58 protein-coding genes, 1 tRNA gene and 1 riboswitch (1 of these 60 only partly in view) are annotated in these 55,404 nt (G+C 68.9%); of the genes, 45 read left to right on the forward strand and 14 right to left on the reverse strand.

Annotation, left to right across the window (positions count from 1 at the left end; all coding sequences use genetic code 11):
* Window positions 1–306: the beginning of a non-homologous end-joining DNA ligase gene (gene ligD / locus ACIQTT_RS16325; RefSeq protein WP_402792423.1), read on the reverse strand. 1,659 nt of this gene lie to the left of the window's left edge; 306 of the gene's 1,965 nt are visible here — the first part of the coding sequence; the start codon lies at window positions 304–306; its stop codon lies off the left edge, out of view.
* 57 nt (window positions 307–363) lie between these two features.
* Here ligD and ACIQTT_RS16330 point away from each other — a divergent pair, with 57 nt between their 5' ends.
* Entirely contained in the window at window positions 364–1,287 is a 924-nt protein-coding gene (locus ACIQTT_RS16330) for a Ku protein (protein WP_402792426.1), read from the forward strand.
* Window positions 1,288–1,315: 28 nt separating this feature from the next.
* Here ACIQTT_RS16330 and ACIQTT_RS16335 read toward each other — a convergent pair whose 3' ends face one another.
* From ACIQTT_RS16335 to ACIQTT_RS16345, 3 genes are all read right to left on the reverse strand, one after another.
* Complete coding sequence (locus tag ACIQTT_RS16335) at window positions 1,316–2,089, reverse strand: DedA family protein (RefSeq protein ID WP_402792428.1); 774 nt, start codon at window positions 2,087–2,089, stop codon at window positions 1,316–1,318.
* A gap of 66 nt (window positions 2,090–2,155) precedes the next feature.
* Window positions 2,156–2,237: transfer RNA gene (locus ACIQTT_RS16340), tRNA-Leu, on the reverse strand.
* Window positions 2,238–2,251: 14 nt separating this feature from the next.
* A complete protein-coding gene (locus ACIQTT_RS16345; protein WP_402792432.1) occupies window positions 2,252–2,725 on the reverse strand; it encodes a DUF6389 family protein in 474 nt (157 codons plus the stop codon).
* A gap of 87 nt (window positions 2,726–2,812) precedes the next feature.
* On the opposite strand from ACIQTT_RS16345, the gene ACIQTT_RS16350 reads away from it, so the two are divergent.
* The 8 genes from ACIQTT_RS16350 (at window position 2,813) to ACIQTT_RS16385 (ending at window position 8,409) form a co-directional block, all read left to right on the forward strand.
* Window positions 2,813–3,994: a CpaF family protein gene (locus ACIQTT_RS16350; RefSeq protein WP_402792435.1), complete on the forward strand. Its 1,182-nt coding sequence runs from the start codon at window positions 2,813–2,815 to the stop codon at window positions 3,992–3,994.
* Window positions 3,991–4,848 (forward strand): type II secretion system F family protein, encoded by an 858-nt coding sequence (locus tag ACIQTT_RS16355; RefSeq protein ID WP_402792438.1) that lies wholly within the window; start codon window positions 3,991–3,993, stop codon window positions 4,846–4,848. The genes ACIQTT_RS16350 and ACIQTT_RS16355 overlap by 4 nt, the downstream gene beginning before the upstream one ends.
* The gene (locus ACIQTT_RS16360; RefSeq protein WP_402792441.1) at window positions 4,845–5,783 is read left to right on the forward strand and encodes a type II secretion system F family protein; all 939 of its coding nucleotides are present in this window, start codon (window positions 4,845–4,847) and stop codon (window positions 5,781–5,783) included. The genes ACIQTT_RS16355 and ACIQTT_RS16360 overlap by 4 nt, the downstream gene beginning before the upstream one ends.
* Window positions 5,784–5,803: 20 nt before the next feature.
* Entirely contained in the window at window positions 5,804–6,004 is a 201-nt protein-coding gene (locus tag ACIQTT_RS16365; protein WP_402792444.1) for a hypothetical protein, read from the forward strand.
* On the forward strand, window positions 6,001–6,402 hold the full coding sequence (locus ACIQTT_RS16370; RefSeq protein WP_402792446.1) for a TadE/TadG family type IV pilus assembly protein: 402 nt from the start codon (window positions 6,001–6,003) through the stop codon (window positions 6,400–6,402). Before ACIQTT_RS16365 ends, ACIQTT_RS16370 begins: the two co-directional genes overlap by 4 nt.
* On the forward strand, window positions 6,392–6,826 hold the full coding sequence (locus ACIQTT_RS16375) for a TadE family protein (RefSeq protein WP_402792449.1): 435 nt from the start codon (window positions 6,392–6,394) through the stop codon (window positions 6,824–6,826). The genes ACIQTT_RS16370 and ACIQTT_RS16375 overlap by 11 nt, the downstream gene beginning before the upstream one ends.
* Window positions 6,826–7,245, forward strand: a complete 420-nt coding sequence (locus ACIQTT_RS16380; protein WP_402792452.1) for a pilus assembly protein TadG-related protein — start codon at window positions 6,826–6,828, stop codon at window positions 7,243–7,245. Before ACIQTT_RS16375 ends, ACIQTT_RS16380 begins: the two co-directional genes overlap by 1 nt.
* 330 nt (window positions 7,246–7,575) lie before the next feature.
* A complete protein-coding gene (locus ACIQTT_RS16385; RefSeq protein WP_402792455.1) occupies window positions 7,576–8,409 on the forward strand; it encodes a hypothetical protein in 834 nt (277 codons plus the stop codon).
* 67 nt (window positions 8,410–8,476) lie between these two features.
* On the opposite strand, the gene ACIQTT_RS16390 is transcribed toward ACIQTT_RS16385, so the two are convergent.
* Window positions 8,477–9,721: an MFS transporter gene (locus ACIQTT_RS16390; protein ID WP_402792582.1), complete on the reverse strand. Its 1,245-nt coding sequence runs from the start codon at window positions 9,719–9,721 to the stop codon at window positions 8,477–8,479.
* A gap of 85 nt (window positions 9,722–9,806) precedes the next feature.
* On the opposite strand from ACIQTT_RS16390, the gene prfB reads away from it, so the two are divergent.
* On the forward strand, window positions 9,807–10,916 hold the full coding sequence (prfB, locus tag ACIQTT_RS16395; RefSeq protein ID WP_402792458.1) for a peptide chain release factor 2: 1,110 nt from the start codon (window positions 9,807–9,809) through the stop codon (window positions 10,914–10,916).
* Window positions 10,917–10,937: 21 nt separating this feature from the next.
* On the opposite strand, the gene ACIQTT_RS16400 is transcribed toward prfB, so the two are convergent.
* Complete coding sequence (locus ACIQTT_RS16400; RefSeq protein WP_402792461.1) at window positions 10,938–11,954, reverse strand: septum formation family protein; 1,017 nt, start codon at window positions 11,952–11,954, stop codon at window positions 10,938–10,940.
* 34 nt (window positions 11,955–11,988) lie between these two features.
* Window positions 11,989–13,290: a DUF2510 domain-containing protein gene (locus tag ACIQTT_RS16405; protein WP_402792464.1), complete on the reverse strand. Its 1,302-nt coding sequence runs from the start codon at window positions 13,288–13,290 to the stop codon at window positions 11,989–11,991.
* Window positions 13,291–13,464: 174 nt separating this feature from the next.
* Here ACIQTT_RS16405 and ftsE point away from each other — a divergent pair, with 174 nt between their 5' ends.
* The 3 genes from ftsE (at window position 13,465) to smpB (ending at window position 16,045) form a co-directional block, all read left to right on the forward strand.
* Complete coding sequence (ftsE, locus tag ACIQTT_RS16410) at window positions 13,465–14,562, forward strand: cell division ATP-binding protein FtsE (RefSeq protein ID WP_402792467.1); 1,098 nt, start codon at window positions 13,465–13,467, stop codon at window positions 14,560–14,562.
* The gene (gene ftsX, locus ACIQTT_RS16415) at window positions 14,559–15,473 is read left to right on the forward strand and encodes a permease-like cell division protein FtsX (protein WP_402792470.1); all 915 of its coding nucleotides are present in this window, start codon (window positions 14,559–14,561) and stop codon (window positions 15,471–15,473) included. The genes ftsE and ftsX overlap by 4 nt, the downstream gene beginning before the upstream one ends.
* A 95-nt stretch (window positions 15,474–15,568) precedes the next feature.
* Entirely contained in the window at window positions 15,569–16,045 is a 477-nt protein-coding gene (smpB, locus tag ACIQTT_RS16420) for an SsrA-binding protein SmpB (RefSeq protein WP_247956542.1), read from the forward strand.
* Window positions 16,046–16,052: 7 nt separating this feature from the next.
* Here the strand turns inward: smpB and ACIQTT_RS16425 are convergent, their stop codons facing one another.
* Both ACIQTT_RS16425 and lexA read right to left on the reverse strand, forming a co-directional pair.
* Complete coding sequence (locus ACIQTT_RS16425) at window positions 16,053–17,918, reverse strand: S9 family peptidase (RefSeq protein ID WP_402792473.1); 1,866 nt, start codon at window positions 17,916–17,918, stop codon at window positions 16,053–16,055.
* Between the two features lie 47 nt (window positions 17,919–17,965).
* Complete coding sequence (gene lexA, locus ACIQTT_RS16430; protein WP_247625332.1) at window positions 17,966–18,652, reverse strand: transcriptional repressor LexA; 687 nt, start codon at window positions 18,650–18,652, stop codon at window positions 17,966–17,968.
* 309 nt (window positions 18,653–18,961) lie between these two features.
* On the opposite strand from lexA, the gene ACIQTT_RS16435 reads away from it, so the two are divergent.
* From ACIQTT_RS16435 to ACIQTT_RS16460, 6 genes are all read left to right on the forward strand, one after another.
* Entirely contained in the window at window positions 18,962–19,324 is a 363-nt protein-coding gene (locus ACIQTT_RS16435; RefSeq protein WP_247956540.1) for a LysM peptidoglycan-binding domain-containing protein, read from the forward strand.
* 77 nt (window positions 19,325–19,401) lie between these two features.
* Complete coding sequence (locus tag ACIQTT_RS16440) at window positions 19,402–20,487, forward strand: histidinol-phosphate transaminase (RefSeq protein WP_402792478.1); 1,086 nt, start codon at window positions 19,402–19,404, stop codon at window positions 20,485–20,487.
* A complete protein-coding gene (gene hisB / locus ACIQTT_RS16445) occupies window positions 20,484–21,101 on the forward strand; it encodes an imidazoleglycerol-phosphate dehydratase HisB (RefSeq protein WP_402792481.1) in 618 nt (205 codons plus the stop codon). The genes ACIQTT_RS16440 and hisB overlap by 4 nt, the downstream gene beginning before the upstream one ends.
* A complete protein-coding gene (hisH, locus tag ACIQTT_RS16450) occupies window positions 21,098–21,733 on the forward strand; it encodes an imidazole glycerol phosphate synthase subunit HisH (RefSeq protein WP_402792484.1) in 636 nt (211 codons plus the stop codon). Before hisB ends, hisH begins: the two co-directional genes overlap by 4 nt.
* Before the next feature lie 102 nt (window positions 21,734–21,835).
* Window positions 21,836–22,582, forward strand: coding sequence for a bifunctional 1-(5-phosphoribosyl)-5-((5-phosphoribosylamino)methylideneamino)imidazole-4-carboxamide isomerase/phosphoribosylanthranilate isomerase PriA (gene priA / locus ACIQTT_RS16455; RefSeq protein WP_402792487.1), 747 nt, complete (start codon window positions 21,836–21,838; stop codon window positions 22,580–22,582).
* Complete coding sequence (locus tag ACIQTT_RS16460) at window positions 22,566–23,393, forward strand: SseB family protein (RefSeq protein ID WP_402792489.1); 828 nt, start codon at window positions 22,566–22,568, stop codon at window positions 23,391–23,393. Before priA ends, ACIQTT_RS16460 begins: the two co-directional genes overlap by 17 nt.
* 183 nt (window positions 23,394–23,576) lie before the next feature.
* On the opposite strand, the gene ACIQTT_RS16465 is transcribed toward ACIQTT_RS16460, so the two are convergent.
* A complete protein-coding gene (locus ACIQTT_RS16465) occupies window positions 23,577–23,975 on the reverse strand; it encodes a DUF1844 domain-containing protein (protein WP_402792492.1) in 399 nt (132 codons plus the stop codon).
* A 231-nt stretch (window positions 23,976–24,206) separates the two neighbouring features.
* On the opposite strand from ACIQTT_RS16465, the gene infC reads away from it, so the two are divergent.
* The 3 genes from infC to rplT all read left to right on the forward strand — a co-directional run bounded on the left by infC (window position 24,207) and on the right by rplT (window position 25,537).
* Window positions 24,207–24,851: a translation initiation factor IF-3 gene (gene infC / locus ACIQTT_RS16470; RefSeq protein ID WP_402792585.1), complete on the forward strand. Its 645-nt coding sequence runs from the start codon at window positions 24,207–24,209 to the stop codon at window positions 24,849–24,851.
* Window positions 24,852–24,924: 73 nt separating this feature from the next.
* Window positions 24,925–25,119 carry a 50S ribosomal protein L35 gene (rpmI, locus tag ACIQTT_RS16475; protein ID WP_116243323.1) on the forward strand — a complete coding sequence of 65 codons (195 nt, stop codon included), beginning with the start codon at window positions 24,925–24,927 and terminating at the stop codon, window positions 25,117–25,119.
* A gap of 31 nt (window positions 25,120–25,150) precedes the next feature.
* The gene (gene rplT, locus ACIQTT_RS16480; protein ID WP_045252681.1) at window positions 25,151–25,537 is read left to right on the forward strand and encodes a 50S ribosomal protein L20; all 387 of its coding nucleotides are present in this window, start codon (window positions 25,151–25,153) and stop codon (window positions 25,535–25,537) included.
* A 12-nt stretch (window positions 25,538–25,549) separates the two neighbouring features.
* Here the strand turns inward: rplT and ACIQTT_RS16485 are convergent, their stop codons facing one another.
* Window positions 25,550–26,002 carry a DUF2809 domain-containing protein gene (locus ACIQTT_RS16485; RefSeq protein ID WP_402792499.1) on the reverse strand — a complete coding sequence of 151 codons (453 nt, stop codon included), beginning with the start codon at window positions 26,000–26,002 and terminating at the stop codon, window positions 25,550–25,552.
* Between the two features lie 81 nt (window positions 26,003–26,083).
* Between ACIQTT_RS16485 and ACIQTT_RS16490 the strand changes: the two genes are divergently transcribed.
* From ACIQTT_RS16490 to pheT, 10 genes are all read left to right on the forward strand, one after another.
* A complete protein-coding gene (locus tag ACIQTT_RS16490) occupies window positions 26,084–26,896 on the forward strand; it encodes a TrmH family RNA methyltransferase (protein ID WP_402792502.1) in 813 nt (270 codons plus the stop codon).
* Between the two features lie 52 nt (window positions 26,897–26,948).
* Window positions 26,949–27,620 (forward strand): response regulator transcription factor, encoded by a 672-nt coding sequence (locus ACIQTT_RS16495; protein WP_402792505.1) that lies wholly within the window; start codon window positions 26,949–26,951, stop codon window positions 27,618–27,620.
* Between the two features lie 3 nt (window positions 27,621–27,623).
* Window positions 27,624–29,000, forward strand: a complete 1,377-nt coding sequence (locus tag ACIQTT_RS16500; protein WP_402792508.1) for a sensor histidine kinase — start codon at window positions 27,624–27,626, stop codon at window positions 28,998–29,000.
* Window positions 28,997–29,974, forward strand: coding sequence for a TAXI family TRAP transporter solute-binding subunit (locus ACIQTT_RS16505; RefSeq protein WP_402792511.1), 978 nt, complete (start codon window positions 28,997–28,999; stop codon window positions 29,972–29,974). Before ACIQTT_RS16500 ends, ACIQTT_RS16505 begins: the two co-directional genes overlap by 4 nt.
* Before the next feature lie 225 nt (window positions 29,975–30,199).
* Entirely contained in the window at window positions 30,200–30,946 is a 747-nt protein-coding gene (locus ACIQTT_RS16510; protein ID WP_402792514.1) for an amino acid ABC transporter ATP-binding protein, read from the forward strand.
* Between the two features lie 42 nt (window positions 30,947–30,988).
* Window positions 30,989–31,906: a glutamate ABC transporter substrate-binding protein gene (locus ACIQTT_RS16515; RefSeq protein ID WP_402792517.1), complete on the forward strand. Its 918-nt coding sequence runs from the start codon at window positions 30,989–30,991 to the stop codon at window positions 31,904–31,906.
* 78 nt (window positions 31,907–31,984) lie between these two features.
* Entirely contained in the window at window positions 31,985–32,632 is a 648-nt protein-coding gene (locus ACIQTT_RS16520) for an amino acid ABC transporter permease (RefSeq protein ID WP_247625348.1), read from the forward strand.
* Window positions 32,629–33,546: an amino acid ABC transporter permease gene (locus ACIQTT_RS16525; protein ID WP_402792520.1), complete on the forward strand. Its 918-nt coding sequence runs from the start codon at window positions 32,629–32,631 to the stop codon at window positions 33,544–33,546. Before ACIQTT_RS16520 ends, ACIQTT_RS16525 begins: the two co-directional genes overlap by 4 nt.
* 52 nt (window positions 33,547–33,598) lie before the next feature.
* On the forward strand, window positions 33,599–34,639 hold the full coding sequence (pheS, locus tag ACIQTT_RS16530) for a phenylalanine--tRNA ligase subunit alpha (RefSeq protein WP_247625350.1): 1,041 nt from the start codon (window positions 33,599–33,601) through the stop codon (window positions 34,637–34,639).
* Window positions 34,639–37,143: a phenylalanine--tRNA ligase subunit beta gene (pheT, locus tag ACIQTT_RS16535; protein ID WP_402792525.1), complete on the forward strand. Its 2,505-nt coding sequence runs from the start codon at window positions 34,639–34,641 to the stop codon at window positions 37,141–37,143. The genes pheS and pheT overlap by 1 nt, the downstream gene beginning before the upstream one ends.
* Before the next feature lie 48 nt (window positions 37,144–37,191).
* Here pheT and ACIQTT_RS16540 read toward each other — a convergent pair whose 3' ends face one another.
* Window positions 37,192–38,334: an AAA family ATPase gene (locus tag ACIQTT_RS16540; protein ID WP_402792528.1), complete on the reverse strand. Its 1,143-nt coding sequence runs from the start codon at window positions 38,332–38,334 to the stop codon at window positions 37,192–37,194.
* An 84-nt stretch (window positions 38,335–38,418) separates the two neighbouring features.
* Between ACIQTT_RS16540 and ACIQTT_RS16545 the strand changes: the two genes are divergently transcribed.
* The 9 genes from ACIQTT_RS16545 (at window position 38,419) to argH (ending at window position 49,409) form a co-directional block, all read left to right on the forward strand.
* A complete protein-coding gene (locus ACIQTT_RS16545; protein ID WP_402792531.1) occupies window positions 38,419–39,399 on the forward strand; it encodes an NAD-dependent epimerase/dehydratase family protein in 981 nt (326 codons plus the stop codon).
* A gap of 8 nt (window positions 39,400–39,407) precedes the next feature.
* A riboswitch (TPP riboswitch) is annotated at window positions 39,408–39,501 on the forward strand.
* Entirely contained in the window at window positions 39,492–40,340 is an 849-nt protein-coding gene (gene thiM / locus ACIQTT_RS16550) for a hydroxyethylthiazole kinase (RefSeq protein WP_402792533.1), read from the forward strand. Its footprint overlaps the riboswitch before it by 10 nt.
* Window positions 40,337–42,487, forward strand: coding sequence for a bifunctional hydroxymethylpyrimidine kinase/phosphomethylpyrimidine kinase (locus ACIQTT_RS16555; protein WP_402792536.1), 2,151 nt, complete (start codon window positions 40,337–40,339; stop codon window positions 42,485–42,487). The genes thiM and ACIQTT_RS16555 overlap by 4 nt, the downstream gene beginning before the upstream one ends.
* Before the next feature lie 225 nt (window positions 42,488–42,712).
* The gene (gene argC / locus ACIQTT_RS16560) at window positions 42,713–43,777 is read left to right on the forward strand and encodes an N-acetyl-gamma-glutamyl-phosphate reductase (RefSeq protein ID WP_402792539.1); all 1,065 of its coding nucleotides are present in this window, start codon (window positions 42,713–42,715) and stop codon (window positions 43,775–43,777) included.
* Window positions 43,774–44,931, forward strand: coding sequence for a bifunctional glutamate N-acetyltransferase/amino-acid acetyltransferase ArgJ (gene argJ, locus ACIQTT_RS16565; RefSeq protein ID WP_402792542.1), 1,158 nt, complete (start codon window positions 43,774–43,776; stop codon window positions 44,929–44,931). The genes argC and argJ overlap by 4 nt, the downstream gene beginning before the upstream one ends.
* The gene (gene argB, locus ACIQTT_RS16570; RefSeq protein ID WP_402792544.1) at window positions 44,928–45,827 is read left to right on the forward strand and encodes an acetylglutamate kinase; all 900 of its coding nucleotides are present in this window, start codon (window positions 44,928–44,930) and stop codon (window positions 45,825–45,827) included. The genes argJ and argB overlap by 4 nt, the downstream gene beginning before the upstream one ends.
* Window positions 45,824–47,029, forward strand: coding sequence for an acetylornithine transaminase (locus tag ACIQTT_RS16575; RefSeq protein WP_402792546.1), 1,206 nt, complete (start codon window positions 45,824–45,826; stop codon window positions 47,027–47,029). The genes argB and ACIQTT_RS16575 overlap by 4 nt, the downstream gene beginning before the upstream one ends.
* On the forward strand, window positions 47,026–47,982 hold the full coding sequence (argF, locus tag ACIQTT_RS16580; RefSeq protein ID WP_402792549.1) for an ornithine carbamoyltransferase: 957 nt from the start codon (window positions 47,026–47,028) through the stop codon (window positions 47,980–47,982). The genes ACIQTT_RS16575 and argF overlap by 4 nt, the downstream gene beginning before the upstream one ends.
* Window positions 47,979–49,409: an argininosuccinate lyase gene (gene argH / locus ACIQTT_RS16585; RefSeq protein WP_402792551.1), complete on the forward strand. Its 1,431-nt coding sequence runs from the start codon at window positions 47,979–47,981 to the stop codon at window positions 49,407–49,409. Before argF ends, argH begins: the two co-directional genes overlap by 4 nt.
* A gap of 35 nt (window positions 49,410–49,444) precedes the next feature.
* Here argH and ACIQTT_RS16590 read toward each other — a convergent pair whose 3' ends face one another.
* Window positions 49,445–50,029 carry a DUF1349 domain-containing protein gene (locus tag ACIQTT_RS16590; protein WP_402792554.1) on the reverse strand — a complete coding sequence of 195 codons (585 nt, stop codon included), beginning with the start codon at window positions 50,027–50,029 and terminating at the stop codon, window positions 49,445–49,447.
* Window positions 50,030–50,089: 60 nt separating this feature from the next.
* Between ACIQTT_RS16590 and ACIQTT_RS16595 the strand changes: the two genes are divergently transcribed.
* Genes ACIQTT_RS16595 through ACIQTT_RS16610 form a run of 4 tightly spaced genes read left to right on the forward strand, consistent with a single transcriptional unit; the run spans window position 50,090 to window position 53,680 of the window.
* The gene (locus tag ACIQTT_RS16595) at window positions 50,090–50,734 is read left to right on the forward strand and encodes a SatD family protein (protein WP_402792556.1); all 645 of its coding nucleotides are present in this window, start codon (window positions 50,090–50,092) and stop codon (window positions 50,732–50,734) included.
* Entirely contained in the window at window positions 50,731–51,510 is a 780-nt protein-coding gene (locus tag ACIQTT_RS16600) for a hypothetical protein (protein ID WP_402792559.1), read from the forward strand. The genes ACIQTT_RS16595 and ACIQTT_RS16600 overlap by 4 nt, the downstream gene beginning before the upstream one ends.
* Window positions 51,511–51,538: 28 nt before the next feature.
* Window positions 51,539–52,840, forward strand: a complete 1,302-nt coding sequence (tyrS, locus tag ACIQTT_RS16605; RefSeq protein WP_402792562.1) for a tyrosine--tRNA ligase — start codon at window positions 51,539–51,541, stop codon at window positions 52,838–52,840.
* 45 nt (window positions 52,841–52,885) lie between these two features.
* On the forward strand, window positions 52,886–53,680 hold the full coding sequence (locus ACIQTT_RS16610) for a DUF4184 family protein (RefSeq protein WP_402792565.1): 795 nt from the start codon (window positions 52,886–52,888) through the stop codon (window positions 53,678–53,680).
* Here ACIQTT_RS16610 and ACIQTT_RS16615 read toward each other — a convergent pair.
* Window positions 53,665–54,969 carry a CoA transferase gene (locus ACIQTT_RS16615; protein WP_402792568.1) on the reverse strand — a complete coding sequence of 435 codons (1,305 nt, stop codon included), beginning with the start codon at window positions 54,967–54,969 and terminating at the stop codon, window positions 53,665–53,667. The genes ACIQTT_RS16610 and ACIQTT_RS16615 overlap by 16 nt on opposite strands.
* Window positions 54,970–55,404 lie beyond the last annotated feature (435 nt).

Below are 55,404 nucleotides of genomic sequence, written 5' to 3' on the forward strand. Positions count from 1 at the left end.
CGGATACTCCTTCGGGCCGTCGGAGTGCACGATCGCCCGGCGGGGAATCCACTCCGGCGCCCCGCGTTCGAGCTGCTTCGTGAAGAAGGCATCGGCGGGGGCATCCGTCGTCCCGACGCCCTCGACCCAGCGCTTGCGGGTCACGGGGCGGCCGGCGAGCAGGGGGAGCAACTGCGGGGCGATGGCCGTGTAGTAGGCGAAGACCTCGCCCTTCGTCGTGCCGGTCTCGGGGTAGACGACCTTGTCGAGGTTGGTCACGCGCAGGCGTCGTCCCTCGACCTGCACGATCCGACCGTCGACGACCATGGAGCCAGCGTAGTCAAGGGCTGGTCTCGGCCGGTGCCGCTGGTGTTCACTGGGGTCATGAGAACGATCTGGAAGGGCGCGGTCACGTTCGGGCTCGTCAACGTGCCGGTGAAGGTCTACTCCGCCACCGAGGACCACGACGTCCCTCTGCACCAGGTGCACGATGCGGACGGCGGACGCATCCGCTACCAGCGCACGTGCGAGGTCTGCGGCGAGACCGTGGCCTACTCGGACATCGATCGCGCGTACGTCGACGAGGGGCACACCGTCGTGCTCACCAAGGACGATCTCGCCGCCCTCCCGTCCGAGAAGAGCCGTGAGATCGATGTCGTGGAGTTCGTGCCCAGCGACCAGGTCGATCTGCTCACGCTCGACAAGCCGTACTACCTCGAGCCGGATTCCAAGTCGCCCAAGGCGTACGTGCTGCTGCGCAAGACGCTCGAGCAGAGCGACCGCACCGCGATCGTGCGGTTCACCCTCCGACAGAAGACCCGTCTCGCCGCGCTGCGGGTGCGCGGGGACGTGCTCGTGCTGCAGACGCTGCTCTGGGCCGACGAGGTCCGCGAGGTCGACTTCCCTTCGCTGCACGAAGACGTCTCGATCTCGAAGAAGGAGCTCGAACTGTCGGCATCCCTGGTCGAGAGCTACTCGAGCGACTTCGACCCCGAGGAGTTCGTCGACGAGTACCAGAAGGAGCTGCGCACGCTCATCGACGCCAAGATCGATGCCGGCGAGGGTTTCGACGTCGCCGACACGTTCGGCGAGTCCGAGGGGGCCGAAAAGGGCGGCGAGGTCATCGACCTCATGGAGGCCCTGCGCGCCAGCGTCGCGAAGTCGAAGGAGCAGCGCGCGAAGGGATCCGCGGCCAAATCCGGGGATGCCGACGAGAAGGATGCCGACGAGAAGGATGCCGGCGCCAAGAAGTCCGCTGCGAAGAAGCCGGCCGCGAAGAGGGCACCGGCGAAGAAGAAGGCGAGCTGACGGAGGTGCCCCTGTTCAGCTCGCGCCGTCAGTGCTTGCCGTCGCCGTCCAGGTCGGGTGCGCGGTCGAAGACCTCGGGGTCGAGCGTGAGGGCCTGCGCCTCGGCCGCGTCGGTGACGACGTCGTGGCCGGCTTCGGCGTCCTTCTTCGCCTTGTAGCGCTCGCGGAGGTAGTGCCACAGCGTCACCAGAGCCGTGCCGCCGACGGCGGCGAGCAGGATCAGGTCGATGTAGCTCTCGACGAAGTGGGCGACGGGCGGGATGAACCCGATCGCGTACCCGAACATCGTGAGACCGAAGCCCCAGAGGATGGCGCCGATCAGGTTGTAGAGCGTGTACTTGCGCCACGGCATGTGTCCGACGCCCGCGGCGACCGGGGCGAAGGTGCGCACGATCGGAACGAACCGGGCGAGGATCACGGTGATGCCGCCGAAACGCTCGAAGAAAGCGTTCGTGCGCTCGACGTTCTTCTTGCTGAAGAGACCCGATTCCTTGCGCTCGAAAACCGCCGGACCGCCCTTGTGGCCGATCACGTAGCCGACCTCGCCACCGATGAACGCCGAGAGCCCGATCAGGAGCGCCACCAACCACACGTTGATGCCGAAGACACCGTGCTCGGAGCCTGCGAGCGGGTGCGACAGCAGACCGGCGATCACGAGCAGCGTGTCACCCGGGAGCAGGAAGCCGACCAGGAGTCCGGTCTCGGCGAAGACGATGAAGCACACCACGAGAAGAGCCCACGGGCCCGCCGTGCCGATGATCGTGGCCGGGTCGAGCCAGGGGATGAGCGCGGCGTGATGCATGAGTGTCCCGTCGTGGTGCGATGGTTCGGCGGTAAAGCAGTCGAACGCGCGAATGCGCCCGTCTTGTGCGGAAGGTGGGACTTGAACCCACACGCCCTGGGGCACAGGAACCTAAATCCTGCGTGTCTGCCAATTCCACCACTCCCGCGCGGTGCTCACAGTCTACCGAGCGGAGGCTCCCGCTTTCCCGGGGGAATCCGGCACGGGGAGAGGGCGGGGATCGCTCGACCCGTCGGGTGACTCGACCGTCCAGTCGAGTGCGCGCCCGTCGGCCGGCAGAAGTGCGGAGAGCCACGTCGACACGGCGTCGATCACCGCTTCCTGCAGCTGGTCGCGTGACCACCCCCGCGGCGGTTCGGGTACCGCTGGTTCCCATCCGTGCTCGTGCCAGGTGACGCCGAAGAGATGGCGGCGATCACCGAGCAACGGTTCGAGTTCGAAGGCGTTCAGGCCGTCGAGGCGCGCCCAGACATCGAAGGGCCCTTCGGCGTCGTCGTCGACGAACACCTCGACGACCACATCTCGATCGCCCTGCGCACGGGCGACCTCGTCGAGGAGTCGGAGGCGCTCGCGGACCTCGTCGTCGTGCGCGGCGAGAACGAGGTGCAGAGCGTCGGCGTAGGGGTCGGAAGCCACGTCATCAGTGTAGGAGGACGCCCGATCCGAGGGCGTTCCGTCTCCGCTGTGGATAACTTTCGCGCCGTTCTCGTGATTCTTGCGAGGATGCTCGGCGTGAATCCTCCCTCTCTCGCCGTGGCCGATCGTGTGCGCCTTCGTCTGCGCAGCGACGGCACCGACCCCTCGATCGATCCGGATGCCGTCCGTCGGATCACCGAGGCAGAGGTGCGGCGGCACAACGATCTGGCGCTCGCCCGAGGGCACGCGCTCATCGACGACGAGGCGCGCTCGGTCCGCGATGTGCTCGCGGCGGTCAGCGGGTACGGGGCGCTGCAGCCCCTGCTCGACGACCCCGGGATCGAAGAGATCTGGGTGAACGGGGGAGGCCAGGTGCACATCGCCCGAGGGGGAGTGGCCGAGCGCGTCGATCTGCGCCTGGGGGAGACGGTCGTGCGCGACCTCGTCGAGCGGATGCTGCAATCGACCGGTCGAAGAGTCGACATCAGTCAGCCGTTCGTCGACGCCTCGCTGCCCGATGGATCGCGTCTGCATGTCGCGATCGCCGATGTCGTGCGCGGTGGGTGGGCGGTCAACATCAGAAAATTCCTGCCCGGACATCGCACGCTCGATGCGCTCGCCGCGCAGGGGGCGCTTCCTCTCGATCTCGCGCGGTTCCTCGGTGACGAGATGCGGGCGGGGCGGAGCGTGATCGTCTCCGGGGCGACGCACGCGGGCAAGACCACGATGCTCGGGGCGCTCCTGGCGGCCTGCGCCGACGTGCAGCGCATCATCACGGTCGAGGAGACGTTCGAGCTCTCGGTCGACGGACCCGATCTCGTCGCCCTGCAGGGGCGGCAGGCGAGCCTCGAGGGTTCCGGCGAGATCACGCTCCGCCGGCTCGTGAAGGAGGCGCTGCGCATGCGTCCCGATCGACTGGTCGTCGGAGAGGTGCGCGATGCCGAGGCGCTCGACCTCGTGCTGGCGCTCAACACGGGCGTGCCGGGAGCGGCGACCGTGCACGCGAACTCCGCCGAGGATGCCCTCGACAAACTCACGATGCTGCCTCTTCTGGCCGGGCGGAACATCGACCGCTCCTTCATCGTGCCGGCGCTCGCCGCATCCGTCGACCTGGTGGTCCACTGCGTGCGCGATCCGGAAGGCCGACGGCGAGTACGTGAGGTCATCGCGCCGACCGGTGAGATCGCCGACGGACGGATCACCAGCCGCGTCATCTACTCGGCCCCCGACCGCGGCGCCGCCCTGCGCGTGTCAGGGAGCGATTCGTGACCCTGCTCCTCGGCGCCCTGCTCGCCGCGGGAGTGCTGCTGTGCCTTTCGCCGTGGCTGTGGCCACCGGGCGCGCCGAAGAGAGCGACGACCCGTCGCGGGCGTCTCGCCCGCCTGGTTTCGGAGGCCGGGATGGGAGCGCTGACCCCACGCGGGGTGTTGACGGGCATGATCGCGGCGGCGCTCGCCGCGGCGGCCAGCGCTTGGCTCGCCTCCGGTCTCCCGGTTCTGGCGCTCCTCGCCGGGCTCGCGGCGGGTTCGGCGCCGATCGGATACCTCCGCGGTCGCCGACTGCGTCTGCGTCGGCTGCGCCGCCAGCTCTGGCCGGACGTGTGCGACCTGCTCATCGCGTCGATCCGCGTCGGCCTTTCCCTCCCCGACGCCGTCGGAGCGCTCGAGGACTCCGCCCCGGCGATGCTGCGCCCGGCGTTCGCGGTGTTCGCCCACGATGTGCGGGCGACGGGGCGGTTCGAAACCAGCCTCGATCGCCTCAAGGACACACTCGCCGACCCCATCGGCGACCGCATCATCGAGACCCTGCGGATGGCCCGGCAGGTGGGCGGCACCGAACTGACGGGTGTGCTCCGCGCGCTCGCTGCCTCGGTCCGCGCCGATGCCGCGCTTCGCGGTGAAGTCGAGGCGCGTCAGTCCTGGATCCGCGGGGCCGCAGTGCTCGGCGCGGTCGCGCCGTGGGTGATCCTCGGCCTGCTCGTGATGCGCCCCGAGGGCGCCGAGGCGTACGGCACGCCCGAGGGCGTGCTCGTGATCTGTCTCGGAGCCGCCGTGTCGACCGTCGCCTTCCGGGTGATGGTCCGGATCGGACGCCTGCCCGAGCCTCGTCGGTGGTTCGGATGAACGCGGGCTCGGCGCTCGCTGTCGCGGCGCTTCTGGGTGGGATGTTCGGGCTCGGCATCCTGGGCATCCTCTCCGTCGTGCCGCGCTGGGGCGCGGCGTCGCTGGCCGTGAGGATCGCGCCCTACGTCCGCGACGTCGTGGCCGACGTCGACCTCCCGCTCTCGGCGCTCCCGTCGATCGCGCTGCTCCCCATGGGACGACGCTCGCCCTGGCAGTATCTCCTCGCGCTCTTCGAGCGGGTGCTCGGTGGAGGAGAAGCGCTCGCTCGTCGCATCGCGCAGTCGGGCGCGAGCGTCACCCCCTCGGGATTCCGGGCTCGTCAACTCGGATGGATCGTCGGAGGGATCGGCGGCGGTGCGCTGGTGATCCTCGTCCTCGTGCTCACCGGCCGCATGACCGCACCCGTGGCCGTACTCCCGCTCCTCTGCGGAGGTGCTGCCGGAGCCCTCTACGACATGCAGTTGTCCACCCGGGTCAAGGCGCGACGCACCCGTCTGACCGATGAGCTTCCGACGACGCTCGAGTTCTTGGCCCTCTGCCTGTCCGCAGGCGAGGGGTTCCTCGACGCTCTGCGACGGGTGTCATCCGTCGGATCGGGCGAACTCACCGGCGAGTTTCGGCAGGTGGTCCTCGCGGTCGGCACCGGGTCCCCGCTGGCCGAGGCGCTGAGCGAGACCGCCGCACGACTCCAGCTGCCGGGCCTCTCGCGTGCGATCGACCAGGTGATCGCCGCGCTGGAGCACGGCGCGCCCCTCGCCGCCGTTCTTCAAGCGCAGGCGGGCGACGCCCGAGAGGACGCGAAGCGGATCCTCATCGAGCAGGCCGGGCGCAAGGAGATCCTCATGCTCCTCCCGCTCGTGTTCCTGATCCTGCCGCTCTCGGTGTTCTTCGCGATCTACCCCGGCCTCTTCATCCTCCGGCTCGGCATCGGCTGAGCACCCACGAAAGGAACCTCATGAATCCGATCTCCCCCTCTCGTACCCGCGCGACCCGCTGGATGCGCACGCTTGCGTATGACGACCGCGGCGATGTGCCCGGCTGGGTGCTCGTCACGCTCATGACCGCCGGCCTCGTCGTGCTCATCTGGGCGGTCGCCGGTCCGGCGCTGTCGGACCTGTTCGAGCAGGCGATCCAGCGGGTCTCCGGGATCCAGTGAGTTCGTCCGGGATCCGCGACGACGAGCGGGGATCGAGCCCCGTCGAGTTCGTGCTCGTCGGCACGCTCCTCACCGTGCTCACACTCGCCGTGATCCAGCTCGGTGTCGCCGTCTACGTCCGGAACGTGGTGCACGACGCCGCGGTCGAGGGCGCGTATCACGCGGCGCTCGCCGACACCACGCTCGAGGAGGGCGCCGAGCGGGCGCGCGAGGTGATCGAGCGCGCGGTCGGGGCCGCGTATGCCGAGGACATCGCCGTCGGCGTCACCGACCTCGGCGACCGCGATCGCGTCGACGTGCGTATCCGGACGACGTTCCCGCTGGTCGGCCTGATCGGCATCCCCGCCGCCTGGGAGGTGACCGCGCATGCTCCGATGGAGATCCTGGGTGACGAGTGACGACGGTTCCGCCGCGCTGGAGTTCATCACGGTCGGGGTGATCCTGCTCGTGCCCTTGGCTTACCTCGTGATCATGCTGGGAGCGATCCAGGAACAGTCCCTGGGGGCGGAGGCGGCTGCGCGCCACATCTCGAGGACCATCGCATTGTCCGCAGGTCCGGAGTCCGCCGCCGTCGCCGCGGACGACGTGCTCACCGGGGTCATCGACGAGTACGGCATGGATGCCGAGGCCACCGACGTCGTTCTCTCCTGCATGCCCGAAGGCGCCGAGTGCCCCACGGGCGGCGCGACACTCCGCGTCACGGTCACCACGGTCGTGCGGATGCCGTTCGTACCGGAAGTGCTGGGCCTCGACAGTGCTCTCGCCGTCCCGCTCGAGGCCACCGCGGTGCAGAAGGTCGGACGCGGATGGGGGAGCGGCTGATGCGGCGCCGCACGAGCGGTACCGAGGACGGCAGCATCCTGCTCCTGACCCTGGGCTACGTGCTCCTCGCGTTCGCGATCGTGCTGGTCTGCGTGTGCGCCACCGACCTGTACCTCGCGCAGAAGCGGCTCGACGCGCTGGCCGATTCGGCGGCGGCAGCGGCAGCCGACGGCTTCATGCTCGTCGCCGATGAGGACGGAGTCCGTGCCGAGCTCGACGATCACGACATGCACGAGCAGGCACGCGGGATCATCGACGCCGTCGAGAGCGATGCTTCCCTCGTCGACGCGTGGACTCCCGACGGTGTCTCGGTGCGGGTGACGGTGACGGCGCCCTGGCATCCGCCGGTGTTCTCGCCCTTCGTGCCCGACGGCGTCGCACTCGAGGCGACAGCCACGAGTCGCACTGCGCTTCAGTGAGTGGATGTCACGCGGAAGGCGCTGAGTATGCGGAAGGTGCCGAGTCCCTCTTCCCTGTACTCGCGAGACGAACCGGGGGATGCAACCGGTTCTGCAGCGCGTGCGCCAACCGAAACTGCGTCGTTGCTCGACATGGGGCGACAGGATCGCTGGACCTGCGCTTCTTCGACGGGTAGGTGCAGCTCCGCCTTGGAGCAGTGCCAATCGCAGACGCTCTATCGCCCTGATAATGAGCGTGCTCTTCACGTCTGCGCTTTTGTGTGCGGGCCGGTAGGAAGTCGGGTGCTGAGTGACTTGCATTCCAGAACATGAATCCGACATCATTCAACCATGAGCGACAAAGAAAACAAGCCGACGTGCTTCGTCATATCCCCTATTGGCGCTGAGGATAGCGACGTCCGCAAGGCGGCTGACCAGGCGCTCCGGCATGTGATCACAAAAGCTCTTGGGGATGAGTTTAATGTGGTCCGCGGCGACCAGGATGCGAACCCCGGATCCATCACAGCGCAGATAATTCAGTCGATTCTGAAGGCTGACCTGGTGGTCGCGGATCTGTCAGGATTCAATCCAAACGTGTACTACGAGGTTGCGGTAGCTCACGGTTACAATCGGCCCACCGTGCATATTCAGCGGGCTGGAGAGAAGCCTGCGTTCGATCTCCAAGACATGCGCCTGATTCAGTACGACATTCAAGACCCAGACAATATTGAGAAGGCACAGTCAGCGCTGAAAGAGTTCGTTGCATTCTTGATGGCGACACCAGACGAAGCGAAGACTCCGCTTGCTCACGCCAACCGATTTCTTACGATCGCTGACAGCATGGATCCAGTCGCTCAGAGTAATTCAGAGGTGATTGATCAGCTACGTTCTCTGCGAAGTGAGGTCCTGAAGGCGCTTCCGAATGTGAGTGGTGGGACCAGTCAGGCGAGTCGTGCCGCGCACGTGGTGAGCCTTCGCAAAGTCATTGAACGGGCCGCGAGTCGCGGTGCGTTGATCGCATCTGACTTTGCGGGAGTCATCACCAGCAAAACAAACGAGAAGTTCGACGACTGGGCTCGTCGTCGGCTGAGTGAGATTCTTGACGAAACGGATAGCTGGGAGCTCAATCAAACTCTCTTCGACGGTGAACTCTTGCAGATGCTTCACGCAGAAGATCCCGTCTGACCTGAAGCCGATCGCGTCGTGCTCGAGGCCACCGCCACGAGCCGCACCGCGCTGCAGTGAGAGACCTTTACGAAGGCGCCGCGGTGTCGTCCCGCGCCCGCGGAACGAACCGGGGGATCCACCGGACGAACCCGACAGCACCGAGCAGGCCGATCACCCCGATCGCAGCGGCCGCGATCGGAAGGGACGCGATCGCCGTGATCGCCGACACCAGCAGCGGCGCGATCGCCCCACCGGCATCCGTGAGCGTCCGCCAGGATCCGAGGAAGGCCGCCGGTTCGCGCTTCGGCGCGACATCGGCCCCCAGCGTGAGCAGGATTCCGCTGGACAGGCCGTTGCCCACACCGAGCACCGCGGCGAACATGCCGAACCACAGGACCGGAGCCTCGACGTCGTGCGAGAGGGAGAGGGCGACGAAGCCCGCTCCCATCAGGATCATCGCCGGCATCGCCGCCCACATCCGACCGAACCGGTCCATGACCTGTCCGCTCGCGTAGAACAGCGCGAAGTCGATCGCGCCCGAGATCCCGACGACCAGCGCGATCGTCTGCGCATCGAGGCCGAGGGAGAGACCCCACAGCGGCAGCACGACCTGGCGCGCCGAGCGCACGGCCGACAGCGACGCCGCGGCGAGCCCGAGTCGGCTGAGCACCGTGCGCTGCTGCCACATCGTGCGGAAGATGCCGATCCGCTCGAAGGTCGGGATTGCTCCGCTGACGACCTCGCCCGAGTCCTCGGCGGAGCCGATGCGGATGGGGGAGGTCACGGCGGCCGGGATCGTCTTCTCCGGATCGGGGCCGAAGAGCACGAGCAGCACCATCACCGTGAGGCAGCCGAGGAAGAACCAGATCGCGGCGGTCTCCGTGGCGAACAGTTCCAGAAGCCCCGCCGCGACGAACGGGCCGATGAAGATGCCCAGACGGAAGCTCCCGCCCAGCAGCGAGAGCGCGCGCGCACGGAACTCGATGGGCACACGCGTGGTCATGAAGGCGTGGCGTGCGAGTCCGAACGCGGCGGCGCAGAAACCGAGGACGAAAACGGATGCCGCGAGCACACCGATCGAGGGAGCGAGGACCATCCCGACCGCCGAGAGCATGGCGATCCCGCCGGCGATGACCATGGTGAACCGCTCGCCGATGCGGGCGACCGCCCACCCGGCGGGGAGATTGCCGCAGAGCTGGCCGACGACCAGCGCCGAGGCGACCAGCGCAGCGAAGGCGACGTCCGCCCCCATCGAAGCGGCGATGATCGGGATCAGCGGAATCACCGCGCCCTCGCCGAGCGAGAAGAGGACGGTCGGCAGGTACACCATCGGTCCGAATCGTCTGAGGACCGTGGATGCACTGCTCACCGTTCGAGGCTACTCCCGCGGCGGCGACAGGATAGGCTCGGGGATCATGCTCGAACTCGATCTCTCCGCCGACATCCAGGCACTCAGGCACACCTTCGGCGACATCAGCGAGGTCGTCGATGTCGCACGGCTCCGCGACGAGATCGCGCGTCTCAGCGAAGAAGCCGGCGCTCCCGACCTCTGGGACGACACCGAGAACGCGCAGAAGGTCACCAGCGCGCTGAGCCACCGCCAGTCCGAGCTCGCCCGCGTCACCGGCATCGCCCAGCGTCTCGACGACCTCGAGGTGCTCGTCGACCTGGCCAACGAGATGGGCGACGAGGACTCCGCGCAGGAGGCTCGCATCGAGCTCGCAGCCCTCACCGAACTCATCAACCAGCTCGAGGTGCAGACGCTTCTCGACGGCGAGTACGACGAGCGCTCCGCGATCGTGACCATCCGCTCCGGCGCGGGTGGCGACGACGCCACCGATTTCGCCGAGATGCTCATGCGCATGTACCTGCGCTGGGCCGAGCGGCACAAGTACCCCGTGAAGGTCATGGACACCTCCTACGCCGAAGGTGCGGGCATCAAGTCGACGACCTTCGAGATCGACGCGCCGTACGCGTTCGGCACCGTGTCGGTCGAGGCCGGCACCCACCGCCTGGCGCGCATCAGCCCCTTCGGTTCGGCCGACAAGCGGCAGACCTCGTTCGCCGCGGTCGAGGTGATCCCACTCATGGAGGAGGCGACCGAGGTCGACATCCCCGAGAACGACATCCGCGTCGACGTCTTCCGCTCGTCGGGCCCCGGTGGTCAGTCGGTCAACACCACCGACTCCGCCGTGCGACTGACGCACCTCCCGACCGGCATCGTCGTGTCGATGCAGAACGAGAAGTCGCAGATCCAGAACCGCGCTGCAGCGATGCGCGTGCTCCAGACCCGCCTCCTCCTGCTGCAGAAGGAGCAGGAAGCGGCGAAGAAGAAGGAGCTCGCGGGTAACATCACCGCCAGCTGGGGCGACCAGATGCGCTCGTACTTCCTCTACGGTCAGCAGCTGGTGAAGGACCTGCGCACCGGATACGAATCGGGCAATCCGATGGCGGTCTTCGACGGCGACCTCGACGGCTTCATCTCCGCCGGCATCCGCTGGCGCAAGCGCCCCGACCAGGACTGATCGCGAGCGCCCGCCCGCGAATCAGCGGGCGGCGCCCTCGAGAGTGCCGGTCACGGTGCCGTCGTAGCTGTAGATCAGGCACTGCATGGTGCGGTCTCCGCCGGCCCACGACGTCTCCGTCGGAGTGAGCCACCAGTAGTCGAGTTCGGATTCCTCGTAGTCGATGTCGGCGAAGTCCTCGAACTCGGGCTCGCACGCGCGGATGGCCGCGTCGGCGAGTGCCTCCTCGCCGGGGAACTCTCCATCCGGCAGATCGAACTCGTAATAGATCTCGTCGATGTGCGGACCGTCGCACGGCACGATCGTCACCTCGAAGAACTCTTCCCCGTCCAGGCCCTCGGGGAGGCAGTCGCCCACCTCCAGATCGCTGGCGTAGATCACCTCGCTGCCGGGCACGTCGTCGCCCGCGCTCCCCGATGCGGAGAACGATCCCTCAAGGACGAACGCGAGCACGGCCGCGAGAAGTGCCCCGAGTACGGCGACCGCCAGGCCCGCGATTCCGGCCCATTTCCGGGCGCGGAGGAACAGCGAGACGATCGACAGCACGAATCCGGCTCCGAGGAGCAACCATCCGATGAGCGGGATCTGCGGGATGCAGGCCACGATCGTTCCGACTGCGGCGGCGATGAGGCCGGCGAGCCCGACGGCGGGGAACGGCGCGGGGGCCGCAGGGGCGACCGCGTAGCCGTCGTACGACACCGGCATTCCCGGTGCCGACGATGGGTACGGCGAGTACTGAGGCGCGGAAGGATGTGTCGCGGACGGGTATTGCGGATATGCCGGTGCCGATGGATATGCCGGTGCCGACGGGTACTGCGGTGCCGAGGGGTACTGCGGCGCGGCGATCGGAGATGCGCCCGGGGGTGCGGTCGGCACCGACGGGGCGAGCGGCGGCGTGTACGGCGGTACGAACGGCGCGGGCTCCGGGGACGCGGGTTCGGGAGCGGCGGGGGCGGCGACGTGCGTCGTCCATCCCGATCCGTCCCACCAGCGCTTCTGCCCGGATCCGTCGTCGTACCAGCCTGCGGGAGTCGACACCTCGGTGGTGCTCTTCGTCTTTACGCTCCCGCGGTCAGCGGGCGCTGGCCTCGACGGTGACTTCTGCGACGTCCTGCAGCAGTTCGTCGGTGATGACGATCGTGTACGAGTCGCTCTGCGCGACGTCGAACGACAGCGTTCCCTGGGCGGTCTCGCCCGGTGCCAGCTGGGCGGACTCGAGCGTGGCGTCGCCGAAGTAGTCGTAGGTGCCCTCGTTGCCGTCGGCATCGATGACCGTGAAGTAGAGCGGGTTCACGGAGGTGTCGCCGCTGATCGCCTCCCACGTGAGCTCGACCGAGAGGTATCCGCCGTTCTCGGCCTCGAAGCTGGAGCCGTTCGAGGTGCCCCATGACGCAGCGGTGATGGTGACCTCGCTCTCGCCCGAGTACTGGTTCACCGTGACGGGGGCGCCCATCGTGCCCTCGACGATCTCGCCGGAGTCCTCGCCGCCGTCGGTGCCGATCGAGGGCACGGGCGGGGGCGAGTACGACTCCGCGTTGTCGATCGCGATCTGGGCGATGCCGAACGTGAAGAACACGATCGCCATGATGCCGCCGACGATTCCGCCGAGGACGGACACTCCGATTCCCGTGATTCCCGGCCACTTCTTGCCCTTGAGGAAGAGCGACACGATCGACACCACGAGTCCGGCGAAGAGCAGGATCCAGCCGAAGACAGCGGTCAGCAGGAAGCACACCAGGATCGTTCCCAGCACGGCGAGACCGAGTCCGACCAGGCCGAGCACGGACATCGGGCGCGGCTCGGCGACGGAGGCCCCGGGGTACGGCGCGTACCCACCGGGGGCGCCGCCGTAGGGAGCGCTGCCGGGGTATGCGCCCGTCGGAGCGACGCCGTAGGCCGGCGCGGTTCCGGGGGCGTTGGTCGGGTAGCCGGGCGCTGCGTAGGCCGGCGCTACGTAAGCGGGTGCTTCGGGAGCGACGTATGCGGGTGCTTCGGGAGCCGTGTACGCAGGCGCCTCGGGGGCGGCGTAGGCGGGCGCTTCGGGAGCAGAGAAACCGGGCGTCTCGGGTGCGGCGTACGCGGGGGCCTCAGCGGCGACGTCGGAAGCCGGCGCTTCGGCTGCGGCATCCGCATGTGCCGACGGCTCGTTCTCCTCGGCTACCGCGATGGTCGCGTCGATCTCGGCCTCGGTCGGAACGACGGGGAGCGGCTCCTCGACGACCTGCTCGGTGGGCTGCTCAGCGACAGCGGTTGATTCGGGAGCCGTCGCTTCGGGAGCCGTCGCCTCGGGGGCGAAGTGCTCGGTCCACTGCTCGCCGTCCCACCAGCGCTGACGCCCGGAACCGTCGTCGTACCAGCCTGCAGGTGTCGTCATGGCATCCCCCTCGGATCTCACGTCCGCGTGGATGGCGCGGACTGCCACTTCATGTATAGCAGTGGCTCGTGACATCGACGGAGACGGATGCCGAACGATGCGTTCTCGCACGTCCGCCCCGCGCGGGGTGTCGCGCGCGGCACGTGAGGGGAGCGCGCTTAGGCTCGTACCGCCATGATTCGGTTCGAGAACGTCACGAAACGCTACCGCGGGACGTCCAAGCCCGCCCTGTCCGCCGTCGATTTCGAGGTGCAGCGCGGGGAGTTCGTCTTCCTCGTCGGAGCCTCGGGTTCCGGCAAGTCGTCCTGCCTGCGGCTCATCCTGCGCGAGGACGTGCCCACCACAGGACGCGTCGCCGTGATGGGGCGAGACCTCCGTTCGCTCGCGAACCGCAAGGTGCCGTACTTCCGACGCCACATCGGCTCGGTGTTCCAGGATTTCCGCCTGCTTCCGTCGAAGACGGTGTACCAGAACGTCGCCTTCACCCTCCAGGTGACCGGTTCCTCGCGGGGCTTCATCCAGCAGGCCGTCCCCGAGGCGTTGGCCCTGGTCGGTCTCGACGGCAAGCAGAAGCGCATGCCGCACGAGCTCTCGGGCGGTGAGCAGCAGCGCGTCGCGATCGCGCGCGCTCTCGTCAACCGCCCGCAGGTGCTGCTCGCCGACGAGCCGACGGGAAACCTCGACCCCGCCACGTCGGTCGACATCATGCAGCTCCTCGCGCGCATCAACGCCGGCGGCACGACCGTGCTCATGGCCACGCACGAGGCAGGCTTCGTCGACCAGATGAAACGCCGCGTGATCGAGCTGCGCGACGGCGTGATGGTGCGCGACGAGGTGCACGGCGGCTACGGCGACACCTCCAACATCCCGCGTCTCGTTCCCGAGGAGGTGCGTGGCGCCGCCGCCGCGGCGGCGCTCACCGCCGTGCAGGAGGTGCAGCGCCAGACCTCGGACCTGTCGATCGTGCGAGCGGCGCTGACCGAGGAACTCAGCGCGCAGCGCAAGGCCGCGGCATCCGCATCCGCACCCGCACCCGCCGCGCAGGCGCCCGTGGCGACTCCGGCACCGGCCGCAGCACCAGCTGCGGCTCCCGCGGAGCCCGTCGCTGCCGAGACCGTGCCTTCCGATGACGACGCCGCACCGGCGCCTGCCGCCACCGGTCCGCGCACGCATCCGATCGTGCTCCCCGAGGTCGACGTCGCCGAGCTCGGAGTCGCCGACAGACTCGGCCTCTCCAGTGGCGACGACGAGGAAGTGGGGCCGACCTCATGAGAATCGGACTGATCCTCACCGAAGCCCTGCTGGGCCTGCGCCGGAACATCTCGATGGTGATCTCGGTCGTGCTCGTGACGTTCGTGTCGCTCACGTTCGTGGGCGCCGCGATCCTGATGCAGTCGCAGATCGGCGTCATGCGCGGCTACTGGAGCGAACGCGCCCAGGTCGCCGTGTACATGTGCTCCGCGGTGTCGGAGTCCGACACCTGCGTCGACGGAGCCGCGAGCGAAGAGCAGGTCGCATCGGTGCGCGCCCAGCTCGAGGGCGACGCGCTGGCGCCGCTCATCAGCTCGATGACCTTCGACACGAAGGAAGACACCTACGCGAAGCTCGTCGAGCAGGTGGGCGAGGAGCAGGCGAGCGTCATCACCCCGGACCAGGCGTTCGAGGTCTTCTTCGTGACGATGAAGGACCCGGGGCAATCCCAGGTGCTCTCCGAGGCCTTCAGCGGTCAGACCGGCGTGGAGCAGGTCAAGGATCAACTGCAATATCTCGAACCGCTGTTCTCCGCGCTCACGGTAGCGACGTACGTGGCTGTCGGAATTGCGGTGCTCATGCTCATCGCTGCGACGCTGCTCATCGCCACGACCATCCGATTGTCGGCGTACGCGCGGCGCAAGGAGATCGGGATCATGCGCCTGGTGGGCGCGTCGAACCGCTTCATCCAGACCCCGTTCGTGCTCGAGGGTGTTTTCGCGGCCCTCCTGGGTTCGGCGCTCGCGAGTGCCGCGATCATCGCCGGTGTGCATTTCGGTGTGAACGGCTACCTGCGGGGACGTGTGCCCTTCATCACGACGTGGATCGGGATGCAGGATGCCGCGTGGGTAGTGCCGGTGCTGATCGGCATCGGTGTGGTGCTCGCTGCCCTGTCCGCGGGCTTCGCGATCCGGCGCTGGCTGCGCACCTGACCATCTCAGCCGTGCCCGAAGTGGCTCGGAGGCCCGCGACGCAGGTATGCTGAAAGGCTGTTGTGCGAGCGCACGACACGGATCAGGAGAGCATCATGCCCAGGGAACGCGGGGAGAAGGTCATCGCGACCAATCGTCGCGCACGTCACGACTACAACATCGAGAAGTCGTACGAGGCGGGGATGGTGCTCACCGGCACCGAGGTCAAGTCATTGCGCCAGGGGCGCGCCAACCTCTCGGACGGTTACGCGTTCGTCAAGGGCAACGAGGTCTTCCTCGACTCGGTGCACATCCCCGAGTATTCGCAGGGTCACTGGACCAACCACTCGGCCAAGCGCATCCGCAAGCTGCTTCTGCACCGCGAGGAGATCGCGAAGATCGCCCACGCGGTCTCGGCGGGCGGTTACACCCTGATCCCGCTCAAGCTGTACTTCTCCGACGGTCGCGCCAAGGTCGAGATCGCACTCGCGAAGGGCAAGCGCGAGTACGACAAGCGTCAGACGCTCCGCGAGCGTCAGGACACGCGCGAAGCCGAACGCGCGATGCGACTGCGCAACCGCGTCGGGGAATAGCCGCCGGTTACGGCGACGGCGTGAAGCCGAACGCCCGACCGAGGAACGCGAGTTCGCGTTCGAGCGCATCGACGACGGTGTCCGCGCGGCGGAAGCCGTGCCCCTCCCCGGGGTAGAGCACGTACTCGTGATCGACGCCCCGTCGGGCGAGCGCATCGCGGATGGCCTCGGATTGCGAGGGAGGCACCACGATGTCGTCGGCACCCTGCAGCAGCAGCACGGGGGCGTCGATCCGGTCGGCGTGCGTCAGGGGGGAGCGCTCGATGTACAGCTCCTCGGATGCCGGGAGCGGGCCGACGAGGCCGTCGATGTAGTGTTTCTCGAAATCGTGGGAATCGGCGACGAGCATCCTGAGGTCCGAGACGCCGTATCGCGAGATACCGGCCGTGAACGCGCCCCCGCGCACGAGCGCGGACAGGACGGTCCAACCGCCGGCCGAGCCGCCGCGGATCGCGATGCGTGCCGGGTCCGCGAGGCCAGCCTCCGCGAGCCCCTGCGCCGCAGCGATGACGTCGTCGACATCGACGACGCCCCACTGACCGTCGAGTCGTTCGCGGTAGACGCGTCCATAGCCCGTCGAACCGCCGTAGTTGACATCGAGCACCCCGATCCCGCGGCTCGTGTAGAACGCGAGCGCCGCCGAGGTCGCGCCGGTGACGTGGGCGGTCGGACCGCCGTGCACCAGCACCAGGTACGGCGGGAGTTCGTCGTCGGATGCCGCGGCGTCCGGGTTCGCGGGCGGATACGCGTAGGCGTGCACCGGGCCGTGGAGGCCGTCGAAGGTGAGAGCGAGGGGCGGCGGCATCCACGCCGGGTCGACGGGTTCGCCTCCGCGGACCGCGACGACGGCACCCGTGTCGAGGTCGGCGCACCACACGCCGGAGGTGACGCCCGACCCGTTGCCCGAGAGCAGGACGAGCGAGCCGACGACGTCATCGATGCTGACGTGCCCGTCGCACGGCACCTCGACGCGTCGCTCGGAGCCGTCGGGGGAGAGCACGACGATCTCGTCGCGGCCGTTGGTGCGCACGGCCACGAGACGCCCGTCATCGAGGGGCCGGAACCAGCGATTGCCGAGCACCCACAGTCCGTAGCCGGTGTCGGCGTCAGCGGAGGAGACGGGTTCCGGGGTCCCCACAGGCGCGATCCCGTCGAGAGCGATCCGGTGCACTCCCCAGCGACCGTCGCGGTCGTCTGCGAACACGAGCTCGTCCTCGGACCTCCACTCCGGCTGCAGAGCGACACGCGTGTGCACCGAGCCGGTCTCTCCGGTGCGCAGGTCGCGCAGGTGCAGATGCGCTTCGTCCCACGGCATCCGCTCGCCGGACCACTCGACCCAGGCGAGCCTCGTGCCGTCGGGGGAGAGCGCGGGGTGAGCGTAGAAGGCGCCGCTCTCCGCGTGCACGATGATGGCCGACGAGGCATCCGCGGCCGACCCGTCGCTCGGGATTTCGACGATCGCCCGCCGGTGTTCTGCCGACGTCAGGTCCTCGCGCACGGCGAAGAGACGTCCGTTCTGCACGCGCAGTCCGCCGTGCGCCGGGCCCGGAGGGGTGAGCGCCACCGGCTCCGTGCCGCGACGGGTCCGGTAGACGCGCTGATCGTCGGCCTGGACGAAGAACAGGGTGCCGTCGGCCTCCGCCGTCCAGGCTCCTCCGCCGTACTCGTGCACGCGCGACCGAGCGCTCCAGGGGGCGGGGAGCACCTCGTGTCCGAGAGACGAGCGCACGGCCATGCGGCCGCCCTCTGTCGGCACGGACTCCGCCCACCAGATCTCCTCGCCGACGAATCGAGCTCCATCGAGGCGCGGCGAGGACGCGGCGACGGATGCCGCGGTGAAGGGCGAGGGCCAGGAACCGTACGGTGACGACATGCATCGAGCCTATGCGTCGGCCGAAGCGCGTCGGGGCCGAATGCGTGTCAGACCGCGCGGAGGACGGCGACGACCTTTCCGAGGACGACGGCCTCGTCGCCGAGGATCGGCTCGAACGCGGAGTTGCGCGGGAGCAGCCAGGTGTGGCCGTCACGACGCCGGAAAGTCTTGACCGTCGCCTCGCCGTCGAGCATCGCCGCGACGATCTCGCCGTTCTCGGCGGTGTGCTGGGAGCGGACGACGACCCAGTCTCCGTCGCAGATCGCCGCATCGATCATGGACTCGCCCGAGACCTTGAGCATGAACAGATCGCCCTTCCCGACGAGCTGGCGCGGCAGGGGGAAGATCTCCTCGACGTGCTGGTCGGCGGTGATCGGCACACCGGCGGCGATGCGCCCGACCAGAGGCACCAGAGCGGCGTCGCCCACGGGGGTCGCGACATCGGCGGGGTTCTCGGTGCTCGTGCCGGGGAGATCGATCAGGACCTCCATGGCGCGCGTCTTGCCGGGATCGCGCCGCAGATAACCGCTGAGCTCGAGCTGACCGAGCTGGTGGGTCACGCTCGAGAGCGACTTGAGCCCGACCGCATCGCCGATCTCGCGCATGCTGGGCGGATACCCCTGCTGGGCGATCGACGCCTGGATCACCTCGAGGATGGCCATCTGCTTGGGGCTCAGGCTCTTCCGACGGCGCGTGCGCGGTGCCTCGGGATCGGGGGCGGTGATCTCGCTCATGATGCTCCTTCGGTGCGCGATTCCGGCGTCCTTCTTCGAATGTCGGAGGCCCGTGGTTCGGTGTTCTTATCGAAACCGTATCCGAGAAAAGCGCGGATGTGGAAGATCTGTTCGAGCGTGTCGGTGAAATCGCGAACGTGATTTCGAAGAAACCTTGACAGATGTTCGAATTCGAAGATACCTTCGGAACGTAGCTTCGCACTCGCCTCTCCCGGCCGAGAGGCGGATGCGAACGCTACGCCAACGTGGTCATCGCTCGCGGGTGATGACAGACCTCCGGTCCGCCGGAGCAAGGCAGAGGAGAACGACATGAGCAGCATTACCTTCAGCACCGCAGCCGTCCGCCCGGTCCGTCCGGCGACGCGTCTCCGGCTGACGGCGCGCGGCCGTCGTGTCCTGCTCGCTCTGGCGGCGCTCCCTCTCGCTTTCGGTATCGCCTTCGCCGCTCTCAGCGGCGGCAGCGCGCTGGCGACGGGGGAGGGCGCCGGCACGGTGACGTTCGAAACGGTCACCGTGATGCCCGGTGACACGCTGTGGTCGATCGCGGCCGAGGTCTCGCCCGAGTCGGACCCGCGAGAGGTGATCGGTGAGATCACGCGCCTCAACATGTTGCAGGGCGGCGTCCTGCAGATCGGCCAGGAGCTGTCGATCCCCGCGGAGTACGCGAGCTGACTCGTGCGGCACTCGTTCGCGCCGCAAAAGGCGGTAACGCGGCGAGCGGCCCCGGTCGTGCGGCCTAGCATGGAGTGGTGACTTCTTCGCTCGATGATCTCCCTCTCCGCGACGATCTCCGGGGGCTCACCCCGTATGGGGCACCTCAGGCGCCGCTCCCGATCGCTCTGAACGTCAACGAGAACACGCATCCCGTGCCGGATGCCGTGGCGAGCGACATCCTCGACGACATCGCCGTCGCGCTCCGCGATGTGAATCGCTACCCCGACCGTGAGTTCACCGCTCTCCGCGAAGGCTTCGCGCAGTACCTCGGTCACGGCCTCGACGCCTCGCAGATCTGGGCGGGCAACGGATCGAACGAAGTGCTCCAGCACATCCTCCAGGCCTTCGCCGGTCCGGGTCGGACGGTCTTCGGTTTCGCGCCGACCTACTCGATGTACCCGCTGCTCGCGCAGGGCACGGGGGCACGGTGGGTGGCGGGGGAGCGCCAGCCCGACTACACGATCACGCCCGAAGAGGCGGTCGCGCAGATCGAGCACGTCGATCCCGACGTGGTGCTGCTGTGCTCGCCGAACAATCCGACCGGAACGCCGCTCGGACTCGACGTCGTCGAGGCCGTGTACGCCGCGACGCGCGGAGTGGTCGTGGTCGACGAGGCTTATCAGGAGTTCGCTCCGCATGATGCGCCCTCGGCGCTCACCCTGTTGGAGGGGCGCCCGCGCCTCGCGGTCTCGCGCACGATGAGCAAGGCGTTCTCCTTCGCCGGGGCGCGGGTGGGATACCTGGCTGCCGACCCTGCGTTCATCGACGCCCTGCGCCTGGTTCGGCTGCCTTACCACCTGAGCGCGCTCACCCAGGCGGCTGCGGTGGCGGCGCTTCGTAACTCCGACGTCATGCTGGGCATGGTCGAGGAGATCGTCGCGCAGCGCGATCGGATCACGGCGACGCTCGAGGCTCTCGGGTACACGCCTCACGAGTCCTGGTCGAACTTCGTCCTGTTCGGCGGTGTCGCCGACCCGAAGGCCACGTGGCAGCGTCTCTACGACCAGGGCGTGCTCATCCGAGACGTCGGGATCCCCGGTCACCTGCGCGTCACCGCGGGCACCGAGGCCGAGACCACGGCGTTCCTCGATGCGCTCGCCTCGATAGAATCGGCCTCATGAGCACCCCCATCCCGACCCCGCGCCTCGCGCGTCGCGTGCGCAGCACGTCGGAGTCCACCGTCGAGCTCGAGCTGAACCTCGATGGCACCGGCGCCAGCCGCATCGACACCTCGGTTCCCTTCTTCGACCACATGCTCACGGCCTTCGCCAAGCACTCGCTCACGGATCTGACGGTGCGCGCCTCGGGCGACACGCACATCGATGCGCACCACACGGTGGAAGACATCTCGATCGTTCTCGGCCAGGCGATCGGCGAGGCACTCGGCGACAAGGCGGGCATCTCGCGCTACGGCGATGCACTCGTGCCCCTCGACGAGGCACTCGCCCAGGCGGTCGTCGACATCTCGGGTCGCCCGTACCTCGTGCACGAGGGCGAGCCGGCGGGCTTCGAGCAGCACCTCATCGGTGGCCACTTCACGGGTTCGCTCGTCCGGCACACCTTCGAGGCGATCGCCTTCAACGCGGCACTCACCGTTCACGTGCGCGTGCTGGGCGGTCGTGACCCGCACCACATCGCCGAGGCGGAGTACAAGGCCTTCGCGCGCGCGTTCCGTCAGGCCAAGGCGCTCGACCCGCTGGTCGACGGCATCCCGTCGACCAAGGGCGCGCTGTGACCCGCACGCCCCGCGTCGCCGTCTTCGACTACGAGTCCGGCAATGTCCACTCCGCGGTGAAGGCGCTGGTCGCCGCCGGTGCGGATGCCGTCCTCACCCGTGATCGCACCGAGGCGCTCGAGGCCGATGGGCTGCTCGTTCCCGGTGTCGGCGCGTTCGCCGCGGTTCGTGACGCCCTGCACGCGCACGGCGGAGACGACATCATCGATCGTCGGCTCGCCGGTGGACGCCCGGTCATGGGCATCTGCGTCGGGATGCAGGTGCTCTTCGAGCGCGGTGTCGAACGCGGGCAGAACACCGAGGGGCTGGGAGAGTGGCCGGGAGCGGTCACCGAGCTCAACGCCTCGGTCCTCCCGCACATGGGGTGGAACACGGTGTCGCCGGGACCCGACAGCATCCTGTTCGACGGCATCGAGGACGAACGCTTCTACTTCGTGCACTCCTACGCGGCGCAGACCTGGGAACTCGACGTCATCCCGCCGTTCCCGCAGCCGGTGCTCACGTGGACGACCTACGGTGACCCGTTCCTGGCCGCGGTCGAGAACGGCCCGCTCACCGCGACCCAGTTCCACCCTGAGAAGTCGGGGGAGGCGGGCATCCGTCTCCTGCGAAACTGGACCCGGAGCCTCTGAGGGGCGCCGCCCGGCGTCACGCATTTTGAGGCTCGACCAGCCGCAGAGTACCCTCGAATCTCGTGCCCGCCGCGGGCGCCGAGCCCCGACACCAAGGACGTCATGAACGACTTCGCACAGTCTCCCTCCCTCACGCTGCTCCCCGCGGTCGATGTCGCCGGTGGCAAGGCCGTGCGCCTCACGCAGGGGGAAGCCGGCACGGAGACCAGCTACGGCGATCCGTTGGATGCCGCCGGCGAGTGGGTCTCGCAGGGCGCTCAGTGGATCCACCTGGTCGACCTCGATGCGGCGTTCGGTCGGGGTAGCAACGCGCCGATCCTGCGCAAGGTGATCAAGCAGTACCGCGGTGTCAACATCGAGCTCTCGGGTGGCATCCGCGACGATGCGACGCTCGAAGCGGCTCTCGAGAGCGGAGCGACCCGCATCAACCTCGGCACGGCCGCTCTGGAGAACCCCGAGTGGGCGGCGGATGTGATCGGCCGTTACGGCGAGGCCATCGCCGTCGGTCTCGACGTGCGCGGGACGACGCTCGCCGCACGCGGCTGGACGAAGGAGGGCGGGGACCTCTGGGAGGTGCTCGACCGCCTCGAGGATGCCGGATGCAGCCGTTACGTGCTCACCGATGTGACCAAGGACGGCACGCTGCGCGGCCCGAACCTCGAGCTCCTGCGCGAGGTCGCCGCTCGCACCCCGAAGCCCGTCGTCGCCTCGGGCGGCATCTCGAGCCTCGACGACATCGCCGCGCTGCGCGAGCTGGTTCCGCTCGGAGTCGAGGGTGCCATCGTGGGCAAGGCCCTGTACGCCGGGGCGTTCACCCTGGCTGAGGCGCTGGATGTCGCCGGCGACTGACGACGCCTGCGGGCACGGCCCGCACGACCACGACTCGCACGGCCACCAGAACTCGGCGAACCGCGGCGATTCTGCCGGCGTTCCCTGGGAGGGGCGCAGTTTCGAGGCGAACCAGCATGCCGCCGATGACGGCTCTGCCGATCCTGCTCTGCTCGCCGCGCTGCTGAGCTTCCGCGCGGGCTCCGGCAGCCAGGTCGAGGTCGTGGACGCCTTCCGGCACGCTCGCGTGCTCATCCCGCTCGTCGCCGAGAAGGGCGAGGAGGGCATCGCCCCGAGCGGGCTCGCCGTCGACAAGACGCAGGAGCTCTCGATCGTCACGGTCGCCGCTCCCGACGGGCGTCGCGTGCAGCCCGTGTTCTCCTCGGTGGACGCGATGCAGCGGTGGGATCCCTCGGCACGGCCCATCCCCGTCGAGGCCGTTCGCGCGGCTCTCGCCGCATCCGCCGACGACACCGATCTGATCGTGCTCGACCCGACGTCGGAGACCGAGTTCGTGATCCGCCGCCCGGCGGTGTGGGCGATCGCGCAGGAGCACGCCTGGGAGCCGAGCTTCCTCTCGCCCGAGGTGTTCGCGGCCCTGCAGGCGAGCGTGGCGCATGAGATGGCCGTGATCGACGTCGCGGTCGCACCCGGAGACCCCGATTCGCGCCTGCGCGGTCCCGAACTGGTCGTGATCCTCGAACTCGTCGACGGTCTCGAGCGCGAGGTGCTCGACGTCGTCCTGGCGCGACTCGCTCAGCGCTGGGCATCCGACGACCGCATCGCGGTGCTCGCGGACTCCCTCACCGTCAAACTCCGCCGCAGCGCCTGACCCTCGCTACTTCGCTCACCGCGTCAACTGCTTTCGGTTCGACGATGAGCGCGGGCGGAGCGATGCTTCCCGAACGAGCATCGGGAGGGGCCCGCGAAGCGGGAGGGTCCCCGTTCTGCGAGAGAGGGCAGCATCGCGCAGTCCGCCCCCGAGGTCACCCGGCCCCTTCGCCCCCCCGAGAAACTAGTTGACCGGCCCCGTCCATTTCTCGCCCGGCCCCTTGCCGATCGGGTCGGGGATGACGGAGGCCTCACGGAAGGCGAGCTGGAGCGACCGCAGTCCGTCGCGCAGGGAGCGGGCGTGCATGTCGCTGATCTCGGGAGCCCCGGCGGTGATGAGACCGGCGAGGGAATTGATGAGCTTGCGCGCCTCGTCGAGGTCGAGCTGGTCCTGCGCGTTCGGGTCGTCGGCGAGGCCGAGCTTCACGGCGGCGGCACTCATGAGGTGCACGGCGGCGGTCGTGATGACCTCGACGGCGGGGACGTCGGCGATGTCGCGCGTCGCGGACGACGCGGCCTCCTCCTGCCGTGCCCAGCGCTCTTCGCGCTCGTGGTCAGCCTCGTTGGATGCCTGGTTCGTCACTTCGCCTTGCCTTCTGTTAGACTTTGTCGGGCTCCGGAGCGTCATGCTCCGGCACGAAAGAGGATTCACTTCCCACCCGCGCTTGCCGTTCCAGGCTACCGGGTCTTGCACTCCACCGGATCCGCTCGCAGAGCGGGGCGGTCGCCAGGGTGCGAAGCCGGCGTCTGAATGCCGGTGGGTGGGGGACGATTCTGATTTCGCCCGGAATGCTGACAGCATCCCGGTGGCCGAATCCCATCGTCTAAGGAGTTCCGCATCAGCGATCCCCGCACCAATGAGCGCATCCGCGTCCCCGAGGTCCGCCTCGTCGGCCCCGCGGGTGAGCAGATCGGCGTCGTCCGCATCGAGGCGGCGCTGCGCCTTGCGCAGGAAGCCGACCTCGACCTCGTCGAGGTCGCACCCAACTCGAAGCCGCCCGTGGTCAAGATCATGGATTACGGCAAGTTCAAGTACGAAGCCGCCCAGAAGGAGAAGGAAGCTCGCCGCAACCAGGCGAACACCGTTCTCAAGGAGGTCCGCTTCCGCCTGAAGATCGAGGCGCACGACTACACGACCAAGCTCAAGCGTGCCGAGGGCTTCCTGAAGGCCGGCGACAAGGTCAAGGCCATGATCCTGTTCCGCGGCCGTGAGCAGTCGCGTCCCGAGCAGGGCGTGCGTCTGCTGCGCAAGTTCGCCGAGGACGTCGCGGAGCTCGGAACCGTCGAGTCGAACCCGACCATCGACGGTCGAAACATGGTGATGGTCGTGGCGCCGCTGAAGAGCAAGTCCGAGGCCAAGCAGGAGCAGAACGCCGTTCGTGACGCGCAGCGCGCCGCGAACAAGCAGGCTGCACGCGAGGCGAAGGCCGACGCTCCGGCCGAGGCCGCCGCGGAGTGACACCCGCCCCACATACTCCCGCACCGCGGGTTGACACCGTCGCCTGAGAAGGCGCCATACGAAGGAAGAGAAGATGCCGAAGCAGAAGACCCATTCGGGTGCGAAGAAGCGCTTCAAGATCACCGGCAGCGGAAAGCTGAAGAAGCAGCAGGCTGGCATGCGTCACAACCTCGAGCACAAGTCGAGCCGTCGCACCCGTCGCCTCAACCAGGACCAGGTTCTGTCGAAGGCAGACACCAAGGTCGCGAACAAGCTTCTCGGTCGCTGACGCGCCGAACGCACGATAGGAACACAGGAAAATGGCAAGAGTCAAGCGGGCGGTAAACGCCCACAAGAAGCGCCGGGTCATCCTCGAGCGCGCCTCCGGTTACCGCGGCCAGCGTTCGCGCCTCTACCGGAAGGCCAAGGAGCAGGTCATCCACTCCCTGGTCTACTCGTACCGGGACCGTCGCAAGCGCAAGGGTGACTTCCGCCGCCTCTGGATCCAGCGCATCAACGCTGCGGCACGCCAGAACGGCATCACGTACAACCGCTTCATCCAGGGCCTCGGTCTCGCGGGTGTGACGGTCGACCGTCGTATGCTCGCCGACCTCGCGGTCAACGATGCAGCGACGTTCACGACGCTCGTCGAGACGGCGAAGAAGGCTCTGCCCTCCGACGTCAACGCTCCGAAGTCGGCTGCATAAGCAGCGATCTCTTCAGAAGGCGCTCTCCTCCGGGAGGGCGCCTTCTGTGTTCTCCGGGTGCGGTGTCCGCGCCGAGCGCACGGCGAGGTCGATCGATGCGGTCGCGATGACGGCGCAGAGGTAGACGACCAGGTCCCGGGGGTCGAATCCCGACCCCAGCACGAGGCGGGACGGAGGGAAGACCTCGGCCAGCGCACGGGGGATGCCGGTGAGCTGCGCGAACTCGATGGCGGCGCAGAAGAAGGTCGCGGATGCCCCGACCGCACCGATGCGCGCTCGGGGGAAGCAAAAGACGAGGATTCCGTAGACGAGCACGGCGTACAGCGCGTCCCCGGCGATGTCCCCGGCCGGTCCCTCCACGGTGCCGTGGACGAGGAAACCCGCTCCGATCACGACCGCCGCCGACGCGGCAGCAGCCGCGCGGCGATTCCGCTCCGGCCGGGACGATGCGATCACGGGCGCCACGTCCGCACCCTACCGAGCGAACCTGGAACTGCGCCCGCGTCAATGGCTCGGCGCGAGGGAGGTGTTCCCTAGACTGTGATCGTGCTGGAGAACCCCCGCTCCCCCCGAGTCCGAGCCGTCGCCAAGCTGACGAAGAGAAGCGCGCGCACCGAGACCGGGCTTTTCCTCCTCGAGGGGCCGCAGGCCGTTCGGGAGGCGTTGACCTATCGGCCCGAGGCGTTCGTCGAACTCTTCGCCACCCCGGCCGGGTGGGAGAGGCATCCCGACATCCGCGCCCAGGCGATGGATGCCGGCATCGATGTCGAGCACGTCACGGAGTACGTGCTGAACGCGATGGCCGACACGGTCACCCCGCAGGGGCTGGTCGCGGTGGTCCGGCAGACGCCGACGTCGGTGCGCGACGTGTTCGCAGCATCCCCTCGGCTGGTCGCCATCTGCCAGGAAGTGCGCGATCCCGGCAATCTCGGAACGATCATCCGTGCCGCGGATGCTGCGGGAGCGGATGCCGTCGTCCTCACCGGACGCACGGTCGACCCGTACAACCCCAAGGTCGTGCGTGCGACGACGGGTTCCCTGTTCCACCTCCCGGTCTCCGTCGGCGGTGACCTCGACGATGTCATCACCCGCGCTCACGAAGCGGGTCTGCGCATTCTCGCCGCGGATGTGAAGGGCGACGACCTCCTCTCCGCGCGTGCCGAGGGAGTGCTCGCCGAGCCGACCGGATGGCTCTTCGGGAACGAGGCGCGAGGTCTGGAGGACGATGCCCTGGAGCTGGCCGACCGCGTTCTGCGTCTGCCGATCTTCGGGAAGGCGGAGTCGCTGAACCTGGCGACCGCGGCGAGCGTCTGCCTGTACGAGAGCGCGTTCGCGCAGCGCGCCGCGGCGGTCGGCTGATACTTTTGCACCTGCCCGTCCGTCGTCGTCGACGGAGAGAGGAGGGGAGCGCATGCGAATACTGATCGTGGAAGACGACGATCGCGTCGCCGCGGCGCTCGACGCCTTCCTCGCCCGTTCGGGATACGCGACCGTGCGGGCATCCGACGGCGCAGCGGCGATGGATCTCCTGGGCGCCGACACCGAGGTCGTCCTCCTCGACCTCGGTCTGCCCGATGTCGACGGCATCGATCTGTGCCGCCGTATCCGTGGCCGGTCCGACGTGCCGATCGTCGTCGTGACGGCGCGCAGCCAGGTCACCGAGCGCATCAAAGGACTGCGCGCCGGCGCCGACGACTTCGTGGTCAAGCCGTATGACGTGCACGAGCTCCTCGCCCGGATCGAAGCGGTGACGCGGCGTTCGCGTGCCGTTCGCCCGGAGTCGGACGGTGTGGTGGCGATCCATGGCGGTGCGGTCGCGATCGATCTCGTGGCGCGGCAGCTCCGAGTCGACGACGAGGTGATCGAACTCACGCCGAAGGAGTTCGACATCGTCGCCGTGCTCGCCCGATACCCCGGGGTGGCGGTCCCGAAGGATCGACTCATCCGCGAGGTCTGGAACACCGACTGGCGGGGCTTCGGTCATTCTCTCGAGGTGCACGTCGGCGCCATCCGCAAGAAGACGGGTTCGCGCCGGGTCATCGAGACGGTGCGCGGTGTCGGGTACCGGATCGTGGGGTCGTAGCCGGTGCGCAAGCGACTGGTGATCGTCTTCCTGGTGCCCCTGGTCGCGATTCTGCTCTCCCTGGGCGGCGCGACCGGATGGAGCGCCGCGCGCAGTATCCAGCAGGCTGTCTACACCGAGCAGATCGGTGACCTCGGCTACTTCGCGACGACCGCACGACAGGCGCTCCGCTCGGATGCGGCCGGGGTTTTCGAGGGAGAGGCCCGCAGATTCCAAGAGGTGTACGGCATCGAGATCGCCGTCTACGACCTCACCGGGTCCGTCTGGGCGGCGAGCGAACCGGACCCGGAGGTGCTCTCCGAGGACGAGGCCGAGCAGGTGAGACTCGCGCTCTCCGGCCGCCGCGCCGAGGCGCCGGAAGCGTTCTTCCCGTGGATCATCTCGGACGCCACGATGGTCGAGCCGGTGTTCGACGACGGCGATGTGATCGGCGCGGTGATGATCTCGGCCGAGGTCGATGCTCCGCGTACGGCGATCCTGCAGCAACTGCTGATCCTGATCGGGATCGCGCTCGTCTCGATCTCTCTGGGTGTTCTCCTGGTGTTCCAGCTCGCCCGATGGGTGCTCTCGCCCGTGCGGCGGCTCGACGATGCGATGGTGGCGATCGAGCACGGCGAGATGGATGCGCGGGTCGCGGAGGACACCGGCCCGCCCGAGCTGAGGCGGATGACGAGGGTCTTCAACGGCATGGCCGAGGAGATCGAGCGCAGCCTCGCCCGTCAGCAGGAGTTCGCGCTGAACGCCTCCCACGAGCTCCGCAATCCGCTCAACGCCCTGCTGCTGCGCGTCGAGCACCTGGCGACGGGACTCGACGACGACTGGAAGGACGACATCGCGGAGACGCGCGAGGAGGGGCGTCGGATGACGCGGATCCTCGAGACGATGCTGAATCTCGCCCGCAGCGGTCGCGCCGATTCGATGTTCTCCGCGGTCGACCTCACCACGTTGGTCGAACGCCGCAGCGATGCCTGGCGCGAGGTGGCCGGGCCCCGTGGCATCCGCTTCCGGCGCACGGGGGAGGGGATCGTCATGTGCGTGACCGATCGCACGATCGTCGAGAGCGCGCTCGACGCGGTGATCGACAATGCGGTGAAGTTCTCGCCGACGGGCTCGGTGATCGAACTGGGAGTGGAGGACGACGGCGAACGTCGTCGTCTGACCGTGCGTGATCACGGACCCGGCCTCGCCGGAGATCAGGTGGAGTACGCCACCGACAGATTCTGGCGCAGCGCCGACAGCGACGACACCCCCGGCACCGGGCTCGGACTGGCGATCGCCACCGACCTGCTCGCGTCGATCGGCGGTGAGCTGGTCGTGTCGTCACCGGACGGTGGCGGCCTCCTGGTGTCGCTCGTGCTCGAGAACGGGGGATTCGAATGACCCGGGATCGGATGCTCCGGCTGGTGCGCAGTGTCGCGGCAGCGATCTGCGCAATGGTCGTGGTCGTGGGCGCGAGCGGATGCAGTGCGCGCGCGGCCGAGTGGGCGGCGGGAACGACCGTGATCGCCGGTGGAGGCACGACCGGTGTGTACTTCGACTACGGCGGGCACCTCGCGGACGAACTCGCGGCGACGCTCGGCATCTCGGCGGAGGTGACGGAGACGGACGGCTCCGTCGACAACCTGCGCCGGGTGGCGTCCGGTGAGGCGTTGCTCGGATTCGCGCAGGGCGATGCCGCGGCGGACGCCGTGGCCGGGCGCGGTGCCTTCGACGCGCCGCTCCCGATCCGGGCGGCCGCGCGCCTGTACGACGAGTACGTGCATGTCGTGGTGCGTGCGGACTCCGACATCGACGCCATCACGGATCTCGCCGGGAGGACGGTGTCGTTGGGTGCCGTCGGATCGGGCGTCAACGTGATCGCCACCCGCATCCTCGACGCCGCCCGCGTGGATGACGGGGCGGTGAGCAATCCGCAGCTCGATCTGCGCGAATCGATCGCCGCGCTCGAGAGCGGCGAGATCGACGGATTCTTCTGGGTCGGAGGATTGCCGACGCCGGGCATCGAGAACCTCTCGGGTTCGCTGCCGTTGCGGTTGCTGCCGATCGAGCAGGACTGGGTGAACGACATCAACGCGCGGTACTCGGATGCCTATCGCCCCTCGGACTTCCCCGCGGGCGCCTATGGGATCGCCCGATCGGTGCCGACGATGGCCGTTCCGAACTACCTGATCGTGGCGACAGCGACTCCGGATGCGGTCGTGCGAGACGTGCTGACCGTGCTCTTCGACGCGCGTTCACGGATGGCGGAGGACGTGCCAGCGGCGGCGCTTCTGAGTCGCCGTCAGGCGATCTTCACCGTGCCGGTGGAACTGCATCCCGGGGCCGTGGATTTCTATCGCGACCAGCGCGGATGACACCGCCACGGCCCTCGGCGGCCGCTGCGTAACGCCCTTGTTACGACCCTCAAGAAATCCTCAAGAAGTCTGACAGCGCTCGGGTGCTCTGAGATCGTGAGGTCGGTCGCGCACCGTTCGACGATGAACGCGGATGCCCGTGGGGACGGGTGGCGCGAAGACTGAACCCACCGGGGCCGACCCCCGATCGAGCACTGCCGACGACCTGGCGAGTTTGGAGAAATGATGACCACTGGTGAAGCCCTTGTCGTGGTCGACAACGTGCAGAAGCACTACGGCGAGTTCCAGGCGCTGACCGATATCGACCTCACCGTGAACGCCGGCGAGGTCGTCGTCGTGATCGGCCCGTCCGGCTCGGGCAAGTCGACGCTGTGCCGCACCATCAACCGCCTCGAGACGATCACCAGCGGGTCGATCAGCATCGACGGCAAGGCGCTGCCCGCCGAAGGACGCGGCCTCGCCGAACTTCGCGCCGACGTCGGCATGGTCTTCCAGTCGTTCAACCTGTTCGCCCACCTGACGATCCTCGAGAACGTCACCCTCGGCCCGATCAAGGTGCGCGGTCTCAAGAAGGCCGACGCCGAGCGCGAGGCGATGGAACTGCTCGAGCGCGTGGGCGTCGCCAAGCAGGCGTCCAAGCTCCCGGCCCAGCTCTCGGGCGGGCAGCAGCAGCGCGTCGCGATCGCGCGAGCGCTGGCGATGCATCCGAAGGTCATGCTCTTCGACGAGCCGACCAGCGCGCTCGACCCCGAGATGATCAACGAGGTGCTCGACGTCATGGTCGAGCTGGCCCACGAGGGCATGACGATGATCGTCGTCACCCACGAGATGGGCTTCGCCCGCAAGGCGGCCGACCGCGTGGTCTTCATGGCCGACGGTCGGATCGTCGAAGAGGCCACGCCCGAAGAGTTCTTCACCCATCCGAAGAGCGATCGTGCCAAGGACTTCCTCTCGAAGCTCCTCACGCACTGATCACCCCAGACCCTGCACCCACAGCACACGAAGGAGACGCACATGCGACGCACACGGACACTGGCAGGTATCGGAATCGCGGCGGTGGCGCTGCTCGCGCTGACCGCCTGCAACAGCGGAACCCCGTCGAGCACGGGTACCGGCGGTGGCGACGACGGCGGCGACGCCTCGAGCAGCACGCCGTGGACGGTGGCGACAGACGTCAGCCTCGAGGGCAGCCCGACGTTCGACCGGATCTCGTCCAGCGGGACGATCAAGGTCGGCGTCAAGGAGGACCAGCCCGGTCTCGGCTACCTCGACCCCGTGACGGGTGAGCGCACCGGTTTCGACGTCGACATCGCACGCTGGATGGCCGCATCCCTCGGGGTCGACCCCGAGAATATCGAGTTCCAGGCGATCGCCTCGGCGAACCGCGAGCAGGCGATCGTGAACGGTGACATCGACTACTACGTCGGCACCTACTCCATCACCGACAAGCGCAAGGAGCAGATCTCCTTCGCCGGCCCGTACTTCGTGACGGGCCAGGGCCTCCTCGTCGGCGCCGACAGCGACATCCAGAGCGTCGACGACCTCGACTCGTCGACGACGGTGTGTTCGGCCACGGGCTCCACGCCCATCCAGAACATCAACACCAACTACCCCGAGGTGCCCACCAAGGAGTACGACACGTACTCCAAGTGCGTCGAGGACCTCAAGAACGGTCAGGTGGATGCCGTCACGACCGACGAGGCGATCCTCATCGGCTACGCGGCTCAGGACCCCGACAACCTTAAGGTCGTCGGTGAGCCCTTCAGCGAGGAGCGTTACGGCATCGGTGTGGCGAAGGACGACACGGCACTCGTCGAGTACTTCAACACGCAGCTGACCGACGGCGGCGACGTCTGGGAGCAGATCTTCGAGAACAACCTCGGAGCCTCCGGGGTCAAGGCGACCCAGCCCGAGGTCGACCCGATCAGCTGATCCGAGCGGGGCGGCCGAGATCCTCGGCCGCCCCGTCCATCGGCAGAGCGTCGCCAATTCGAATCGACAGGAGCACCAGTGGGAGTCATCACCGACCACCTCGATCTCTGGGGGGAAGCGCTGTGGGGAACGATCGCGCTGTTCCTGGGTGGAGGTCTCATCGCGATCGTCCTCGGACTGATCGTCGGAGCGGCCAGAGTGTCCCCGGTCCCGATCGCACGCGCCGTCGGCGGCGTGTACGTGAACTGGATCCGCAACACCCCGTTGACCCTGGTCATGTTCTTCTTCGCGTTCTGCCTGCCGATCCTCCTCGGCGAGCGGGTCAACTCCCTGCTGCTCGCCGTCATCGCCCTCGGCCTCTACACGGCCACGTACGTCGCGGAGGCGCTGCGCGCCGGCATCAACACCGTGCCTGTCGGGCAGGCTGAGGCCGCCCGGGCCATCGGTCTCAACTTCGGTCAGGTCATGCGCTACGTCGTCCTGCCGCAGGCGACACGATCCGTCGTCCCCCCGATGATGAGCGTGCTCATCGCCCTCATGAAGAACACGACCGTCGCGGCGGGCTTCTCCGTCGTCAACCTGGGAACGATCCGGGCCGCCCTCAGCGAGCGCGGCGAGAGCGCCCTGGTCGTGCTGCTCTGGGTCATGGTCATCTTCGTCGTGCTGGTGCTGCTGCTCGCCTGGGTCCAGCGAGTGCTCGAGAACAAGTGGAGGATCTCGCGATGAGTTCCGTTCTTTTCGACGTCCCCGGTCCCCGCGCCATCGCGCGCAACAGGCTCATCGGAGTCGCGACCGTCCTCGTGGTGCTCGCCGTGCTCGGCTGGGTCGTGTGGCGGCTCTTCGCCACCGGGCAGTTCTCGGCGGAGAAGTGGAACATCTTCTCCTTCTCCGCGGTCTGGATCCGCTTCGGCGAGGGGCTGCTCAGCACGCTCGCCGCTTTCGCCGCCGCCGGCGTCGGCTCGCTCGTCCTCGGCTTCGTGCTGGGCATCGGGCGTCTCTCGGAGCACGCCTGGGTCCGCGAGCCGGTCCGGTGGATCATCGAGGTGCTGCGCGCGGTCCCCGTGCTCGTGCTCATGATGCTGCTGTACTACGGTCTCCCCGTCGTCGGCATCAAGATGTCGCCCTACTTCGCGGTCGTGATCGCGCTCATCGTCTACAACGGCTCGGTGCTCGCCGAAGTTCTGCGCGCCGGCGTCGAATCGCTGCCGCGCGGGCAGGCCGAGGCCGGATACGCGATCGGACTCCGTAAGAGCGGAGTGATGTGGTTCATCCTCCTGCCGCAGGCCGTTCGCGCCATGATGCCCGTGATCATCGCGCAGCTCGTCGTCGCGCTGAAGGACACGGCGCTCGGGTTCATCATCACGTACCAGGAGCTGCTGTACGTCGTCAACCAGATCGGCAACCAGGCGCCCTACGGCTCCCCGCTCATCCCGGCGGCGATCGTCGGCGGCTCCATGTACGTCGCCGTCTGCCTGGTGCTCTCCTACATCGCGTACCGCCTCCAGCGTCGCACCAAGCGTTCGCCCAAGGCGGGAGATGCGGCACCGGATCCGCGTCAGCACGCCGGTGAGACGAACACCGAGCTGATCACGCTGCAGCGCGGGACCGACATCGGGCGAAGCGCGACCCCCGGAGCATGACGGCGGCGGGATCGTCCGATCCCGCCACCCCGCGCCGGTAGACTCGTCTCTCGTGTCCGAGACTCCAGAAATCACCCCGGAAGCGGTCGAAGCAGCCGTCGCTGCAGCCCTGGCAGCGATCAACGCAGCGACCGACACCGCCGAGCTCAAGGCGGCTCGCGCCGCCCACGTGGCCGACGGTTCGCCCCTCGCCGTCCTGAACGCCTCGATGCGTCAGGTCGCCCCCGAGAACAAGGCCGCGTTCGGCAAGCTCGTCGGCCAGGGACGCGGTCAGGTCACCCAGGCGCTGGCCGCCAAGGAGGCCGAACTCGCCGCCGCGGAGGTCGCCGCGCGCCTCGAGGCCGAGCGCATCGACATCACGGCGGTGCCGTCGCGCACGCGCGTCGGTGCCCGGCATCCGCTCTCCCTGCTCCAGGACCAGGTCTGCGACATCTTCGTGGGCATGGGATGGGAGATCGCGGAGGGTCCCGAACTCGAGCACGAGTGGTTCAACTTCGACGCGCTCAACTTCGACGTCGACCACCCCGCCCGCCAGGAGCAGGACACGTTCTACGTCGACCCCGCCTCGCGACACCTCGTCATGCGCACGCACACGAGTCCCGTCCAGGTGCGCTCGATGCTCGACCGCGAGGTGCCGATCTACGTGCTCTGCCCCGGGCGCGTCTACCGAACCGACGAGTTCGATGCGACGCACCTGCCGGTGTTCACCCAGTTCGAGGGTCTCGTGATCGACAAGGGCATCACGATGGCGCACCTCAAGGGCACGCTCGACCACTTCGCGAAGCAGCTGTTCGGTCCCGAGGCCAAGATGCGCTTCCGCACCAACTACTTCCCCTTCACCGAGCCCTCCGCCGAGCTCGATCTGTGGCACCCCACTTTCAAGGGCGGCGCGCGCTGGATCGAGTGGGGCGGCTGCGGCATGGTCAACCCGAACGTGCTGCGTGCGGCCGGGATCGATCCCGAGGTGTACAGCGGCTTCGCGTTCGGCATGGGCATCGAGCGGGGACTCATGTTCCGCAGTGATGTGCAGGACATGCGAGACATGGCCGAGGGCGATGTCCGATTCAGCGAGCAGTACGGGATGGTGGTGTGATGCGCGTCCCGCTTTCGTGGTTGCGTGAGTACGTCGATGTGGCAGCGGATGCGTCCCCCGAGGACGTCCTCGCGGCGCTGGTGACGGTCGGCTTCGAAGAGGAGGACGTGCACCGCTTCGACATCACCGGTCCCGTCGTCGTCGGACAGGTCGTCTCGCTCGAGGGCGAACCGCAGTCCAACGGCAAGACCATCAACTGGTGCCAGGTCGATGTCGGCGAGGCGAACGGTGGTGTGCGCGGCATCGTCTGCGGCGCCCACAACTTCGTCGTCGGCGACAAGGTGATCGTGACGCTCCCGGGTGCGGTGCTGCCCGGCCCGTTCCCGATCGCGGCCCGCAAGACCTACGGGCATGTGTCGGACGGCATGATCGCCTCGGCGCGGGAGCTCGGGCTCGGTGACGAGCACAACGGCATCCTCGTTCTGTCCGACCTGGGGATCGACGCCGCGGTCGGTACCGACGCGATCGCCCTCCTCGGGCTCGACGATGTCGCGGTCGAGATCAACGTCACGCCCGACCGCGGGTACGCCTTCTCCCTGCGCGGCGTGGCCCGCGAGTACTCGCACGCGACGGGCGCGGAGTTCCGCGACCCGGCCGAGCGGGACTTCGCCGAGCTGCAGCCGGGCACCGGCCACCTCGCGATCGTCGACGATGAGGCGCCGGTGCGCGGGCGCGTGGGCGCGAGCGAGTTCGTGACCCGGGTCGTCCGCGGGGTCGACCCGTCCCGCCCGACGCCTCCCTGGATGATCGCGCGGCTCTCGCTCGCGGGCATGCGCTCGCTCGGCGTGCTGATCGACATCACGAACTACGTCATGCTCGAACTCGGCCAGCCGCTGCACGGCTACGACCTCGACAAGCTCACGGGGGGCATCACGGTGCGCCGCGCTCGGGCCGGCGAGAAGATGACGACCCTCGACGGTCAGGAGCGCACGCTCCATGTCGAGGATCTGCTCATCACCGATGAATCGGGGCCCATCGGCCTCGCCGGCGTCATGGGCGGCGGTACGACCGAGATGAGCGACACGACGACCGACGTCCTCATCGAGGCCGCGTCGTTCGATCCCACGACGATCGCGCGCACCGCCCGCCGGCACAAGCTGCCCAGCGAGGCCTCCAAGCGCTTCGAGCGCGGCGTCGACCCGCTCATCCCGTTCGTCGCGGCTCGCCGTGCTGCCGACCTCATGGTCGAGCTGGCCGGCGGCACGCTCACCGACGAGGGAGGAGCGCTCTTCGCCGAGGTCTTCGTCGCCGAGATCGACCTGCCCGCGGGATTCGTCGAGGGCCTGATCGGCGTCGACTATACCGAGGCCGAGATCACCGGCGCCCTCACCACGATCGGTGCGGAGGTGACCGCTGCCGACGACGGGTGGACCGTCATCCCTCCGACCTGGCGTCCCGATCTGACCGACAAGTGGACGCTCGCCGAAGAGGTCGCCCGTATTCACGGCCTCGATCGCATCCCCTCGGTGCTTCCCACGCCGCCGTCGGGCCGCGGACTCACCGCGCACCAGCAGGGCCGCCGCCGGGTGGCGAACGCCCTGGCGGCCGCGGGGTTCGTCGAGACCCCCGCCTTCCCGTTCACGACCGAGGCGCAGAACGACCTCCACGGATCGGCGACGGGGGAGCACCTCCCCAGCATCCGCCTGGCGAACCCGCTCGACGGCCAGGTGCCGTTCCTGCGACGGTCGCTGGTGCCGGGGCTGCTCCAGACGGCGCACCGCAACATCTCGCGCGGACTCACCGATCTCGCGATCTTCGACACGGGTGCGGTGTTCCTGCCCGAAGCCGGGGTGACCTACGGAACCGACGACGTTCCGCCGCTGGGGGAGCGCCCCTCGGAGGAGACCCTCGCCGAGCTGAATGCGTCGATCCCGCCGCAGAACCGTTTCCTCGCCGCGCTCCTGACCGGTAACGCGACTCCGCGCCAGCCGGGGCGTCCGGCCGAGGCGACCGGGCTCTCGGATGCTCTCGACGCCGTGCGCGTGATCGCGACTGCTGCGGGCGTCGAGATCGACGTCGTGCAGAGCACGCGCACCGCGCTCCACCCGGGGCGCACGGGCGACCTGCGCGTCGCGGATCAGGTCGTCGGCTACGTCGGCGAGCTCCACCCCGCTGTCACCGCGGATGCGGATCTTCCCGGGCGCGCGACCGTGCTCGAGGTCGATCTCGATCTCGTGCTCTCCCTCGCGGGCGAGCGCATCGTCGCCGCATCGCTCTCGACATTCCCTGCCGCGACGCAGGACGTCTCGCTCGCTGTGCCCGCGGAGGTGCCGGCCGCGGATGTCGAGGCGGCACTCGCCGAGGGTGCGGGTGCGCTCCTCGAATCGGTGCGCCTGGTCGACGACTACCGCGGCGAGGGCGTCCCTGCAGGCTCGAAGAGCCTGAGCTTCGCCCTGCGCTTCCGTGCCGACGATCGCACGCTCACGGCCGCCGAAGCCAGCGAGGCCAAGCTCGCGGGCGTCGCCGTCGCCTCCGAGCGATTCGGGGCGGCTCTCCGCGACTGAGCCCGTTTGCTCGTTCCTGTCGGCACTGGCCGTCGCGCAGCGTTCCCGCTAGCGCGACGGCCAGTGCCAGCTCGGGCGCTCGAGCGGCAGCTGATCGCGCACGCGGGTGCCGTACCCGTTCGACTCGAGCTCGACGACCGTTCCGCCCGCCTCGGTCAGCGCGCGGCGGAGGGGTGCGGAGTGCGTGACGACGATCACCTGCGTCTGGGACGCGGCACGAGCGAGCAGTGAGCCGAGCGGGTCGATGAGGCTCTCGTGGAGGCTCGACTCGGGCTCGTTGACGACGAGGAGGGGCGGCGGATCGGCGGGCAGCAGGGCCGCGCACCACAGCAGGTAGCGCAGAGTGCCGTCGGAGAGCTCGGCGGCATCGAGCGGCCGCAGGAGACCGGGTTGCCGCAGTTGCAGCCGGAACGAGCCGTCGGCGACGGAGATCTGCACGCGCGACCCCGGGAAGGCGCGGTCGACTGCCTCATCGAGCGGAGCGCCGCGTCCCGCTTCCGTCGTCGTCGCCCACACGGCGGCGAGGTCGGAGCCGTCGTCGCTCAGCCAGCGCGTGCGCGTTCCGATCTGCGGCAGTCGCGCGGGGGCGGAGGCGTCGGTGCGGAAGTGGTCGTAGAAGCGCCAACTGGCGATCCGGGCGCGCAGGGATGCCGTCTCCCAGCGGGCGGTGCCGTCGACGAGGTCGAGCAGCACGCTCTGCCCGGGTCCCATCGGCTGGTCCACCGATTCCCAACCGTCGTCGCCGCGCACCCGCACGCCCCCGCGCTGACGATCGACGAACAGTGTGCCCGGCCGGGCGAACGGACCGGTGAACAGCTGCTCGCGTTTGATCTCCGGATCGCGCGTGAAGAGGCTGCGTGCATCGGTCTGCGGCAGGCCCAGATCGATCAGGTATCCGACCTCGTCAGCGGCGATGCCGAGGCGCACCGAGATCGGTCGGGAGCGCCGTGTGCCCTGAGCGTCCTCACCCTGCGGAGTCTCGGGACCCGCCCACAGCACGCTGTCGAGTCCCCCCTCCCGTGCCACGGCGGCGACAGCGCGGCCGTGGCCGGTCGCGGCGAGCAGGCGCAGCGCGCGGTAGAGGTTCGACTTCCCCGTGCCGTTCGCCCCCGTGATCACCGTCAGCGGCTCGAGAGGCACGACGACGTCGACGAGCGAGCGGTATCCGGAGACGGCGAGGGTCGTGAGCATGGCCCCATCGTGTCAGGCGCATCCGACACTCTGCTCTGAGCGGAGGCGCTTCCATCGGCGCGCCGATACTGGTGTGCTGGTGTCATGACGAAGGCCTTGATCCTCGGCGGCACCGGATGGTTGTCGAGCCGGATCACCCGCCGCCTCCTCGACGAGGGCGCCGCCGTGACCTGCCTCGCGCGCGGAGCCCGCCCGGTTCCTCGCGGCGCGATCCTCGTGGTCGGGGACCGAACCGGTGCCGATCCGTACGCGGCGCTCGACGGCGAATGGGACCTCGTCGTCGACGTCTCGTCCTCGGCGCTCCAGGTCGCCCGGGCCGTCGACGAGCTCGGAGACCGCGCCGCCCGCTGGACCTTCGTGTCGTCTGTCTCGGTGTACGCCGAAGACGAGACGGTGGGCGGCGACGAGACTGCGCCGCGGCATCCGTCCTCCCGCGCGGAGGAGGCCGAATACGGCGCGCAGAAGGCGGCTGCGGAGGACGCCGTCGCCGAGTTGGGCGACCGTGCGCTGATCGTGCGACCAGGACTGATCGTGGGCGAGGGCGATCCGAGCGACCGCTTCGGCTACTGGGCGGCGGCGTTCGCACGGGCGGGGGAGCGGCCGGTGCTGGTGCCGCCCCTGTCCGGCCGTGACGCGCAGGTCATCGACGTCGACGACCTCGCCGCGTACGTCGTCTCGTCCCGAGCCGCGGGCGCGGTGAATGCGATCGGCGACAGCATCCCGCTCGCCGAGATGCTCGACGTCGTGTGCCGGGCCGCTGGGCACACCGCCGGGGTGCGCGAGGCGAGTGAGGAGTGGTTGCGTGCGCGGAACGTGGAGTACTGGATGGGCGACCGTTCACTGCCCCTCTGGCTGCCGACCGGCATGACCGGGTTCATGACCCGCCGCAACGAGAGGTTCCTCGCGACGGGAGGCGCGCTGAGCCCGCTCGAGGCGACGGTCGCGCGGGTCGTGGCCGACGAACGCGCGCGCGGGGTGAATCGTCCACGCCGCGCCGGGCTGAGCCGCGCGGAAGAGGAGGAACTCCTCGCCGATCTCGGCGGCCGATCGCGGTCGCTTCGCTAGACTCTGGGGCGAGTGACACGGGGTGCCGCATCCGCGGCTGAGATCACACCCGTCGAACCTGATCTAGTTCGTACTAGCGAAGGGATGTCGCAATGAGCGATCTTCTGCGTCCATCGTCCGCCCCCTCGACCGCGCAGAGCGCGGCCGAACTGCTCGAGACGCTGCGTGCGGCTCCGCCCTTGACCCACTGCATCACCAATGCGGTCGTCACCGGATTCACCGCCAACGTGCTGCTCGCGATCGGGGCCGCACCGGCGATGGTCGACATCGTGGGCGAGTCGGGGATGTTCGCGGGCGTGGCCTCCGGATTGCTCGTGAACCTCGGCACCCCGACCCCGGAACAGCGCGCGGCGAGCCTCGAAGCCGCCGACGCGGCGACGCGCTCCGGCACTCCCTGGGTGCTCGACCCGGTCGCGATCGGTGCGCTCCCCGTGCGCACCTCTCTGGCGGGTGAACTCGCCGCCCTTCGACCGACGGCGATCCGGGGCAACGCGTCGGAGATCCTCGCGCTGGCGGGGATGAGCGCGGGCGGGCGCGGGGTCGATTCCACCGACAGCACCGAGGCGGCGCGCGATGCGGCCCGGCACCTCGCCCAGCGCCACGGCAGCATCGTCGCCGTCTCGGGCGCCGTCGATCTGCTGACCGACGGCGAGCGGATCGTGCGGCTGTCGAACGGCGATGCACTGCTGACGCGCGTGACCGGGGGAGGGTGCGCGCTCGGTGCGGTGATGGCGGCGTTCCTCGGCGCCGCGCGTGCGACCGGTGCCGGATCGCTCGACGCCATCGCCGCAGCCTCGCTCGTGTACACGATCGCCGCGGAGGATGCGGCGGCCGCGGCGGCGGGCCCGGGCAGCTTCGCCGTCGCTCTGCTGGACGCGCTCGCTGCCATCGAGCCGGCCGACGTCATCGTTCGTGCGCGCGTCGAGGAGGAGACGCGATGATCGCGGACCTCTCCCTCTACCTCGTGACGGATGCCGCGCTGTGCGGTGCACGCGGGGTCGTCGAGACCGTGCGGCTCGCGGTCGATGGCGGTGTGCGCATCGTCCAGCTCCGGGAGAAGGCCGCCGAGCACTCCGCAGTCGTCGCCAGTCTGGTCGAGTTGTCCCGCGTGATCGATGGGCGCGCGCTCCTCGTGGTGAACGACCGTCTCGAGGCGGTGCTCGATGCTCGTGCGCGGGGTGCCCGTGTGGACGGCGTGCATCTCGGCCAGGGCGATGAATCGGTGCTTCACGCGCGTGCGGTGCTCGGACCCGACGCGCTGATCGGGCTGACGGCGAACAGCGAGGCCCATCTCGAGGCGGTCCATGCACTGCCCGAGGGCACGGTCGACTACCTCGGGGTGGGAGTCATCCGCCCGACGGACACCAAACCCGACCACCCACCCGCTCTCGGCATCGAGGGATTCCGGGCGTTCGCCCGCTCGACCGCCCTTCCCTGCGTCGCGATCGGCGGCGTCGGCATCGACGACACCGAGGATCTGCAGTCCGCCGGCGCCGCCGGCCTCGCCGTCGTCTCCGCGCTCTGCGCCTCTCCGGATCCGCGTGCCGCGGCCGCTGAGTTCCGTGCGCGGTGGCGACGGGGCGCCGTGCCGAGGGTGCTGAGCATCGCGGGCAGCGATCCCTCCGGCGGTGCCGGGATCCAGGCCGATCTCAAGTCGATCGCGGCGAACGGAGGGTACGGGATGGCGGCGATCGCCGCGCTCACCGTGCAGAACACGCGCGGCGTGCGCGACGTGCACGTGCCGGACGCGGCGTTCCTCGCGGCGCAGTTGGAGGCGCTGTCGGACGACATCGTGATCGATGCCGTGAAGATCGGCATGCTCGCGAACGTCGAAGCCGTGCAGGCCGTGAGCGCGTGGCTCGACCGCGTGCGTCCGCCGATCGTCGTGCTCGATCCGGTCATGGTGGCGACGAGCGGGGATCGGCTGCTCGATGCGGATGCCGAGGATGCTCTGAACTCGCTGCTGCACCGCGCGCACCTCGTCACCCCGAACCTCGCAGAGCTCGCCGTCCTCACCCGCCGGGAGATCGATGGATGGCCCGCAGCGCTCGCCGCAGCCGAGGCCCTGTCCATCGAGTGCGGCACGGCGGTGCTGGTGAAGGGCGGACACCTTCCCGGCGATCAGGCACCCGACGCGATCATCGACGTGCCGCGCGGCGTACGCGAGGAGTTCGGCGGCGATCGCATCGCGACCGTGAACACCCACGGCACCGGATGTTCGCTGTCCTCCGCCCTCGCGACTCGACTCGCCCGCGGTGACGACCTCACCGAGGCGGTGCGCGGTGCGCGGAGTTGGTTGCGCGAGTCGCTGCGGCAGAGCGATGCGCTGCAGGTCGGCGGCGGGCGCGGTCCGGTGCACCATCTCGCGGGTCTCTGGGCGCGGGGCGGATTGAGAACGCGCCCGCTCCCGGAGGAGATCGCCGACAACTGGTGGCAGGGCATCGGCGGGATCCGGGCGGGAATCGATGGGCTCCCGTTCGTCCGCGGGCTCGCCGACGGTTCCCTCCCTCGCGAGGACTTCCTCTTCTACCTCGCGCAGGACGCGCTGTATCTCCGTGACTACGCGCGTGTCCTCGCCGACGCCGCCCGCCTCGCGCCCACCCCTGTCGAGCAGGCGTTCTGGGCGGAGTCGGCCCGAGGGGCGATCCTGGGCGAGCTCGAACTGCACGCGTCCTGGTTGACGCCGGCGCAGGGGGTGGCGGCGGAGACCTTCGCCACGGAGGCCTCGCCGACGACCACCGCCTACCTCGATCACCTGCGCTCCGTGGCTTTCGGCGGCGACTATCCCGAGCTGATCGCGGCCGTACTGCCGTGCTTCTGGCTCTACACCGACCTGGGCGAACGTCTGCATGCGGGGGAGTTCGGGGAGCACGCTCGTGATCCGGAGCATCCGTACGCCACGTGGCTGGCGACGTACGCCGATCCCGCGTTCGCCGCGGCGACCGCCCGAGCGGTCGCGTTCGTCACGCGGGCGGCGGCCGCGGCCGATGACGACACCCGTCTGCGCATGCGGCGCGCATTCGAGCTCTCCAGTGCCCACGAGCAGGCGTTCTTCCGCGCCCCGAGCGAGCGAGGCGACGCTCGGTGACGTGACGGATTTGCGGATGCCGTCGAGGGCGCGCTATCGTCACGGCATGCCTTCGGCCGCTTCCGCTGTCACGACGCTCGTCCCGAGCGTCGCTCCGGTGCGCCGACGCCGCGACCGCCGACGCTAGGCGACCCCGCGCTCCTGCCTGCCGATCCCGGCGGACGATGGTCGAGCACCGGTGTCGCCGCCCCGGTCCCCGACAGCCCCGACCGTTAAGGTAGAAGCATGACGTACTCCGTCGCCGTCTCCGGCGCATCCGGCTATGCGGGCGGCGAGATCCTCCGCCTCCTCGCCGCTCACCCCGACATCGAGATCCGCACCGTCACGGCGCACTCGAACGCCGGACAGCCGCTCGTCCAGCACCAGCCGCACCTGCGCTCCCTCGCGCACCTCACGCTGCAGGACACCACGCCCGAGATCCTCGCCGGCCACGACATCGTCGTGCTCGCGCTCCCGCACGGACAGTCCGGGCAGTACACGGATGCGCTGGGCGACGTCCCCCTCGTCATCGACGCCGGGGCGGATCACCGACTGACGTCGCAGGCCGCCTGGGATGCGTTCTACGGCGGCACCTTCCACGACGCGTGGACCTATGGCGTGCCCGAGCTCCTCGTCGACGGAGCGAAGCAGCGCGAGCGCCTGCGGGGTGCGACCCGCATCGCGGCTCCCGGCTGCAATGCCTCCACCGTCAGCCTCAGCCTCGCCCCCGGGGTCGCCGCCGGGGTCGTCGACCCGGGTGACATCGTGTCGGTGCTCGCGGTCGGCCCCTCGGGCGCGGGCAAGAGCCTGAAGACCAACCTGCTCGCCAGCGAAGTCCTCGGCACCGCGAACCCCTACGCCGTCGGCGGCACCCACCGGCACATCCCCGAGATCCGGCAGGCGCTCGCCGCGGCCGCGCCGGCGAGCACCGGCGCTTCGGGCGACGGCATCCGCATCTCCTTCACGCCGGTGATCGTGCCGATGTCGCGGGGGATCCTCGCGACATCGACCGCGCCGATCGTGCCCGGCGCGTCCGACGCCGACATCCGCGCCGCGTGGCAGAACGCCTACGGAGACGAGACCTTCGTGCAGCTTCTGCCCGAAGGCGTGTTCCCGCGCACGGCCGACGTGCTCGGTGCCAACACCGCGCTGATCGGTCTCGCGATCGATCGTGCGGCGAACCGCGTCACGGTCGTCACCGCGGTCGACAACCTCGTCAAGGGAACCGCCGGCGCCGCCATCCAGTCCATGAACATCGCGCTCGGTCTCCCCGAGGATCGTGCGCTCTCAGTGAACGGAGTCGCCCCGTGAGCGTCACCGCCCCCGCAGGTTTCGAAGCGGCAGGCGTCGCCGTCGGCCTCAAGTCCACCGGCAAGCCCGATGTCGCCGTCGTCGTCAACCGCGGTCCGCGCAAGGTCGGTGCCGCCGTGTTCACGAGCAACCGCGCCAAGGCGAACCCGATCATCTGGTCGCAGCAGGTGATCGCCGACCGCGTCGTCGAGGCGGTCGTGCTCAACTCCGGTGGCGCGAACTGCTTCACCGGAAGCTTCGGGTTCCAGACGACGCACCAGACGGCCGAGAAGGCCGCGGAGCTGCTCGACGTCAGCGCGGGCGACGTGCTCGTGTGCTCGACCGGTCTGATCGGCACCGGCGACGAGGTGTTCCGCGCCAAGGTGCTCACCGGCACCGAGCAGGCGATCGCGGCGCTGTCCGCAGACGGCGGCGACGTCGCGGCCCAGGCGATCATGACCACCGACACCGTCGCGAAGACGGCTGTCGTGCAGCGCGACGGATGGACGATCGGCGGAATGGCGAAGGGCGCGGGAATGCTCGCCCCCGGACTCGCGACCATGCTGGTCGTCGTCACGACGGATGCCGATCTCGAACCTCTCGAGGCGGATGCCGCGCTCCGCGCCGCGACCGGCACCACGTTCGATCGGCTCGATTCCGACGGATGCATGTCGACCAACGATCAGGTCACGCTCCTCGCCAACGGGGCGAGCGGTGTGAAGCCCGACATCGAGGCGTTCCGGTCGGCGCTGCGCGAGCTCTGCCAGGAGCTCGCGGTGAAGCTGCAGGGGGACGCCGAGGGGTCGAGCCACGACATCACGATCGAGGTGCGCGGCGCGGTCTCCGAGCAGGACGCCGTCGAGGTCGGCCGTTCGGTGGCCCGCAACAACCTCTTCAAGGCGGCGATCTTCGGCAACGATCCCAACTGGGGGCGGGTGCTCGCGGCCATCGGCACCACTTCCGCGCAGTTCGACCCCTACGACGTCGACGTCTGGATGAACGAGGTGCGCGTGTGCACCGCCGGTGGGCCGGACCGCCCCCGCGAGGAGGTCGACCTGACGCCGCGGGCGACCGACATCGTCATCGACCTGCGCTCGGGCGAGGCATCCGCCACGATCCTCACCAACGACCTCACCCACGACTACGTGCACGAGAACAGCGCCTACGCCTCATGACCGATATCCAGGACACCCCCGCCGAAGAGGCGGCGCAGAAGGCGACGACGCTCATCGAGTCGCTGCCGTGGCTGAAGAAGTTCCGCGACCAGATCGTCGTGGTCAAGTACGGCGGCAACGCGATGGTATCGGACGAACTGCAGGATGCTTTCGCGCAGGACATCGCGTACCTCCGCTACGTCGGCGTGCAGCCGGTGGTCGTGCACGGTGGCGGCCCCCAGATCTCCGACATGCTCGGACGGCTCGAGATCCCGAGCGAGTTCAAGGGCGGGTACCGCGTCACGAACACCGAGGCGATCGGTGTGGTGCGCATGGTGCTCACCGGCCAGGTGAATCCGCAGCTGGTCACCAAGATCAACTCCCACGGCCCGATCGCCACGGGTCTCAGCGGTGAGGATGCCGGCCTCTTCGGCGGTCGCCGTCGCGGGGTCATCGTCGACGGCGAGGAGGTCGACCTCGGTCGTGTCGGCGACGTCGTGCAGGTCGATCCGACGGCGGTCATCGATCACCTGGTCGCCGGACGCATCCCCGTCGTGTCGAGCATCGCGCCCGATCTCGACCACCCGGGGCACTCGCTCAACGTGAATGCGGATGCCGCGGCGGCGGCGCTCGCCATCGCCCTCGGAGCCCGCAAGCTCGTGATCCTCACCGACGTGCCGGGGCTCTACGCCGATTGGCCCAATCGCGACTCGCTCGTGTCGCACCTGACGTCGACGGCGCTCATCGACATGCTGCCGAGCCTCGAGTCGGGCATGATCCCGAAGATGCGGGCGTGCCTCGACGCGGTCGAAGGCGGGGTGGACGCCGCGGCGATCATCGACGGACGCGTGCCGCACTCGGTGCTCGTCGAACTCTTCACCAGCAAAGGAATCGGAACGGAAGTGGTGGCAGGATGACCATCTGGCAGGACGACGCGCAGCGCGACCTCGTACTCAACGCGGGAGCGCGCCTGGCGCTGCTCACGCGTGGCGAGGGCTCCTATCTGTGGGACTCCGAGGGCCGACGCCACCTCGACTTCCTCGCGGGTATCGCCGTGACCTCCCTGGGCCACGCGCACCCGGTGTTCGTCGAGGCGGTCTCCCGCCAGGCCGCGACGCTCGCCCACGTGTCGAACTACTTCGCGACCCCCTCGCAGCTGGCGCTCGCCGCCCGCCTCAAGCGTCTCGCCGGGGCCGGGATCGACGGCCGGGTGTTCTTCTCGAACTCCGGCGCCGAGGCGAACGAGGCCGCGTTCAAGCTCGCCCGTCTGCACGGCGGCGCCGAGCGTCCGCGCATCATCGCGCTCGAGAACGGCTTCCACGGCCGCACGATGGGTTCGCTCGCGTTGACCGCGAAGGAGACGATGCGCGCGCCGTTCGAGCCGATGCCCGGCGGCGTCGAGCACATCCCCGCGACGATCGAGGCGCTCGAAGCCGCGATGGACGACCGCGTCGCAGCCGTCATCGTCGAGCCGATCCAGGGCGAGGCGGGAGTCGTCGAGCTGCCCGAGGGCTATCTCGCCGCCGCCCGCTCGCTGACGCTCGCGCACGGAGCGCTCCTGATCGTCGACGAGATCCAGACCGGTGCCGGGCGCACCGGTGCCTGGTTCGGCTTCAGCCACGAGGGCATCACCCCGGATGCGATCACGCTCGCGAAGGGCATCGGCGGCGGCTTCCCGATCGGCGCGCTGGTGACCTACGGCGCGGCGAGCGATCTGTTCACCCCGGGCTCGCACGGCTCGACCTTCGGCGGGAACCCGCTGGCCACCGCGGTGGCGGATGCCGTGCTCGCCGAGATCGAGGACGCGGGGCTCGTCGAGAACGCCGCCCGGCGCGGCGAGGAGCTGCGCGAGACGATCCTCGGCCTCGAGTCGCCGCTGATCGCCGGTGTCCGCGGTCGCGGCCTGCTGATCGGCGTCGCTCTCACCGAGCCCGTCGCGGGAGCGGTGGTCGCCGCCGCTCAGGAGCGCGGTCTCATCATCAACGCCGCGAACCCCGACACGGTGCGCATCGCACCCGCCCTCACGATCGGCGATGCCGAGATCTCCGAGTTCCGCGACCTGTTCGCGGCCACGCTCTCCGACGTCCTCGCGACGCTCCCCGGAAAGGTATCCGCATGACCCGCCACCTGCTGCGCGACGACGACCTCACGCCCGCCGAACAGGCCGAGATCCTCGACCTGGCGATCGAACTGAAGAAGGACCGCTGGGCCGACAAGAGCCTCGCCGGTCCGCAGACGGTCGCCGTGATCTTCGACAAGTCGTCGACCCGCACCCGTGTCTCCTTCGCGGTCGGGATCGCCGACCTCGGGGGATCGCCCCTCATCATCTCGACCGCGAGCAGCCAGCTCGGCGGCAAGGAGACCCCGTCCGACACCGCGCGGGTGCTCGAGCGCCAGGTCGCCGCGATCGTGTGGCGCACCTATGCGCAGTCGGGTCTCGAGGAGATGTCGGCGGGCACCCGCGTGCCCGTGATCAACGCGCTGTCCGACGATTTCCACCCCTGCCAGCTGCTCGCCGATCTGCTCACGATCCGCGAGCACAAGGGCGATCTCGCAGGCCTCACCCTGACTTTCTTCGGCGATGGGCAGAGCAACATGGCGCACTCCTATGCGCTCGCCGGCGTCACGGCGGGGATGCACGTCCGAATCGCCTCTCCCGCCGACTACTCGCCGCGGGCGGACATCGTGGAGGCGGCCGATCGTCGGGCCGCCGAGACCGGTGGATCCATCACGCTGTACACCGATCCGGTCGAGGCGGCGGCGGGTGCCGATGTCGTCGTCACCGACACCTGGGTGTCGATGGGCAAGGAAGAGGAGAAGATCGCGCGCATCCGTGATCTCGGCGGCTACAAGGTGACGCCCGAGACGATGACGCTCGCCGACTCCGAGGCGATCTTCATCCACTGCCTTCCCGCCGATCGCGGTTACGAGGTCGACTCCGAGGTCATCGACGGCCCGAAGAGCGTGGTCTGGGACGAGGCCGAGAACCGGCTGCACGCGCAGAAAGCCCTCCTGGTCTGGCTGCTGCGCAAGAACGGTTCGGCATCGGCCCTCGCCGGAGCATCCGCATGAGCGGCGTGAAGAACGACGGAACGAACGAGGGCGCACTCTGGGGCGCCCGGTTCGCGACCGGTCCGTCACCCGAGCTCGTGGAGTTGAGCCGGTCGACCCACTTCGACTGGATCCTGGCTCCGTACGACATCGCAGGCTCGCATGCCCACGCCACGGCCCTCGAAGCCGCGGGCTACCTGGAAGCGGACGAGGCGGTGCGCATGCATGCGGGTCTCGACGCGGTTGCGCGCAAGGTCGCCGACGGCACGCTGCTCCCGGCCCCGACCGATGAAGACGTCCACGGTGCGCTCGAGCAGGCGTTGATCGCCGAACTCGGCGCGGAGCTGGGTGGACGCCTGCGCGCCGGCCGCAGTCGCAACGATCAGATCGCGACGCTCGTGCGCATGTACCTCATCGACCATGCGGCGGTGATCGCCCGCGACATCCTCCGGGTGATCGATGCACTCGTCGCGCAGGCCGAGGCGCACCCCGAGGCGATCCTCCCCGGACGCACGCATCTCCAGCACGCGCAGCCCGTGCTGCTGGCGCATCATCTGCAGGCGCACGGCTGGCCGCTGGTGCGCGAGCTCGAGCGCCTGGTCGACTGGCGTCGTCGTGCCGGTGTCTCGCCGTACGGCGGGGGAGCCCTCGCGGGCTCCACCCTCGGTCTCGACCCGTCGCTCGTCGCCTCCGAGCTGGGGCTCGATCGTCCGGCCGAGAACTCGCTCGACGGGACGGCCGCGCGCGACGTGGTCGCCGAGTTCGCCTTCGTGACCGCGATGATCGGTGTCGACATCTCGCGCCTGTCGGAGGAGATCATCCTCTGGAACACGCGCGAGTTCGGCTTCGTGACCCTCGACGACGGCTACTCGACCGGTTCGAGCATCATGCCCCAGAAGAAGAACCCCGACATCGCCGAGCTCGCGCGGGGCAAGTCGGGGCGCCTCATCGGCAATCTCTCGGGGCTTCTCGCGACGCTCAAGGGCCTGCCCTTGGCCTACAACCGTGATCTGCAGGAGGACAAGGAGCCAGTCTTCGACTCCGTGCGCACCCTCGAGGTCGTGCTTCCCGCTTTCGCCGGCATGATCGCCACGTTGCGTTTCGACACGGATCGGATGGCGGCTCTCGCGCCGCAGGGCTTCTCGCTCGCGACGGACGTCGCGGAGTGGCTCGTGAAGCGGCGGGTGCCGTTCCGCGATGCGCACGAGATCTCGGGTGCCCTGGTGCGTGCCTGCGAGGAGCAGGGGATCGGTCTCGAGGATGCATCCGACGAGCTGCTCGCCGGCGTCTCGTCGCATCTGACCCCGGAGGTGCGCGAGGTCCTCACGATCGAGGGCTCCGTCGCCTCTCGCACGGGCATCGGCGGAACCGCTCCGGTGCGCGTGGCCGAGCAGCGCGCCGAACTCGTCGCTCGCGCGCAGGCCGCCGCGCACGCGCTCGGTATCTGAGCCGGGGTCCGGCCCGGTGGGCCGGACCCCGGTGCTCAGTGCAGGTCGGTGTCGGCGGGTGTCCGCGTCCAGCGGGTGAATCGCACGGCGAGCCCGCTGCGCGTCGGCCCGGCGAGGAACGGACCCGCGGATGCCGCGGCCTCGCCGTCGAACGGGGCGACCCGCACGAGTCGCCAGGGCCCGTCGGCCGCGCGGGCACGCACGATCAGAGCATCCGTCCACCGGCTCACACGCACCGTGACCTCGGCGTCTAGCCAGTCGTCGACGTACCCGACGGACCAGTCCGAGCGGATGGAGGTGACGACGGCGCCGAGGCCGAGGTGCCCGTCGGCGTACTCGAGGCCGGCTTTCATCCAGTGCTCGTCATCGATGCGCACGAAGACGCCGGCCTGATCGAACTCTCCGGTCCAGGGTGCGCGGAAGGCGACCTCCATGGCCTCGCCGACGGCGAGCGGGACGAGGAGAGCGTGCTCGGTGTCGTGCACGAATCCGTAGGCGGTGTGCCGCCAGGCGTCGCTTCCTTCGACAGCGGTGGCGATCAGCTCTTGTCCGCTCTCGGTCGAGAGGGGAGGATGGGTCCAGGTTCCGGCGCTCCACGGGATGTTCTGCGATTCAGGCATATCTCGAGAATATAGCCAATAAAGGCATATCTCAACAATATGCATGATATGGTTATACGCATGGTCATCGCCGTGATCGCCGACATCGTCGGCTCCCGTTCTCTGAGCGACCGCGGGGTCGCCCAGCGTCGACTCGACGATGCGATCGCTCGGGTCGAGCGCGATCGCCCGCTGGCGCTCGAGCCCCTCACCCCGACGGTGGGCGACGAGCAGCAGGCCGTCTACGCCGACCTCGAAGGGGCGATGACGTCGCTGCTGATGATCCATCTCGCGCTTCCCGATGGCATCGGGTTGCGGTTCGGGCTCGGTGTGGGGGAGGTCCGCCGCGTGGATTCCGCTCACGGGGCGCTTCCCGACGGACCGGGATGGTGGGCTGCACGCGAGGCGATCGACCTCGCCCATGAGCGCGAGAAACGAGCCGTCCCGCGCTCGCGCACCTGGATTGTCGGTGCCCCCGGTCAGAATGAGGTCATGGAGTCGACGATCGCGGTATCGAACGCATACCTCCTCGTCCGCGACGAGCTGGTGGGAGCGATGAGCGAGCGGGAGCGACGGCTGACGTACGGTCGCGTGGTGGGGCGCTCCCAGCAAGAACTCGCCGAGGTCGAGGGTGTGACCCAACCCAGCGTCTCCAAGTCGCTGCGTCGGGTCGGAGCCCAGGCGCTCATCGACGGTCTGGCGGCGCTGCGCGGAGGCATCGCATGATCCTCGCCGGTTTCCTCCTCCTCGCGGTCGGTGCCGTCGACCTCGTGCGGCAGTTCGCCGCGCGCCGCTGGATCGGTTATCTGGTGGTCGCGGTGCTGCTCCTCGTGCTCGGCAGTGTCAGCGACGCGCTGCTCGCGATGCTGGCGGCGCTCGTGGTCGGGGCGCTCTGGGTGTGGTGCATGCCCGACGACCGTCCATCACCTGCCGGGTTCTGGCCGGCCGTTCTGCTCGGCCTCGTCAGTGCCGGTGCCGTGGTCACTCTGCCCGAGCGCTCAGGTGCAGGCCTGATCGGCGAGGTGTGGCACCTCGATTCGCCCGTGGGACCGATCTCCGTAGATCTCGCCGTCCTGGTGGTGGGTGCCGCGGCGTTCCTCCTCGAGTCCGCGAATCTCGTGGTGCGAGCAGCGCTCGACGGCGAACACACCTGGCGCCCGGTCGAGCGCCGAGAGCTCGATCCGACCCGCGCGGATGCGGAGGGTGCAGATGCCGTGGCATCCACCGCCGAACCGACGGCGGCGGTCGATCGACGCACCGCATTCCAGGGCGGGCGGTTGATCGGCCCGCTCGAGCGGATCCTGGTCCTCATGCTGACGCTCGCCGCGGCGTATCCGCTGCTGGCCGCGATGCTCGCGGCCAAGGGAATCGTGCGATTCCCCGAGATCTCGCGCGGACGCGAGACCGGTGCGCGAGCTGAGTACTTCCTCGTCGGCAGCCTCGTCAGCTGGGTGATCGCACTCGGCGCGGCATTCCTCGTCTGGTGGTCGGCGAACAGCTGAGCCGTCCGGCGCTGATAACCTGGAAAGCGTGTCTGATCCCGCTCTGACGACTGCGACGCCGGCGATCGACCCCACGTTCGAGAACGTGTGGGACGAACTCGTGTGGCGTGGCCTCGTCCACGTGTCCACCGACCAGGAGGCGCTTCGCGCCCTGCTCGCGGGAGACCCCATCACGTATTACTGCGGGTTCGACCCGACGGCTCCGAGCTTGCACCTGGGTAACCTCGTTCAGCTGCTGACGCTGCGCCGCATCCAGCTCGCCGGCCACAAGCCGCTGGGGCTCGTCGGTGGATCGACGGGACTGATCGGAGACCCGCGGCCGACCGCCGAGCGCACCCTGAACACCCGGGAGACCGTCGAGGAGTGGGTCGGACGTCTGCGGGCGCAGGTCGAGCGGTACCTGAGTTTCGAGGGTGACAATGCCGCGCGCATCGTCAACAACCTCGACTGGACCGCGCCGCTGTCGGCGATCGATTTCCTCCGCGAGGTCGGCAAGCACTTCCGCGTGGGCACGATGCTCAAGAAGGATGCGGTCGCCACGCGACTCAACTCCGATGAGGGCATCAGCTACACCGAGTTCAGCTACCAGATCCTGCAGGGCATGGACTTCCTGGAGCTCTACCGTCAGTACGGATGCCTGCTGCAGACGGGTGGGTCCGACCAGTGGGGCAACCTCACCAGCGGCACCGACCTGATCCGGCGTTCCGAGGGCGTGGCCGCGCATGCGATCGGCACGCCGCTGATCACGAACAGCGACGGCACCAAGTTCGGCAAGAGCGAGGGCAACGCGATCTGGCTCGATGCGGAGATGTGCAGCCCGTACCGCATGTACCAGTTCTGGTTGAGCACGTCCGACGCCGACGTGATCGAGCGCCTCAAGGTGTTCACGTTCCTCTCTCGTGCGGAGATCGAGCAGTACGCGGCGCTCGTCGAGTCCGAGCCGTTCCGTCGTGCCGCGCAGAAGCGGCTCGCGCTCGAGGTGTGCGCCACGGTGCACGGCATCGAGGCGACGGCGGCGGTGATCGCGGCATCCGAGGCTCTGTTCGGTCAGGGCGATCTGACCGCGCTCGACGCGGCCACGCTGCGGACCGCGCTCGAGGAGCTCCCGAACGCGACCGTCGCGCTGGGATCTCCGGTCGTCGAGGCTCTCGTCTCGACGGGTCTGGTGGCGAGCCTCTCCGAGGCGCGCCGCGCGATCTCCCAGGGTGGAGTCTCGATCGACGGCGCGCGCGTCGAAGACGAGAACGAGACGGTGCAGGGCGGTCTCCCCGGTGGAGTCTCCGTGCTCCGCCGGGGCAAGAAGACCCTGGCCGGCGTCTTCATCGCCTGACGGTTCCGCACCGCCGCACGTCCGCGCAGACACCGAGGGGAACGGATGCCGTTCACACCCAGTCACGCGCTCGTCGCGCTGCCGTTCATCCGCACGCCGCTCGTGCCGGCGGCGATCGCGATCGGGGCGATGACCCCGGATCTTCCGCTGTTCCTCCGCGGTGTGGGTCTGAACTACTCGTTCACCCACACCGCGGGGAACGTGGTCTGGACCGCGCTGCTCGCATTCGCGCTCTTCCTCGTGTGGCGCATCGTGCTGAGGCCGGCCGTACCGGAACTCGTCCCGGCGTGGGTCGCGCGCCGGCTCCCCGAGGGCTGGGATCGCAGCGCGGTCGCGGCGGCGGGGGAGGCCGTGGGAGTCGGTCAGCGTCGGGTCTACCCGGTGCTGCTCGCCGCCTCGCTGATCCTCGGTGTGATCTCGCACATCCTCTGGGATCTCTTCACCCACGAAGGGCGTACCGGCGTCGACCTCGTCCCGGTGCTCGACGAGATGTGGGGCCCGTTGCCGGGTTACAAGTGGCTGCAGCACGGATCGAGCGTGATCGGACTCGCGATCATCGGAGTCTGGGCCCTCGTCTGGTTGCGCGGTCGGGCGCCTCGGGAGAAGCTCGATCGCCGCGTGCCGCAGGCCGTTCGCGTCGTCTGGTGGGTGTCGCTTCCCGTCGTCCTGATCGCTGCCTGGGTCGTCGGCTCGTTGATCTGGGGACCATTGGACGCGGAGTTCACCGCGCAGCACCTCGCCTACAGGGTGCTGCCTCCGGCCTGCGCGATCTGGGGAGCGGCCACTCTCGTCCTGTGTCTCCTGGTCGCGCCGCGGCGCTCAGATCACCAGCGCGGTTGATCCCGACCCCAGGGGCGCGGGGCGGAGTACTCGAAACCGGGAATCGCAGAGCCGACGGTGACGATTCGTCGACCGTCCACGGAGAACCCGGTCGTATGGCGTGAGACGTCGATCCTCTGCTCGGCGGCGAGGACATCATGCCGTGGCAGGCCCAGCAGCTCGGCGGCGATCCGACGCAGAGAGGTCGAGACGAACCAGCTCCCGCCCTCGAGCTTCCGTCGGCGGAGCGCGACGGACACGGCGGCGGCCAAAAGATAGCCGGCGCTGTGATCCAGCGCCTGAGCCGGGAGCGCACCGGGCGTGCTCCCGTCCGGCGATTCGATCCAGGAGATGCCCGACTCCGCCTGCACCAGGCTGTCGAATCCTGCGCGATCCGGATGCTCGCTGCCCCAGGCGCTCAGTTGGGCGATCACCAGGTGCGGATGCCGATGCGCGAGCGCGTTCGGATCGAGCCCGAGGCGCGCGAAGCTCGACGGGCGGTATCCGAGCACGACGGCGTCCGCGGACGACAGCAGCTCCTCCATCTGCGGGGAACGGGCATCGAGGAGAGCGGTTCGCTTCCCATGACCGGTATCGAGGTGCTGCCACTCCGGCTCGGGCAGATGCGGAGGATCGATGCGCAACACGTCGGCACCGAGGAGAGCGAGCGTGCGCGTGCACACCGGTCCGGCGATGACGCGTGTGAGATCGAGCACGCGGTACCCCGCGAGCGGAGCATCGAGTGACAGGGGACTCGACAGCTCTCCGCGCGACGGCCGCGTGCCGTCACGCGACACCTCGAGGAGCGCTGTGGTGCGCAGAGCACGATCGACCGCGGGGCGTTCCTGCTCGACGACTACGGCGAGCCCACCCGCAGAAGTGATCTCGCGAGCGGCGTCGACCGCGGTGATGCGGGCGAGAGCGGCCGACACGTCCGTGGCGTCACCGTTCGCCGCGACGCCGAGGCCGCGACGCAGGGCTGCCGCGTGATGCGGGTAGTTCCCGTGGGTGCGGAGCCAACCGTCCGCGGTAGACCAGAACCCGGAGAACGGCGACCAGACCGAGGGAGTGGAGCCGTCGATCGTGAGGAAGCGATCGCTCCGATACGCCAGGGCGATGCGATCGGTGTCGAGCGCGCGGTGATCGCCTCCCGTGACGGTAGTGATCGCCGCGACGCTGGAGCGGGCGAGTTCGCCCGTCGCGAGCCGGGAGGGGAGGGGGACGGTGCCCCGTGGTTCGGAGACGTCGACCTCCACCGGGGGAGCGATCGCCAGATCCTCGAGGACGCGTCGAAGCAGTGAGGTGGGCATGCGCCGAGCGTAGTCCCGGCGCGTCGCAGGCGGGAAAACGCCTGTGACCGGGACGAAGCTGATCCGAGAGGCCGTGCGACACGCCCGAGGTGTGCGCCCCGATTTGCCAGAACCCCGGAATCCACGTAACTTATTACTTGTTCGCCCCACAGGGAAGCGGAAAGGCCGAGAGCCTCACCCCCCTCAAGCGGCGAACGACTCCCGATCCACTCTCACTTGAGAGATCAGACGCTTGCGTCTAGGATGGGAGACTCACCTCTTCTACAGCTTGTCTGGCTGTGCAGCGGATCACTGATCTGCTCGACACGCCGACTTGACAAGCCGGATGAGATGGGTAAGGTAGAGAAGTTGCCCTTCGGGCCTGGTTGTGATGACTGGGTCGTGGGAGCATCCGATCCTTGAGAACTCAACAGCGTGCACTTGTCAAATGCCAAA

It is taken from the genome of Microbacterium sp. NPDC090225 (genome assembly GCF_044772365.1).
In the GTDB taxonomy this organism is placed as follows: Bacteria; Actinomycetota; Actinomycetes; order Actinomycetales; family Microbacteriaceae; genus Microbacterium.

Coding starts and splice junctions, on each gene's coding strand:
- ftsX (WP_402792470.1), top strand. CDS start 14,559: ATGAGAATCGGACTGATCCTCACCGAAGCCCTGCTGGGCCTGCGCCGG.
- pheT (WP_402792525.1), top strand. CDS start 34,639: ATGCGCGTCCCGCTTTCGTGGTTGCGTGAGTACGTCGATGTGGCAGCG.
- ACIQTT_RS16510 (WP_402792514.1), top strand. CDS start 30,200: ATGACCACTGGTGAAGCCCTTGTCGTGGTCGACAACGTGCAGAAGCAC.
- thiM (WP_402792533.1), top strand. CDS start 39,492: ATGAGCGATCTTCTGCGTCCATCGTCCGCCCCCTCGACCGCGCAGAGC.
- priA (WP_402792487.1), top strand. CDS start 21,836: ATGAACGACTTCGCACAGTCTCCCTCCCTCACGCTGCTCCCCGCGGTC.
- smpB (WP_247956542.1), top strand. CDS start 15,569: ATGCCCAGGGAACGCGGGGAGAAGGTCATCGCGACCAATCGTCGCGCA.
- ACIQTT_RS16555 (WP_402792536.1), top strand. CDS start 40,337: ATGATCGCGGACCTCTCCCTCTACCTCGTGACGGATGCCGCGCTGTGC.
- ACIQTT_RS16460 (WP_402792489.1), top strand. CDS start 22,566: ATGTCGCCGGCGACTGACGACGCCTGCGGGCACGGCCCGCACGACCAC.
- ACIQTT_RS16335 (WP_402792428.1), bottom strand. CDS start 2,089: ATGCATCACGCCGCGCTCATCCCCTGGCTCGACCCGGCCACGATCATC.
- rplT (WP_045252681.1), top strand. CDS start 25,151: ATGGCAAGAGTCAAGCGGGCGGTAAACGCCCACAAGAAGCGCCGGGTC.
- lexA (WP_247625332.1), bottom strand. CDS start 18,652: ATGAGCGAGATCACCGCCCCCGATCCCGAGGCACCGCGCACGCGCCGT.
- argF (WP_402792549.1), top strand. CDS start 47,026: ATGACCCGCCACCTGCTGCGCGACGACGACCTCACGCCCGCCGAACAG.
- ACIQTT_RS16435 (WP_247956540.1), top strand. CDS start 18,962: ATGAGCAGCATTACCTTCAGCACCGCAGCCGTCCGCCCGGTCCGTCCG.
- prfB (WP_402792458.1), top strand. CDS start 9,807: ATGCTCGAACTCGATCTCTCCGCCGACATCCAGGCACTCAGGCACACC.
- ACIQTT_RS16385 (WP_402792455.1), top strand. CDS start 7,576: ATGAGCGACAAAGAAAACAAGCCGACGTGCTTCGTCATATCCCCTATT.
- ACIQTT_RS16360 (WP_402792441.1), top strand. CDS start 4,845: ATGAACGCGGGCTCGGCGCTCGCTGTCGCGGCGCTTCTGGGTGGGATG.
- ACIQTT_RS16495 (WP_402792505.1), top strand. CDS start 26,949: ATGCGAATACTGATCGTGGAAGACGACGATCGCGTCGCCGCGGCGCTC.
- ACIQTT_RS16610 (WP_402792565.1), top strand. CDS start 52,886: ATGCCGTTCACACCCAGTCACGCGCTCGTCGCGCTGCCGTTCATCCGC.
- ACIQTT_RS16380 (WP_402792452.1), top strand. CDS start 6,826: ATGCGGCGCCGCACGAGCGGTACCGAGGACGGCAGCATCCTGCTCCTG.
- ACIQTT_RS16615 (WP_402792568.1), bottom strand. CDS start 54,969: ATGCCCACCTCACTGCTTCGACGCGTCCTCGAGGATCTGGCGATCGCT.
- ACIQTT_RS16545 (WP_402792531.1), top strand. CDS start 38,419: ATGACGAAGGCCTTGATCCTCGGCGGCACCGGATGGTTGTCGAGCCGG.
- ACIQTT_RS16540 (WP_402792528.1), bottom strand. CDS start 38,334: ATGCTCACGACCCTCGCCGTCTCCGGATACCGCTCGCTCGTCGACGTC.
- argC (WP_402792539.1), top strand. CDS start 42,713: ATGACGTACTCCGTCGCCGTCTCCGGCGCATCCGGCTATGCGGGCGGC.
- ACIQTT_RS16525 (WP_402792520.1), top strand. CDS start 32,629: ATGAGTTCCGTTCTTTTCGACGTCCCCGGTCCCCGCGCCATCGCGCGC.
- ACIQTT_RS16505 (WP_402792511.1), top strand. CDS start 28,997: ATGACCCGGGATCGGATGCTCCGGCTGGTGCGCAGTGTCGCGGCAGCG.
- ACIQTT_RS16390 (WP_402792582.1), bottom strand. CDS start 9,721: ATGGTGTACCTGCCGACCGTCCTCTTCTCGCTCGGCGAGGGCGCGGTG.
- argB (WP_402792544.1), top strand. CDS start 44,928: ATGACCGATATCCAGGACACCCCCGCCGAAGAGGCGGCGCAGAAGGCG.
- ACIQTT_RS16575 (WP_402792546.1), top strand. CDS start 45,824: ATGACCATCTGGCAGGACGACGCGCAGCGCGACCTCGTACTCAACGCG.
- rpmI (WP_116243323.1), top strand. CDS start 24,925: ATGCCGAAGCAGAAGACCCATTCGGGTGCGAAGAAGCGCTTCAAGATC.
- ACIQTT_RS16515 (WP_402792517.1), top strand. CDS start 30,989: ATGCGACGCACACGGACACTGGCAGGTATCGGAATCGCGGCGGTGGCG.
- ACIQTT_RS16600 (WP_402792559.1), top strand. CDS start 50,731: ATGATCCTCGCCGGTTTCCTCCTCCTCGCGGTCGGTGCCGTCGACCTC.
- ACIQTT_RS16595 (WP_402792556.1), top strand. CDS start 50,090: ATGGTCATCGCCGTGATCGCCGACATCGTCGGCTCCCGTTCTCTGAGC.
- ACIQTT_RS16405 (WP_402792464.1), bottom strand. CDS start 13,290: ATGACGACACCTGCAGGCTGGTACGACGACGGTTCCGGGCGTCAGCGC.
- ACIQTT_RS16365 (WP_402792444.1), top strand. CDS start 5,804: ATGAATCCGATCTCCCCCTCTCGTACCCGCGCGACCCGCTGGATGCGC.
- ACIQTT_RS16350 (WP_402792435.1), top strand. CDS start 2,813: ATGCTCGGCGTGAATCCTCCCTCTCTCGCCGTGGCCGATCGTGTGCGC.
- ACIQTT_RS16330 (WP_402792426.1), top strand. CDS start 364: ATGAGAACGATCTGGAAGGGCGCGGTCACGTTCGGGCTCGTCAACGTG.
- ACIQTT_RS16590 (WP_402792554.1), bottom strand. CDS start 50,029: ATGCCTGAATCGCAGAACATCCCGTGGAGCGCCGGAACCTGGACCCAT.
- ACIQTT_RS16425 (WP_402792473.1), bottom strand. CDS start 17,918: ATGTCGTCACCGTACGGTTCCTGGCCCTCGCCCTTCACCGCGGCATCC.
- argH (WP_402792551.1), top strand. CDS start 47,979: ATGAGCGGCGTGAAGAACGACGGAACGAACGAGGGCGCACTCTGGGGC.
- ftsE (WP_402792467.1), top strand. CDS start 13,465: ATGATTCGGTTCGAGAACGTCACGAAACGCTACCGCGGGACGTCCAAG.
- hisB (WP_402792481.1), top strand. CDS start 20,484: ATGAGCACCCCCATCCCGACCCCGCGCCTCGCGCGTCGCGTGCGCAGC.